The organism is Leptospira barantonii, assembly GCF_002811925.1.
GTDB classification, from domain to species: Bacteria; Spirochaetota; Leptospiria; order Leptospirales; family Leptospiraceae; genus Leptospira; species Leptospira barantonii.
On sequence record NZ_NPDS01000001.1, the window covers coordinates 640,344 to 698,014 of the forward strand.

Sequence of the window (57,671 nt, forward strand, 5' to 3'; positions counted from 1 at the left end):
CCGTTAAAGAAGGCGATATGGTTTGGTTTGAAAGAAGCGCCGGAGACGTTCGATTCTCCTTGCCCGAGGATGCAAAGAACGGTTGGGAATTTCTTTTGATCGGAGGACAACCCGTGGAAGAACCGGTGGCGAGATACGGACCTTTTGTGATGAACACTCAGGAAGAAATCTATCAAGCCTTCACGGATTTTCAAGCGGGTAAGATGGGAGAGATCCGTTCCTAATCGGGACGGATTTCTTTTTATCGGATTCGTTAATCCGAATCGATTCGGTTTAGGACGTCGACCGGAGAATCTTTTTTAGGGAATTTAAGCCGATTCTCCCCTTGCAAAAGTTTTTGAAAGGGATATGATGAACTTGCAAACCTAAAAATCTGGAGGTGAGCTATGGATCGTTTGAACCATTGGCTTCAAGAACATCGGGATTGGTTGGTCGACTTCCTGCGAATTTATCTCGGAGGAGTTTTAATCTATAAAGGTCTGGAGTTCCTATACGATACGGATGCGTTGATTCGTATGATGGAAATGAACAACGCGCCGATGGCGTCCACGTTACTCGCTCATTACATCGTGATCGCTCATATCTGCGGAGGGATTCTTCTTTTATCGGGATTGTTGACGCGTTTTGCCGCGCTTCTTCAGGTTCCCGTTTTGATCGGAGCGGTGTTGTTCATCCACGGTAAGGAAGGATTTATGGCGCCGGGATCCAATCTTCCTTATGCCGCGATGATTCTTTTACTGCTTTTCCATTTTACCTTATATGGATCGGGAAGAATTTCCGCGGACTACTACATCGAAACTCACAAGAGCATATAAGAAAGGGATCGAGATTTAAAACGCGGCCTTAGTTATTTAAAAGAATAAAGTCGCAAGTTCGGAACGACGGATCGAAGAATTTCTTCGGTCCGTTTTCGTTTCTGCGTCTTATATTTCCAGAGTGCAAAATCGGAAGCCGTATTTTGTATGGAAAGAGATGCGTTTTCATATAAATTCGGGAAAGAATTTTTCGTTATGAGTTCCAAAGAGGAAACAAAAACAAGGATCGCCGTGATCGGGGGAGGGGCCGCCGGTTTTTTCGGCGCGATTCAAATCGCTTCCGAGGGGAATTGTTCCGTTACTCTTTTGGAAAAAGGAAAACAAGTTCTTTCCAAGGTGAAAGTTTCCGGAGGAGGCAGATGTAACGTTACGCACCATTGCCTCGATCCGGAAACGTTGAGTAAGAATTATCCGAGAGGGGAAAGAGAACTGCGCTGGGCCTTTGAAACCTTCGGGCCCAAGGATACGATCCGTTGGTATGAGGAACGCGGAGTTCTTTTAAAAACGGAAGCGGACGGAAGGATGTTTCCGATCACCGATTCTTCCGAAACGATTCTGCAGGCCTTGTTTCAGGAGGCGAAAAAGGTCGGAGTAAAACTCAAAACGGAAACGGAGATTCATTCGGTGACTCCGATGCCCGATTCCACGTTTCAGATCCGACTCAAAACCGGAGAAATATTAGAATTTAATAAAATACTTTTCGCAACCGGTTCCGGTAGAAAGGCCTGGACTTGGTTGCAGGCGATGGGTCATACGATCCTTGATCCCGTTCCTTCTTTGTTTACGTTTAAGATCGAAGATCCCCGTTTTGAAAACTTATCCGGGTTGGCCTTCGAAAAAACGGAATGTTCCCTCGTTGAATTCGGATATTCCCAACTCGGTCCCCTGCTCATCACACATTGGGGAGCGAGCGGACCGGCGATTCTAAAACTTTCCGCAAAAGGAGCCAGGGAACTTTTCGATAAAGAATACGATACGATTCTAAAGGTGAATCTGGTTCCCGGAATGAAAAAGGACGAGGTTCGAAAAAAAATCGAGAAAGAAAAGGAACTTCATCCTTCCAAGGCGATCTCGAATACGCCCGTTCTCGGAATTCCTAGAAGATATTGGGAAAGAATATTAGAAATTCATGCTATAGATTCTTCTAAAAAATGGTCCGGTTTATCTTCGAAAGATTTACACGCGATCACGGAAGAACTTACGGACGCCCGATTTAAAATCTCCGGAAAGGGAGAATTTAAGGACGAGTTTGTGACCTGCGGCGGAGTCAGCCGCAAAGAAGTGAACTTTAAGACTATGGAAAGTAAGGTTGTTCCCGGAATTTATTTCGCGGGAGAAGTTTTGGATGTGGACGGTGTGACCGGAGGTTTTAACTTTCAAAACGCATGGACCACGTCCTACATAGCCGCACAGGGCATTCTCGGCTCGGTTTAAAACGGCCAGGGTTTCGGATAAGAAGAATAACCCAAAAGATTCCCGTCCGGGTCCTTAAAGTATTTCGTATATTCCGTTTCTTGAATCCATTTCGGAAGGGTTTTAACGTCCTCGGATTTTAAAGAGGACACGTCCAAGATCAAAGCTTTGGGACCTTTGACGATTTCATCCGTTTCCAACATAAGAATCGATTCTCCCGCTTGAAACCAAATTGAACGTAAGGAACCGTCTTCGTTTTTATTTTCTTTCAGCTTTTGAAAACCCGGAAGTGTTTCGTAAAATACAGTCAACGAACCTACGTTCGGAGATCCGATCGCGATATGATGAATCATCAAGCCACCAGATCGTTGTAGTTCGGATGTCTGTTTAAAAAAGTCACCACATACGAACAACTCGGGATGATCTTTTTGTTCAGCGAACGCGCCTTGTCCAAAGCCGTGCGAACCAAATCTGCGGCGAGTCCCTTTCCTCTCAGTTCCGAAGGAACGTAAGTCGAAAGAAGATTCCAAACATCACCTTCTTCCCTATAATAAAGATGGGATTCGTGACCGTCGAGAACCGCGAAGAATTTAGATTCCTGTTCCGAGTGAATGACTTCTGTACTCATTCTTCAACTCTAAGATCCGAAAGGATTTAATCAAGACGAAAGGAAGAATTTTGACTTTCAATTTCCGGGAAATAAAAAATTCTAAGCCGTTAAAAACTTCGATAGGACTGGAAATGAACTTGGATTCAACTTCGAAAAACAAAGAAATAATATACGATTACGATTATATCGTCGTTGGCTCGGGCTTCGGAGGAAGCGTATCCGCGCTTAGACTTTCGCAAAAAGGTTATAAGGTCGCCGTGTTGGAATCCGGTAAACGCTGGAATAGTTCGGAATTTCCGAAAACGAATTGGAATCTGCGTAAGTTTCTCTGGTTCCCTAAACTTTTCTGCTTCGGAATTCAAAGAATCAACTTTCTAAACGACGTGATGGTGTTGAGCGGAGCGGGCGTAGGAGGCGGAAGTCTTGTTTATGCGAACACGTTGTATGTTCCGCCCGAACCGTTTTGGAAAAAAACGCTCGTTCAGAGGATGGGAGGTAAGAAGGGAATTCTTCCATATTACGAACTTGCAAAAAGAATGTTGGGCGTAGTGGAGAATCCTCGGACCTGGGAATCCGATCGTTATATGAAGGAGACCGCAAAGACATTCGGAATCGAGAATTCGTTTAACAAAACTCCGGTCGGGGTTCACTTTGGAAAGAGCGGAGTTGATCCTTTTTTCGGCGGAGAAGGTCCAGAAAGAAATTCGTGCAACGACTGCGGCGGTTGTATGGTCGGTTGCAGATACAACGCAAAGAACACATTGGATAAGAATTATCTATACTTCGCCGAAAAAGCGGGTGCGATCGTTTTACCGGAAACGAAAGTATCGAAGTTGATTCCAATGGGAGAAGACGGCTCCGAAGGTTACGAGATTCAAACGGAAACCACAACTTCGTTTTTCGGATCACCGAGAAGAATTTATAAAACAAAAGCCGTTGTTCTTTCCGCGGGAGTTCTCGGAACCTTAGGACTTTTGTTAAAGATGAAGGAAGAGGGAATTCTTCCCAAACTTTCAAAACGATTGGGCGAAGTCGTTCGAACCAACAGCGAGTCCTTGATCGGCGTAACTTTAAACGATAAGAAGGCCGATCTTTCTCATGGAGTTGCGATCACTTCCAGCGTGTTCCCGGACGAACACACACATATCGAACCGGTTCGTTATTCGGACGGAGCCGATGCGATGAACGGTTTGGCCGCGGGCGTTCTTGTAGATGGGGGAGGAAGTATTCCGAGACAACTTCGATTCTTGATCGAAGTTTTAAAACATCCGATTCACAGCATAAGTTTGATGAACCCGATCGGATTTGCAAGAAGAACGATCATTCTTCTCGTGATGCAAACCGTGGACAACAGTATCGAGATCGTTCGTAAAAGAAGATGGATCTGGCCTTTTAAACGAACGCTTTCTTCCACGCAGAAGAATGGAGAGAAAATTCCTACGTATATCCCGATTGCGAACGAGTTTGCTCGCAGGCTTGCGAAAATAACGAACGGAGTTGCAAGAAGTAGTATCAACGAGGCGTTACTCGACATTCCGGCGACCGCACATATATTAGGAGGATGTAATATCGGAGAATCCTCGGACGAGGGTGTGATCGATCTTCAAAACAAGGTATTCGGTTATCAGAATCTGACGATCTGCGACGGTTCTATGATTCCAGCAAACTTGGGAGTGAATCCGAGTCTTACGATCACCGCGCTTTCGGAACGGGCGATGTCCTTTGTTCCTCCTAAGGAGAAGGAAATTCACAGCTTTAAATTTGAGAAGAAGTGGGGAGTGATCGAACTTTTCGGAAAACTAAAATTCTCGGCCGCCAAAACGCCTAAAAAGAAAACTTCGGCAAAATCGAAGGCGAAGAAAAAAAGATAATCAGTATATTCTAAAATACGAATGTTTCCGGAAAACCGTGGATTGTTGTTCCACGGATTTCCGGAAGAATCTCTGATTAATCGAGTTTTTCTTCGATCAAAGAATCCACGGAAGCTTTTCCCGCACCTTTGATAAAAAGAACGACCGAAATTGCGATCAAAAGAATGTGAAATTCGAAACCTTCTCCTTTCTGAGTTCCCGCCCAGTTCATGAAAAAACCGTTTTCCACGTGACCGATAAAAACAGCTCCGAGCATGATGATCCCGACTCCGAAAGCGGATAATCTTGTGAACAATCCAAGGATCAACCCGATTGCGCCGAAAAATTCTCCGATGATTACAAGGAACGCGATCGGTGTAGGAATTCCAACTCCGGTCAAATAACCCATGGTTCCCGTAAAACCGTAACCGCCGAACCAACCGAGAAGTTTTTGAGCTCCGTGTGGGAACATTACAACTCCTGTAACTACTCTGAGAATGAGGGATCCAAGATCCGAATCTGTTTTAAAAAATTTTTGAAGCATTAGTTTCCTCCTAAATGATTCCGGTAATGTATTTATCATTCGACAATCTTCAATGCTGAATGATTTGAATTTAAAGTATTTGGGAATGAACTCCCAACGGTTTGGTATTTTGCAGATTTCATGGAAGTGCGGGAACTCCTCGACGTAGATCCAGAGCCGATTCGCGTTTTGAAGATAAATAGTTTAAATTTAAAGTATAAGGGCGAAGAAAAGATTTCATAAGGTCTTCAATCCAATCTCCTTACAGAAATCACCGAGATCTAAAAGTTGATTCTCCGACAATGGATCAAACTTATCTACGAGAGAATTGAGAATATCCGGAAACGCTTCCTGCACGATCGCGCTTCCTTCCGGTGTGAGATGAATGATGATGTAACGACGATCTTCCTCACTTCGTACCCGTTGCACGAGCTTTCGTTTTTCGAGGTTATCTACGATTTGTGTGATGTTTCCTTCGCAGGAAAAGATCTTTTGGCCGATTTCTTTTTGGCACATCGGACCCAGGTGGTGAAGGGTTTCCAAACATCCGAATTGGCCCGTGGTCAGGCCGTATTTTGAGAATACCTTTTCTTCCAACTGACGAATCGAGTCGGAACAACGGCTCAGCTTGATAAATGCGTTCAAGACCGCCGTTTCTCTGCTATTTCCTTTGTAGTGGGTTCCCATAATACTTCAAACTTGAACTATTATTTCTTAGACGAGGTTTCGGGGTCAACGAGTTTTTTTATTTCAAGATTGTTCCTGTGAAGAGTTCCCGCACTTTGGAAATCGTGTCAGAGCATCCTTTCAGCGGATTTTTGGTCTACGATCTCAAACAAAATCCGGAGGATTTCCAAGTTGAGGAGATTCTTTCCCCGGATTTCCTTCGAAAAACCGGGAAATGGATGGTCTTCCGACTTCGAAAATCCGGTTGGAATACACTCGACGCGCTTTTGAGAATCGCAAAAGAATCCGGGGTTTCCCAAAACGAGATCGGATACGCGGGGAAGAAGGACCGGCATGCGACAACTTCGCAATACATAAGTTGCCAGAGACCTTTGAAGGTCCCGCGGGAACTCTTGCAAGTTTTGCACTTGGACCCGGTCGGTTTTTCCGACAAATCTCTCACCCCAGAGGTGAACGAAGGAAACCGTTTCGTTCTCACGCTCCGGAATCTTTTCGAAAAGGAACTCCAGGCTTTCCAAAACAATTTCGAAAAAGTTCGAGAAACCGGTTTTATGAACTACTACGATTCCCAGAGGTTTAGTCGATTTCATACGGAGTTCCGACTTCCCGTTTTTCCGTTTCTAAAAGGCGATGCGGAAACCTGCCTCAAACTGCTATTGACGGATCCGTATCCCGGAGAAAAAAAACAAGCCCGGGATCGAAAGAAAAATCTACAAGCGGCCTGGGGGAATTGGTCCGAATGCGCAAAACTTTCGGGGAGTAAACTGGAGAATCGAATCTTCTCCTCATTAAAAAGGGAAAGAGTTCCCGCAACAAAAACTTACTCCGATTTGATCCAACAATTTCCCGAAGAAGAATTGTTGATGCTCTTGTCTTCGATGCAATCCCTCGTCTGGAATGAATTCGTTTCCGAACTTTTGATTTCGTCGGAAGAAAGCTCCGGAGTCTGGATCAAAACCACAACCGGCCCTTTGTTTTTTCCGGGACGGTCTTTGATAAAATCTTTGTCTTTATCTCGCAACCTTTCCGTTCCCGGAAGTCCGGGGATTCAAAAGTTAGAATATTCTAAAAATGAAATAGACGTTTTGAAATCCGTTTTAAGCAGAAATGGACTAAAAGAATCGGATTTGGACCGATCCCCGTTTCCAAAAATCAAAATGAATGCTTTCGATCGAACGATCCATGTTCTTCCCGAAAATTTAGAGATCGGCGATTTCGAAGAAGACGATCGAAATCCAGGAAGAAAAAAAGTAAAAATCTCCTTTCGTCTTCCTTCCGGTTGTTATGCGACCATGCTTGTTAAGCGGTTAACGCTCCGCGCAGACATATAACGTAACGTTGTGCGCGTTCGCATCGTCGAAACATTCATAAATTCTAAATTGTTAAGCGACCTCGGAAGGATCCCAACAGGTTCTAAAATTCTCATCCAAAGAATTCAAAGTTTTCATATCCGCTTCCGAAATTTTAAAATCGAAAACCTTTGAGTTTTCGATAATTCTTTCCTTTTTGACGGACTTCGGAATTACAACTATATCCTGTTCGATCGCCCATCGAATCAGAATCTGTGCCGGTGTTTTGCCGTATTTTTTCGCGATTTGAGCGATCTTGGGGTCTTCAATCTTTTGGCCGTGCGCAAGGGGGCTATAAGCTTCCAGTTGAATTTTATGTTTTTTGCAATAATCGAATAAGTCGACCTGATTTAGAAAAGGATGATATTCCACTTGATTGACCGCGGGAGTAATCTGCGAATCCTTCAACAACTCCGCAAGATGAGAGATCGTATAATTGCTGACTCCGATCGATCTGCAAAGTTTATCATGATAGGCCTTTTCCAATTCTTTCCATGAATCCATTCTTTTGGAAGTGACGGGGAAATGGATGAGATATAGATCCACTTGATCGATTCCCAATTTTGTAAGACTCGACTCGAGCGCCTTTCTCGTTTTATCCGATCCTTGATCCGCGTTCCAGAGTTTGGTGGTGATGAAAATTTCCTTTCTTGGAATTCCGCTTTCTCGAATCGCCTTGCCTACGTCTTCTTCGTTGGAATAAATTTTCGCGGTATCGATATGTCGATAACCGGCTTCGAGAGCGTTTAAAACCGCTTCGGTACATTCTTTTCCGGATTTGGTTTTCCAAACTCCGAGTCCGAAGATCGGCATCGAAATTCCGTTGTTGAGAACTACGGATTGATTGAGAGCTTTTTCTGTCATAAAAATTCCTATGATCCTTGGACGATTTTGAAACCGGAACAAAGTTCTTAAAGATAAAAATAGGCGATAAATTCTTTCTTCTTTTACGAATCTTTGGGAAGAATATACTTTAAGATCGTGGATCTTTTTTCTGTTTCTCTTTGGGAAAGAATTGCAAAATTTTTTTCTTTGGGAACTATCATCCACCATGCAATTGAGTACAGTTTTTTCCGATTTAATTCTAAGTCTTGTCGCCCTTTTCGTTGCGTTTCAAATCAGAAGCGCCGCTTCTTACGCGAGAACCGCCGGGTTTTTCGGATTTCTTACCATCGGAGTTTCGGCCGGTTTAGGCGTGATTCACTTTTTAGGAATCGGGATCTTGGATCCTGTTTATCGTTTTTCCGTCGGGCTCGCTTCCTTTGTGGGAGTTCCTTTGATCGGGATCGGTTTCTTTCACATCGGAATCAAGAAGTTGGAAAAGAATTCCCTTTATCCGATCGCGGGAGTATTATTTCTTCTTTATGTGATTTTCGGATACGTTTTTCCTTTCCCGCTTCTGTCGACCGCGTTAGGCGGAATTGCGATGGTCACCGTGATTCTCGTTTGTATCCGTAAGAATTCGGGCGGAACGAAGGTCGCGGCTCTTTACGGAATTTTGGGGGCGATTCTTTTTATTCTCGCGGGACTTGTGATCGGAACAACCGGTTCAAGAGGACCGATTTTGAACGTGGATATCTTTCACGTGGTACTTGCCATCGCGGTTTATTCTTTGAGCGTTTCTCTCAAAAGATTGGGCTGATTTTGGATGAAAACATTAGAATATTCCGTATTTGGAATATTCTAATGTTAGGAAGGAATTTGTTCCGAAACCTGGGTTACCCAGGAAGCGTAGTAGTTCGCAAGCGTTCTTAAAAACATAAGATCCAGTTCGTTTTCGTCTTTGAGGATCTTTACCGCATTCGTAAACTGAAGTCTGAATTCCGTCAACGGGGTCGTTTCCACGATCACACGTTTCATGGAAGGAGCATTGTCCTCCATTCCGTATTCCTGAGCCCATTTTTCGATCAAACTTCCGCAGTTGTATTTTTTGGAAAGTAAAAGCTGGGCCAAAATATGACGAAACATACTTTCGATGGAAATGATCGTGATGTCCTTATGAAGAATCGAAATCTCCGTGATGATCTCGTCTTTTTTATCGATCACCACTTTTGTATTCCCGATCTTGTTGAAAATCTTGGATAAGTCGTTGTAGGCCTTAAAATTCTTCAGAATCGTTTCACGATCCTTCATGTTCACGGTTCTTTCGGTTTCGGGCAGATTCATCTCGTTCAAAATCGTTTCGATTACGAGAAAGATGATGTCGAAAGAAAACTGCGTGGACTTGCCGACCAAATAACGGATCTCGTTTTGAAACGAAGCATGGATCGCACTGAAGAACATTTCCAATTTATCCTGGGATAAGGTCGTGGAAGTCTTATAAAGATTGATCATGTCCTTGGTGAATTTCGCACGATCGAGGATCGGAAACAATTCGGGATGATTGGTATGAGTTCTTAAAAACGTTTCCTTTAAAACCTTAACCGCGCCTTGTCTGACTTCGTCCGTTCTATAAAGAACGCGATACAGAAGAACGGAAAGTTCGCGTGAAGTTTTTTTGGATTTTAGAATCTTTAGATCTGACTCGTCGAGATTCGTAGATTTGAGCGGGTTCTGGCTTTGTGTTTCTGCCATAGGCTTCTTTTTGGAACAATTGGTATGCCAATGCTGATTTGAAAAAAGGAAAAGTAAAGCGAAATTGCCGAGAGACATATATTTACATTGCTTTTTAAACCTTCTCTCATAGTTTACCCGATCGAGATGAAAATTATCGGTTCCGAAAATAAAGTCAACTATGGGGTTTTCGACGGTCCGGTTGAATTTAACTATAAAGAATTTCAACTGCTCGATTTCTTCGGAAAAGAAATTCGCGGCTTAAAGAAGCGTTTTGCGTTTAAAAGATTCAATTACATCGGCATTATCACGGAAGAATTCTTAATCGGATTCGCCGCAGTCAGCCTCGGGTATGTGTATAACGTATTCGCGTATCTTTATCATTATAAGGACGGCATTTTATACGAGTTCGACACGAAAGGGCTCGATATAGGAAGTGGATTGCGATTTCCGGCCAATCCGGACGAATATAAGATAGAGTTTAAAAAGGGTTCTTCCTTTTTGAACGTGGATAAATCGCACTCGAAGGGAAAACTTCAAGTGGACGCGTTTTTGGGAAAAAAACTGCGATTTCGGTTTAACGCGGACTTCGCATTAAAAAGTCATTCTCCCCTAAGGGTTGTAAACCCTTCCGAGCCGACTCATTGGACGTTCACCGAAAAATGTTCTCCTTTGATCCCGACTTCGATAGAACTTTCCTATCAGGACAGACCGCTCGTTTTCGATCCGAAAAAAACCACGATCGTTTACGATTGGTCCGGCGGTTATCTCAGAAGTGAAACGAATTGGTACTGGGCGGCTTTCAGCGCCATTCTTCCCGATAAAACTTCGATCGGCGCGAACTTTGCGGCGCTCGTAAACGAGACTTTCTTTTCCGAAAACGCGTATTGGATCAATCATCAAAGAAGAAGGGTTCCTCGGTTGATTTTCGATTTTTCACAAAAGGATCCGTATAAACCCTGGAGAATCTACGACGAAGAAGGATTGGTAGAACTCGAGTTCAAACCCGAGGGAGAAAGAAAGGACAAGATGAATCTGATCGTGTCCAAATTATACTTCAGACAATTCGTGGGAAAATTCTCCGGAAGATTCCGCAATACGGACGGAAAGGACGTTACCTTTAAGGACGTCTACGGTTTTACCGAATTTCATCGATCGCTTTGGTGAAAACGCACAATCGATCGAGAATATTATAATTTATGAATGTGTATGTGCCGATTGCCTGCGACTTCTATGATCGCCTCGAGGAAATCGTTCTTAGAAAAAGAAAGGTTTCTTTGGAATGGATCGGGGAAAACGAAACACAACCCGTCAAAACTCCGAAGATAAGAATTTTAGACCTCGTTTCCGCAAACAGGGAAGAATTTGCCGTTCTGGAAGGCGGAGAAAAAATACGACTGGATAAGATCCTAAAAATAGAATCGTAACCCGATTTCGCCGGACCTCTTTTGCAAACCGAAAAAACTCAAAGTAAGAATCGAATTTTATCCTTGGACTGGTTCCGCGGAATGACCGTCGCGGGGATGATCCTCGTAAACAATCCGGGATCCTGGTCCTCGATTTATTCTCCCTTAAAACACGCGAAATGGAACGGATGTACTCCGACGGACCTGGTGTTTCCCTTTTTTCTTTTTGCGGTGGGTGCATCCATTCCGATTTCATTGTATTCTAAAAATGGAATGGACCGAAGCAGGGTGTTTTTCGGGATTCTGATCCGAAGTATTATACTGATCGCGATCGGATTGTTTCTGAGTTTTTTCGGAGAATGGTCTTTCGCCGAACTCAGAATTCCCGGTGTTTTGCAAAGAATCGGCTTTGTCTACTTTGCCGTGGCGTCCTTATATCTTTTGTTTCCGGGAAAGAAGGTTTTGTTCTTTTTGATTCCGATCCTTTTCGTTCACACTTGGTTTTTGATCCAGGTTCCTCCTCCGGGAGAATCGATCGTTTCTTTGGAAGAGGGAAAGGATATCGGAGCTTGGATCGATCGAACGATCTTCGGTGAAAAACATCTCTGGAAATTTTCCAAAACCTGGGACCCCGAAGGATTCTTTAGCGGAATTTCCGCGATCGCCAGCGCGTTATTCGGAGTTCTTTGCGGGCTGATTCTTTTTTCTAAGGAATGGACGAGCCGGAATAAGATCGTTTCGCTTTTCGGATCCGGAGTTTTGTTAACGTTAGTCGGCTTGTTTTGGAATACGTTTCTCCCGATGAATAAAAGTCTTTGGACCGGAAGTTATGCCGTTTATACGGCGGGGCTCGCCTTTTTGTGCACTGGAATATTCGAATTTTTGCATGTATCGATCGGAATTAGAAAGGAAGAATCAAATCGGTCCTTTTTAGAAATGCTATTTCAGCCATTTCTTGTATTCGGAAAAAACGCGATTTTGGTTTTTGTAGGCTCGGGAATCGTTGCAAGAACTTTGAATCTATGGACCACGATCGGAGCAAACGGAAAGTCGATCAGCGTAAAGGTTTGGTTTTACGGAAAGCTCGTGTCGGTCGCCGCAGATCCGTATTTGGCGTCTTTGGTTTACGCCATTCTCCATTTGATCGTTTGGTGGGGAATTTTGAGTTTTCTAGATAAAAAGAAAATTTACTTTAAAGTGTAGAATGGAAAGGAAGGAAGCAGGAAGGAAAACTTCGGGACTTTTTATTGTCGTCCCGAAGTTTGGGGTTTTTTAAATCACCAATTCCAGATCGCTGAACACCGGAGCTTTCACTTCGTCCAGGATTTTTTTCATCGCGAGATTGCGGAGATTGTTCAATTCCATTCTTAAACTTCCTTCCAAGGTAGTTTTGGAAAGAAGATTGGAACAATTGACCGCAACCATCTTCAGATCTTCCGTTGCTTTGATCTTAGAAGAAAGAAGAAGCTGTTGAATCACAGAATATTCTTTTTTTCTAAAGTGAATTCTCAAAAGAAACGGCACCGAATAAAGTTCCGCCATCAATTCCCATTTCGTTTTTGCTTTCGATTTAACGGTTTCGGCATTTGCGACGTAGGCATCGTTTTCGTTATGGGACTCCACTTCGTAAATCGTTGAAATTGAAACCGGTTCCGCCGAGGTATAATTTCGTTCCGGATTGAAGGAAAGGGGAGTTTCCGAATCGCGGATCATGTCCTTAAGAGTTTGGATTCTTTTGGTTTCCTCGTAACGTTCCGGATGAGCCTTCATTATCTTGCGAATGTCTTCGAGAAGAACGCAGAAAGAAAAAAGTTCAAGGACGGATTGGTTTTGAATCGTTGCGATCTCGTCCAAAACTCTCGTTAGGATCTGTTGATATCCTAAGGATTTACGATACATCGCGTTGTATTGAAGTTCGAGATCCTTTTGGAATTTGGAAAAAAGGCTTTCCGCCAAAAATGAATCAGCGACCACATAAGCGTCCAAACCGGGCAAGGAGAAGTTCGGGTTTTGCTTTTTAAGATTTAATACGAAAATGCAGTTCGAGTCTTTGAGAAAATTGAGAATCTTTACGACTTTCTTCTCCGAGAGGTTCAGAGTCGAACGGAAATGGTAAAACAAATCCGTGTTAGTCGGTAATTGAAAATTCTCGTTTTCCTTTTTGATTTTGTCCAGGATGATTTGAGCTAAAGTAGTATCTTCCATCGTTTCGTTCCGTTTTACAAAAGAGTGAATTCTCAGTAAAATTTTTCTATCTATACGGATAACGTTGGCGGAAGGAAATTATTGACTATTTTTTTAAAAAAAGGAAAGCACAAAAGGTAAAAAAGGAGGAATGAACGGGAGGGAAGATTCATCCGAGTCTCAAAAAGACCCGGATGAACGGAAACTTTTTTATATTCTTTCTATGATCGTAGCGATTCCCATTCCGCCACCGATACAAAGAGTAATCAACGCATAACGTTTCTGAGTTCTTTCGAGTTCGTCTAACGCGGTTCCGAGAAGAATCGCACCCGTTGCTCCGAGAGGATGTCCAAGAGAGATGGATCCTCCGTTTACGTTGATTTTTTCGCTCGGAATTCCGAGTGATTTCTGAGTATAAAGAACTACGGAAGCGAACGCTTCGTTGATTTCCCAGATATCGATATCGTCCGCTTTCAATCCCGCCATCGCCAACGCTTTTTTAGAAGCGGATACCGGTCCGGTCAACATGATGGTTGGGTCTTCTCCCGTGGAAGCCATCGCAACGATTTTTGCGCGTGGTTTTAATCCGTATTTTTTGATTCCTTCATCGGAGGCAAGAAGAACGGAAGCCGCTCCATCCACGATACCGGATGAGTTGCCTAACGTGTGTATGTGATTGATCTTACCGATTTCGGGATAAGACTTAAGCGCGATCGCATCCAATTCTTTTTCTCCGATCGTTTTAAAAACGGGTCCGAGATCGGAAAGCCATTCGAATGTGGATTCGATACGAGGATTTTCATCGGTATCGACGATCGTTCCGTCTTCCGCTTTTACGGGGATGATGGATTTTTTGAAGTAACCCGCTTTGATCGCTTTGTCCGCTTTGATTTGTGATGATTCCGCGAAACGATCCGCTTCTTCTCTGGAGATTCCGAACTTTGTCGCGATCAAATCCGCGGAGATTCCTTGAGGAACTAAGTTATAGTGTTTTTGAATATTGGGATTTCCTACATTAAAATCCCTTCCGTTCATGTCCGCTCCCATCTTTACGCGGGACATGGATTCCACTCCGCCTCCGAGTGCGATTTGCATAGAACCGGATTGAACGTGGTTCGCGGCGTTGTTTACGGCTTGAAGTCCCGATCCGCAGAAACGGTTTACGGTGTATCCAGGTACCGAATTCGGCCAAAGTGCCGCCATTACCGCATAACGTGCGATACATGCCGCTTGATCGTCCACTTGGGATACACATCCCATTACGACTTCTTCTACGATTTCAGGTTTGATTCCGTTTCTTTCTTGGATTGCGTTGAGGGTTGCGGCGGAGAGTTCCTGCGGGTGAATGGTGGCGAGGGTTCCGCGCTTCTTTCCTTTTCCTCTCGGAGTTCTAACTGCGTCGATTACATAGGCGTTTGACATCTTATTACCTCGCTGTCGATTCGTCTTTTGGGATCGAATTGAACAGCTGTTTAGTGAATTTGGGTGTTTCGGTTTCTATTTTGGGGATCTACGGGAGTTTGCAATTCTTTTTGCGGGAACTCTGCCGGAGAATCAGTTTCGGGGCCGCACCCTCCTGCCGATTAAAATAAAGCGAACGCCATTCGGACTATAAGCAGGAGGGTCGGGCTTCTACGGGCTCGCGGAGTCCCGCTCGGTCCTGCGGACTAAACCCTTCGCATCCCTGCGGCGTATCAGTTAGTAATAATCGGAAATTGCGGGAACTCTTTAAAAGTTTAAACTTTTGTTTAAGCGTCTTTTCTTTAAAAAGGAAATTCGATATAGCATTCAAAATTATTCATACAATGTCCTCCGAATTTTTTTGGTTTTTAGATCTAAACTCCATACAAAAGAATAATATCTGATCTTAGAACTTAAAATGTTCCGAGGTTTCATGAATCGTTTAGAAAGCTTTGAAAGTTGTAGTTGAATTAGTATGCAGTAAAGTAAACATTTTGAAATGCCATGTGAAGCCGCTATGATACCAAGTTGAGCCCATTCCTCGGGATGAATGCGTGTGTTAAATTTGATCAGTGAATTCCCTTGCTTTTGATATTTAATCGTAAGGGCTCGACTATTAAATTTCTTTCTTCGATTTAAACGATGAGCATGAATTTTGAGTAAGACTCCAAGATTTTTTCCGATTTTCTTGCGCTCTGAATTTGGTAACTGTCTTACAATTTTAAGTGGAACTAAGAATGTACACGTAATTTTTGAAATGTTTAAAGAAGAAACAATGGAACGATTATCTACATGTATAGGACTTTTCATGCTCTATACGGTTCTGTGAAAGGTTTGAGAAAATAGAAAAAGCGATCTTTTTTATAATCGTTTGAAAATTCTAAATTTTATTTTTTTCTTTCTTTGAAGAGCTCCCACAACGATGAAGATTAAGAAAAAATTTCATCTAAAGCTCGAAAATACCAACAAGTACCTTTCCAATCTTCGAGAAACCCATTGTGACCGCCGAAATCCTGAATTGAAATTCGCACATTCCTGTTAGGATGAAGAGATAGAAAAGATTCCCCCCGAATTATTGGATCATCTATTGAAGTAATAATGGTTGTCGGAATTAAGATTTGAGAAAGTTCTTTTTCTCCAAGAGTATAAGTTCCGAAATACTGATCAAGGTCGCTGAAGTCGTCGGTGGATTCTATGAGTCTCGCCGTCATTTTCATTACCGATTTTTCTTTAAGTATCGTTTCATAAGGAACTAACGTTGGAAAATGTTTTTGCTTTTTTTCAATCGACTGTTTCCACTTTTTAAGAAAGTATCTGCCAATGATAAGTTTACTATCCATGAGCATCGTCGCATCTTTTGGATGGATTGCTGGAGAAATTGCGATACATTCTTTAAGTTGATTTAATTTCTTTTCAGGTTTAGATTGAGAATGAACTCGCGCTACTCTAAGTGTAAAGTTCCCGCCCAGAGAAAAACCAGTAATATAGACGGGTACGTTTTTAGCCGCGAAAAAAGTAGCCTTTCGAATCGCTTCGTAAGTTTCTTCGATTAGACTTCCGTTGAATGGTTCCGGATTGAGGTGATGCGTGTCCCCATGATCTCTATAATTTAAGCGAAAGATGTCATAACCTTTTTCATAGAAGTGATGAGAAGTTCTCAAGATATAAGTTGAATTAATACTTCCTTCCCATCCATGCAGTAAAACTATAAATCCTTTTGACTTTTGATTCTTTTGTTTACTCAGAGCCCCTTCTAATTTCACTCCTCTGCCAGCATCTAAAATCATTCTTTCCGAATTATTTAGAAAGGGCATTTCATCCGGTAAATTCCAAGCTAAAGAAGCAAGCGCTGTTTGGATAAAAGGAAATTTCAGAATTCCCGCAGGTTTAAATTTGGGAGTCGTGAGATTCTTGAACATAAGAACATTTTGCAATATTGAATTTCCTGGAAAAGTCTTTTTAACGCGGGAACTCTTACAAATTTTTTTGACAGGATCTGTTCAATTATAACTCGAGCTTTTATCTCAAAATTAATTTTGAAAAAAACTGGCCTTTAGGGCAGTTTCTAAAAATATAAGAACAGCGCATATTTTCGGAGATTAGGAGTTTATCTTAAAGTGAAGAATCTACTTTCTTTTTTGTATTCATTTTTTAACAATTCGCGGTTTGGGTTCTTCATTGTGATTCCATTCTTTTATTATTCATGCACGACTTTGGACTTGGGCTCTGTAAAGGGAGGCGAAAGTTTAAAGATTACTTCTGATTCACAGAAAGAATCGAATGCAAATGAAGGTGTTCCCGCAAATTGTAAACCGAGCACCAAGAAATACCAATGGTACGTCCTTTTCGGTTCCATCCCGATTAATAAAATCGATTCTACTGAACTTTTACCGGACAGCAATCGCAATTATCGAGTAACTTTGCGAACATCTTGGTTGGATGGAATTCTTAGCACTTTTTTAGGAATAGCCGCTTCCGTTACTCGAAAGACGATCGATGTGGAGACTTGTGATCTACGGGATGTCTCGTCGGTTAGAAATTCGACTTCGAATGGAATGGAAAAAACCGAGAAAGAATCCAAGGTAGATACGGCAAAAATCAAGGAAGAATTGCAGGAGAAAATTCATTCTTCACTTAGCGAAGAGCTGGACAATGCTTGGAGTAAAGAAATTAAACATTCTAAAAATCTTTCCGTTTTGTTTTTGAAGTCGGGTGAGATCGTAAAAGGGACTGTGACCCGAATCGATGGCGATGGGGTTAAACTATTTCATAAAGGTAAAGAAAGAATCTTCCGACGGGCAGACGTTCAAAGAGTTCGTTTTCAGGATTAAGGAAAGGACATTTCTAAGTATGATAAACCTTCGATTGTTCTTCTTTAGAATCTTTCTTTCATGTTTTCTTTTTTTGCATTCGGCTTGTTATTTGAATCCATATTTTAAGGATTTTGTTTCTCCTGAGAAAGAAAAAGATTCTCCGATTCCCGCTTTGATTCTTTTGATTGCGGGAACTACCCCAGTGATTCATGGCGAGACGATATTCTTTCCGTTATCCGGTCTGACTTGGATGAGATGCTCCCAAGGTCAAACTTATGATGCGGCTTCTGATTCTTGCTCCGGGTTTTTAGTTTCACCTCAGTATTGTTCTACTGCGGACAATCAATGCAATGGATCACTCGGTGGTGTTTTGACTTCGGGTCCAGCCTTTGATTCTTGTTCTACTTTTAGCGTTGCCGGTAGAAGTATGACTTGGAGAGTTCCCACGCACGCGGAATTGAAAGGATTAGTTTATTGTTCCAATGGAACGGATTTGGCTAATTCAAAGGACAATTCTAAGGCTTGTTCTTCAACAGGAACTGGTTTTGATGTTCCTACAATTCGCAAAGATTGGTTTCCCGGTAATCCGACGAACAATCCGATCGAATTTTGGTCGAGTACGAGCGACCCGGTGGATGCAACAATCGCTTGGAGAGTCAATTTTACCTCCGGGCTTACAAATACGTCCATAGTGAAAAACTCGTCTGGAAATCTCCGTTGCGTGAGTTCCCGCTAAAATCTTAGTTTTCCAGTAAAAACCTGAAAATCGCGGGAACTCCCCGCGACTCCCCAGTTCTCAGAAAATTCTAACTTGACAGGAAACAAATAAATCAAAAATTGTTTCCTAATGGGAAACAATAGATACTATTACTGTTTCCAGGCTCGGCGAAATCCGAGTTAAAAGCAGGAGATTCTAAAATGAACTTAGCATCGCTTTCGATCAAAAGACCCATCTTCATTACCTGTACGGTCTTACTCATCCTAGTTGCGGGATATCTTTCATTAAACAAACTCGGGGTCGACTTATTCCCCAACGTAACGATCCCGGTCGTAACAGTGACCGTTCCTTATCCAGGTGCGGCTCCCAACGAAATCGAAACGCTCGTTGCGAAACCGGTTGAAGACGAACTTTCCACGATCTCCGGGGTAAAAAGAGTAAAGTCGATCTGTAACGAAGGCGTGGGAACCGTAGTCGTAGAGTTCACACTCGAAACCGACGTTAAATACGCGGAACAACAGGTTCGGGACAAAGTCTCCAGTGTAAAACCGAAACTACCGGACGACGCAAAAGAACCGGTAATTCGAAGAATCGATCCTGCCGATCAACCGATCTTAATCATCGCACTGAGAGCCGATCTTCCCGAAGCGGAACTATACGACATCGCAAACGAAGAAGTAAAACAAATTCTTCTTACCACGAAAGATGTTGGAAACGTAAACATCTACGGAGGACGCAAAAGAGAAATTCACGTCGAGTTAGATCGGAACAAACTCAAAGAACATATGATTCCCGCGTTCGTCGTCGCCAATCGACTTGCTTCGGGGGGAATGAACATTCCTGCCGGAAAGGTAAGTAAGACGGACAAAGAACTCGTTTATAGAACGATCAACGAGTTTCAATCTCCTCAAGAAATCAGAGATACGCCGATATCACTTTTTGGAAACGAGATTCCGATCAAGATCGGGCAACTCGGAGAGGTTAAGGACACGGTGGAAGATGAAACTTCCAGAGCGTACTTTAACGGTAAGAAGGCTGTCTTTCTTTTAGTTTATAAACAATCGGGTTCGAATACCGTAGCGGTCGCGCAAGCCGTTAAGAAAAAAGTAAACGAAATCAATCTCGATCTTGCAAAACGAAAAGGATCGCCCGACCTGACTGCGGCAAACGATTCTTCCATAACGATCGACAACAATATCTACGACGTTAAGGAAACGATCATCATCGGGATCATTCTTACGATCATTGTCGTATTATTATTTTTAGGAAGTGTACGTTCCACGTTGATCACCGGACTCGCTCTTCCAAACTCTCTCTTAGGCGCGTTTATTCTTATGGCGATCGCGGGTTTTACCGTGAACGTGATGACTCTTCTCGCACTCAGTCTCGCGGTCGGTCTTCTGATCGACGACGCGATCGTCGTTCGAGAGAATATCTTCAGACATAGGGAGATGGGAAAAACGGCAAGAGAAGCCTCTATCGAAGGAACGAAAGAAGTTACGTTAGCCGTAATTGCGACTACGATGACGGTGATCGCGGTGTTTATGCCGATCGCGTTCATCAGCGGGGTTGTGGGACAATTCTTAAGGGAATTCGGCTTAACCGTATGTTTCGCGCTTTTGATTTCCCTTTACGACGCTCTAACGATCGCTCCGATGTTGTCCGCGTATTTCGGCGGTAAGATCGGAAATCACGGAAACAAACCCGGTCACGGACACGATGCGATTCCCGAAATCGTTACTCAGTCCGCAAAAGGAAAAACAAAGACAAAAGGTGCAGTAGCGACGACGGCTTTGGAAGAAATCGCTTATTCCAAAATCCGTTCTCAGAATAATTCCGCAAAAGGAATTCTTTCCAAAATCTTTTCTCCGGTTCTTGCGGTTCTCGGTAAGCTCGAAAGCGGATTGGATTCGATATTAAGTATTTTTAATGTGTTTCAATCTTGGTTGGAAGAGAAATACGCTTCCATTCTCAAGTTCACCTTAAAAAGACCTATGTTCATTCTTTCCAGCGCGGTTCTGATCTTCGTTGTGAGTTTGATTCTTACCAAATTCATTCCGAAAACCTTTCTTCCCGCACAGGACGAGGGAAAATTCTCCGTAACCTTGGATATGCCGCCCGGAACGTCCGTGGAAAAGATGGCGCAGGTCGCGCAACAAGTGGATCAAAAGATCCGTTCCTATAAGGAAATCAAACTCATCGCGATGTTCAACACCAACAGAAACACGAACATGTTCGTGGAGATGGTGCCTTCCAAGAACAGAACGATGAACACAACCCAGTTCAAAGCGTTTCTTCGGAAAGAATTGGCGGAATTCTCTTATGCGAATCCGATCGTGAAGGACATTGATAACGTGGGTGGCGGTCAAAGACCTTTTACTCTTACCGTAAGCGGACAAAGAGGCGAGGTCGTGGAAGATTATGCGAAGAAGTTATTCGCACGTCTTCAAAAATCTCCGGCGCTTCTCGACGTGGATACGAGTTATAGAGCGGGCGCTCCCGAGTTTAGAGTGGTTCCCGATCGTGAAAGAGAAGTGTTGCTCGGTGTTCCGGGAACTACGATCGGAACTGAACTCAGAACTCTTGTGGAAGGAACCACTCCCGCGGTTTATAGGGAGAATGGAGTGGAGTATGATATCCGCGTTCGACTCAAGGATTCTCAAAGAGACTTGAAGGATAACTTTTACAATTCATTTGTTCCGAACTTCAATAACAGATTGATTCCGATTCAGAACGTAGCGAAAGCCGAGGAAACAACCGGTCTTGCTACGATCAATCGTCTCAATCGAAATAAGTCCGTTGAAATTTATGCGGACGTAAATCCGAAAGGTCCCGGTATGGGCGGTGCGATGGAAGAGGTTGCGAAGATCAGTCAAACCGAACTTCCTTTGCCACCCGGTGTTAAGATCGGTTACTCCGGACAAGCGGAGAGCTTTAAGGAGATGGGAACGTCCATGGCAATTGCGATGGGACTCGGAGTTCTATTCATCTACATGGTGTTAGCTTCTCTTTACGAAAGTTTCATCACTCCGATTGCGATCATGCTCGTGTTGCCTCTTGCGCTTTGCGGAGCTTTTATCGCGCTGTTCTTGACTCAGAAATCATTGGATATCTTTTCGATGATCGGTTTGATCATGTTGATCGGGGTCGCGACTAAGAACTCCATTCTTCTCGTGGACTTTACCAATCAGCTTTTGGATCAGGGTAAGGAAATGAAGGAAGCGATCATCGAAGCGGGTAGAGAAAGACTTAGACCGATTCTTATGACATCCTTTGCGCTCATCGCGGGTATGCTTCCGATCGCGATCGGACTCAACGAGGCGTCCCGTCAAAGAACGAGTATGGGTGTTGCGATCATCGGAGGTCTGATATCGTCCACGGTCCTTACCTTGGTAGTGGTTCCGGCGGCTTTCTCTTACATAGAAAAACTGAATCAGTTCGTAAGAAGAAATTCTCCGAATCCGGATGCGTAAGGGATTGAAAAAGAGTTTCGTAAATAGAGTAAGCGGGTGAGAATGAGCGCGATGGATCAGGATGATGTAAAACATCGGATTATGGATAAAGCGCTTGAGCTTTTTCTAAAATACGGTTATGCGAAAACTAAGATGGAGGAGATCGCAAGAATCCTGAAAATCTCACGCAAAACTTTGTATAAACATTTCGAAAATAAGAATCATCTTCTTTTCGAAATTCTTACCCGCAAACACGGGATCATGAGTTCCAAGATCCAAGAGATCAGCGAGGACGATTCTCTTTCCGTTCACGAAAAGATCCAGGCGATCAACGAGTTTAAGATCTGTCAGTTTCCTGCGGGAGCCAACGAGTTTATCTTGGAGATCCGAGATCAGGCTCCCGATCATTACGCTTATATCAAAGAAGTGAGAATGGAATCCGTGAACAAGTCGGTGCAAGCCTTGGTGAAACAAGGGATCGAGAAGGGGGAAATTCGCCAGGATCTGAATCCGACGATTTTCGCCGCGCTTCTCAATTCCGCGATCGAGATGACCGCAACGCCGGAGCTTCTTTTGAATTCTCCTTTATCGATGGCCCAACTGCAAGGGGAGATTCATGAAATTCTGTTTTATGGAATCATGACCTGTCCGATGTCTCCTAAATCGTCCTGAAAATTCGGGGAGTTCCCGCAAAATTTCGAAAGCTCGGTCGGAACACCGAGCTTTTTTCGATTTCGTCTTCACTCAAACGCAAGAGTTCCCGCAAAAACCGACCTCGAAGACCACGCCACACACGAAACCTTTCCACGCCTAAACTTGTTCCGACAAATCCTTAGCTTGAAAATCACTTGCAGATGAAATCGCTTTCATCTTGTTCCACTCGATTTGAATTTCGTTAAGGGACAATTCTCCCCTGCCGGATTCTTCGGAGATTTTCTTCAAGATCGGTTGTAGTCTTCCCGCTTGTTCCAAGGTGATGTCTTCACCCGCGTCTTTGAGAATGCAGAATACCGCGCTTCTACCGGATTGACTCGTAAATTCGATACGATCTCCTTCGGGTCTACCAATCAGCGCGGCGTCAAACGCGCGATAGGCGCCCTTTTGTAAATGCCGAGTTTTAGCGACTCCATCCTGATGAATTCCCGATCTATGAGAGATCACGTCTTCACCGATCAACGGAGCCTTTTCGTAAATAGGAATATCCGAAAGATAAGAAACCAAACGAGAAGTTTCGTAGATCGCGGAAAAGTTCAAAGGAACATCGACGCCGCAGTTGTGAAGGGCGATCGCAACCTCGTATGTGTTCGTGTTGCCCGCTCTTTCTCCAAGTCCGTTTAACGCGGTCTCGAGTTGAACCGCGCCGGAGAAATAAGATTCCACGGTGGTCGCGGTCGCCATTCCCAGATCGTTATGCGTATGAATCGAAATCTTAGAATCTTCCGGCAGTGCGTTCGTCACCGCTTTGACCATGGAAACGAACAACCAAGGACGATAACGTTCCACTGTGTTCGGAAGATTGACCACGTCGGCTCCGTAGTTCAACGCGGTTCGAAACGCTTCGACTGCAAAGTCCAAATTCTCCAGAGAATCTCCGAAATGTTCACCGGAGAATTGAACCTCGCCTCTCGAACCGACGAGACTTTTCGCATACGCGACCGATTCGGAAATTCTTTCCAAAACTTTTTCCTCCGTCGTTTTCAAAACGTTTTGAATCGTAAACGCGGAGATCGGATATACGATGTGAATTCTCGGTTTGGGAGCGCGCGCGATCGCCTTCCAAGAAATTTCGATTTCCTTTTCAACCGCGCGGGAAAGGGAAGAAATCACAACATTCTCCGGCGCGATGGAAGAAAGATAACTGCAGGCTTCGAATTCTTGATCGTTCGAAGAAGCGAAACCGACTTCGATTCCTTGAACGCCGAGTTTCAAAAGTTGTTTAAAGATCGTTTCCTTTTGATCGAGGTTCCAAGGTTTGCGAAGAGCCTGGTTGCCGTCTCTCAACGTTACGTCCATAAAAAAGGGCGGATGTTTGGGGAGAGGATTCTGAAGAATATCAGAAAATGATTGTATTTCTTTTGAATTGCCGAACGCGATCGCGTTATGCGTCGTGTCTACGTTTCCCGATTCCGAATCTTGTTTCATTGTTTTCTCCTTAACCGGCCGGCTTCAGGAGTGGGTTTCCGAGTAGGGGAGAATTCCCCGAAAACAAAAAAGCCCACTCCAGGAGGAGCAGGCTCGTGTGTTTTATTACAACTCTACCGGCTCCCCCTAACTAAGGAGGAGAATTAGCTCTAATGAAAGAGGTAGTAGAGTTACATTGCGAAACATATACTATCAGACTCGGAACGAATCCGAAAAAATACAAGAATTTTTTAATGCGTTTATCAATTCTGTTCCGGTTTTTGGATCAGGGTCCAAATTCCTTCGGATTCGATGTTTTTATCCTCGATCAAGTTTTTGAGTTCGGCGACGTCCTTTTTCATCGGTTCCGGAACGGGAAGTTTCTCCAATTCGCGAAAGAATTCCCGCGCTTCGGAAAGTTTTTCAGATTTGAGATAACAAAACGAAATCGCATATAAGGATACGATATCCTTTCTTTCTTCGATCGGAACGGACAAATAAAGATCGATCGCCTTTTTATAATTTCCGGTTCCCGTATAAAGGGAGGCCAAGTTCTTTTTTGCGTTTATATTGTTCTCGTCGATTTCGAGAACCTTTGTGAATTGAATCTCGGCCTTGGGTTTGTCCATTTTCTTCGCGTATAAAACGCCAAGACCGACTCTCGCGGCCACAAAACTTTCGTTGAGAGAAATCGCCTTTAACAATTGTTCTTCCGCGGATTCCAATTCGTTCAAGTGAGAATGGCACATTCCGAGATGATAATTTCCGATCGGATCTTCTGGGTTGTTTTGAAGATACTGGGTAAGAGCCGTTTTGGCTCCGGGAAGATCTCCCTTTTTTACGAATTCAAGTGCTTGTTGCAGTGTCATGGATCTCTTTCAATGAAATCTGATTCGCCGATTTTGGAAAGTTTTTTCCAAAGTCTTATTATTTTTACCTTTAACATTCGACGCGTCCCGATAAAATAACCGAAAGAATCGTTCCGATCCATAAAGGAGGAAGGCAATGTCTTACATGGCGGTAGGATCCAGACAAATTCTGTTTTCAGATTCGATTGCTCCGGTATCGACCGGTTCCTCTCCGAGGGAAATCGTAGCCACTCAGGACAACCAAACCAAAAGTCCGGATACAGAGGTGGTTTCTCCGGGTTCTCCTCCGCCTTCGATCGGAAATAATATCGACGTATACGTTTAACGCCGGAGCGCTATGACCCATTTTTTATTTTCTTTAATATTGATGTCCCTTGTCGTTGAGTTTATCTTTCCCTTAATTCATCCCGATTTTCACGTAGTAGGCGACTGGATCAATTCGATCATCGTGGTCGTCGCGTTCGTAATCATCAATGCGGTGATGCGTTTGATTTTGATCATAATGACATTAGGAATCGGAATCGTCTTTTATTATCTAAGTTTGGGTTTGATCGGTCTGATCATCAACGCTTGGGTGATTCTAATCATCGGAGATTGGTTTCCGGGAGTTTTGTCAGTTCCCGGTTTTTGGTATGCGTTTTTGGGGGGAATCCTTTTGGTTCTCGCGAACTACGTCGGCAAGACCGAAGCCAAGGAAAGAAAAAAAGAAAAGGCGAATACGTAAGAGAACTTTAAGTAAAATGGAATATTTAAGAATTCTAATTTAGATTCTGGCGGCTCTGAAATAATCCTTAAGAATGGAATCCACTTCCTCGTAAGTACAATAACCTCTGGTTAGGATTCCATTCTCCATTCCGTCCGAGAACACCAAACTCGGAAACGCACCGACTCCCAAAGAAAAACTGAAATAAAAATCGTTCCGCGTTTCCAGATCCGTATCCTTGTCCTCGAACACAGTCTTGAACTTCGACGAAGAAATTCCGAATTTTTCCGAAAGATCGGCAAAGGTCTCCACGGACGTAGGATCGGAATTCTCAAGATAAAAAGCCTTGGAAAGTGCATTCAAATAATCGAATACGATGGTAGGATCGATTTTTTGCACGCTGATCACCGCCTTACAAGCGGGAAAGGAATCGTATTTGAATTCTTTTCGGTTGAGAAAGTCGGTGTTAAACGGTTGTTTTGTGATCGATTCCGCGTCCTTCCATTCGTGTTTTAAGATTCTTGCAAGTTCGGGGGTTAAGAATTCGGAGCTGTCCTCAAAGCGAAGACCGCCTAATACGAGAGAGAATCGAATCTTGTCCTGGTAGGTTTCTCGGATTTTTTCGAAGACCGGTCCGAATCCGTAACACCAAGGGCAGAGCGGATCCACCGCGTATAGGATGGAATGTTGGATCGGTTGTTTCTCGTTCATCGTGGGAGTTCCTACATTTCTTCGACTTTCAAAAGAATCGGTCCTGAAAACGCGAAATTTTCGAGGAGTTCCCGCACTTTCCCCTCGATTCTGGAAGGGCTTCGATTTTCCGAAACCAATTCTTCACCTCCAACGGTCCCCGTACACAAAAAAGGCGGGATGGACCCGCCTTTTTCTTCATTCTTGTTTAAGAATTTTCAAATTTCATTCGGGTGTTTTATGTAATACACTGATAACCACAGTGTCCCGAAGAGAACCCCCGCGTAAGCTAAGACCACAGTGACGATGTCAATGACCGGAAGAAGTGTCGCAATCGGCGAGATTTTATCTGCTGTCATCCGGGTTGCTTCACCCAAGATCAAAAACAAACCACCCAAGCCGATCAGGTGATATCTTCCCATCGCTTCTTTTGTCACACGAGCAAAACGGGCAAAAACAGGAACTGCCAACAACGCAAGCGCAAAGATCGTGATTGCATTCATGGTGAACCCTCCTTATTTCATCTAGTTAGACTCGGGGATGTTTTCAAAATCCTCACGATTTTTATTTTATTCGATATATTATATAATGATTGTTCAAATTAACGTTAGCGACTTCGGATTAAATAGTATCGTCCGAAAATGATAGGGTTGGATCGATCTGGAAACGAACAAAGTTCGATACGGACTCGGCGAAATTCTATTCTAATTAAGAATTATAGAATATTCTAAATACCTAAATTATAAAAGTTTTGCGGTCTTTCTAAAGGCGTTTTCCGGACTTCGATGTTCGCCGATTATTTGCGATCGATTACGAGAAGGGTGACGTCGTCGTCGAATTTGGGGCGATTGCAGTATTCCACACAATCCGAAATGACCTGTGCGGACGCGTCCTTGGTCGTTTTCGAAATGGATTTGCGGATGGAAAGGGAAATCAATTCTTCGCTGTATCGTTTGGATCTGTCTTCGGAAGAATGTTCCGAAATCCCGTCCGTATAAAGAACCAAACGATCTCCGGTTTTGAAGTTCATGGAATTCTCTTCAAAGAAAAGATCCGGAATGACTCCGATCAGTTTTCCTTTCGTCTCGAGAGGAATCATATTGTCCGTGGAATTTTGTAAAAGAAGAGGATGGTTGTGTCCCGCGTTCGAATAAAGAATCGTATTCTTTTCCGTATCGATCACACAATAGAAAGCCGTCACGAAATTTCCGGCCATCTTATTGTTGAGAGCGTGATTGAGCCCCGTGAAAAACTTGGAAGGGCTGGAAAGAATTTCCTTATCGTAAGTGGAAATGATCGTGTTCATCACCGCGGCGATCACCGAAGCCGAAAGACCGTGACCGGAAACGTCCGCGATTAAAAAGCCGGTTCGTTCCGTATCCAGTTTGAAGATGCTATAAAAATCCCCGCCGACGTTCGAATACGGAATATGCTCCGCGCCCACGTCGAGACCTTTGATGTAAGGAATGGTGGTCGGGATCACCTTCGACATCACCTCGCGCGCTCTTTGTAGTTCACGATCCGAATCCACAACTCTGTGGAAAAGATCCGCGTTTTTGATCGTAACCGAAAGACGATTCGCGATCGCGCCCAACATTTCCAAATCGTTTTGATGAAACGCAAAGCCGGAGTTCTTACTGTTCACGCTGATCACGCCGAGAAGTTCGTCCCTGTAAATCAATGGGGAAGAGATGAGGGAATTCGCTTCGAACTTATACTTAGCGTTTTGATTATAACGTTTGTCTTCTTCCAAGTTTTGGATGAGAAGATTCCTTCTTTCTTTGGCTACCCAACCCGCGATCCCTTCTCCGAATGGAACAACGATCGTATGAACCGCTTCTTTCGGAATTCCTTTTGCCGCGAGAATTCTCAGGGTTTGATTCGTATGATCCGCGAGATAGATGGTTCCCGTTTTGGCCTCGAGAAATTCCAAAATTCTTTCCAAAACCCAGTTGCCCAATTCGTGAATGCTCTTTTCGGAAACGATCAACTTTTCGAATTCGTACAATAAGGAAAGTTCGAGAATTCTTTTCTTAAGATTATCGTGAATCTTCGCGTTGTGAATCGCAATCGCCGCAACTTCGGAAAGAGAAGTCAGATAATTGAGATCGGAGGAATCGAAGGCTCGTTGTTTCGTTTTGTTGAGAATCTCAAGAGTACCGATGATCTTGTCTTCCACGAACAAAGGAACACAAACCAAGGAACGAGTTCTATAACCCGTCTTTTGATCCCAGGATTGATTGAATCTCGGATCGGAATAAGCGTCTTCCAAGATGATGGGTCTTTTTTCCTTGGCGACCCAACCCGCGATTCCTTGGCCCACGTCGAGTCGGCCGTATTTCTGAATGATTTCGCCCTTTTCACCGAGCGCCACTTCGCAGTATAAGAAGTCCCCCGTTTCGTCCAAAAGAAAAAGGGAACTCGCTTCGGCTTCCAAAAGATCTTTGGAATAAAGCATGATCAAAGGCAAAAGCTGATAGAGATCCAAATTCGCATTTAAGATCGTACTCGTGTTGAGAATACTTTTCAGTTTTTGAAATTCTAAATCAGCTTGAGCCATAATATTTCTGTCAATACTACAGGAAATAGAACGTTCGTCAAGGGTTTGGGAATATTCGAGGAACTGAAAATACGAAAGAATCGAAAAGAATCGCTTATATCGCCGGGAATTTAATGCGAAAAGAAACTTCGGAGATTTTTTTCGGTCTATTTAAGTAATGGAAAATCAGATTTCTCGTTTCCTCGTATTTCTTTCCGTATTCACCCTAATCATCGGATTGGGTTACACCTATACCGGCATTCGTCTTATACCCGGCCTCGGCGCTCAGGGTTGGCTTTCTTGGTTCGCTTGGATTCTGATTCTTTTGTTCACCCTGAGTATTCCCGTAAGTTATTACATCAGCCTTACCTCCAAACAGGAAGGAATTCAAACCGCGTTTTCTTATCTCGCCTTTACCGGGTTAGGTTTTTTTACGATCCTATTCAGTCTCGTTTTATTGAAGGACATAACCACAGTCTCCTTACACGGAATCACCCAACTCTTTCCGAGTCCGTCTTCGTCCGATAACGGAAGCGGATCGGAGCTCATTCAAAGGAAAGAATTTCTAAACCAACTCTTAAGTTTTTCCGTGCTCGGACTTGCGGGAGGACTTACGGGAATCGGATTCTATCAAGCGCATAAGAAGTTGAAAGTGATTCACGTGGATGTCGTTGAGAAGAATCTACATTCTTCCCTGGACGGGTTTAAGATCGTTCAAGTTTCGGATATACATATCGGACCCACGATCAAAAAGAGTTTTTTGGAATCCGTCGTAAAGACGATCAACGAACTCGAACCGGATCTAATCGCGATCACCGGAGATTTGGTCGACGGTCCGGTAAGTAAACTCGGTCATCATATCACACCGCTTGCGGATCTGAAATCCAAACACGGAACGTTCTTCGTAACCGGAAATCACGAATACTATTCGGGGGCTTTGTCTTGGATTCGAGAAGTTCAAAAACACGGAATCCGAGTTTTGTTAAACGAACATGAAATACTCGAACACGGAGCCGCCAACTTGACGCTCGCAGGTGTTACCGATCTCAAAGCGGGAACGATCATCGCGGAACACAAAACCGATCCGTATCAAGCGATGAAAGGCGGAGAAAAATCGGATTACAAAATTCTTCTCGCGCACCAACCCAATAGCGTGTTCGAAGGGGCGGACGCCGGCTTCGATCTTCAGTTGTCCGGTCACACACACGGAGGTCAGTATTTTCCGGGAAATCTTTTGATCTATCTCGCACAGAAGTTCGTAGCGGGGCTTCATAAACACAAGGACACTTGGATTTATGTGAGTAGGGGAACCGGATATTGGGGACCGCCGATCCGACTCGGAGCGCCTTCCGAGATCAGCGTGATCCGATTGAAGAAAAATTCTTAAAACCGGTCTCTTGGGAAAGCCCTGCCGTTTTCCGATATTCTAAGAAAGGACTTAGAATTGGAGGGCGGCCATGGTCCTTTTCGGATCCAATCAAAAAATCATCATCGCGTTAGGAATCGTTTTAATCTCTTCTTTTGTATCCGCAGGTTGCGGAAAGAAAAACAAAGGAACTCCTAAGAAAGAAAATTCTAAAACCTCGTCCTCACAAAAGAAAAACGATCTGGACCTGGAGCCCGAATTGAAGGAAAGAAAATTCTTTCAAGAAGACGCGTTGGGCCAACCCAAGAAATACGTGGAACCCGAAGAATCAAACTCGGACGACGATTCCTACAAACCCCCGAAAAAAGAAACCAGACCTCTCGCTTCCTACTTAGGATCTTCTCAAGGGTGTAAGAACGGAAATTGTAAAAACGGCCCCGGCATTTATGTTTACGATACGGGAGAAGTTTATTCCGGAAGTTTCAAAAATGATAAGCGACATGGATACGGAAACATCCAATACAAGGACGGAGATAAATACTCCGGATATTTTCAGAACGATAAGAAGGTGGGAACGGGAACTTACCGTTTTGCGAACGGCGCCGTTTTCAGCGGAAGATTTTTCGACGACGGTGAAAGCGCGGAAGGCCATCTAACCGTCGGCAAAAAAAGAAAGGAATGTTCCATCATCCGCAACAAGATGAACTGTCACGGATAAACGTCGGCGGTTTGTCCCAATTGATTTTGTAAATCCAAAACGATAGACTGAGGCATCTTTAGAAGAACGTAGTTTCTAAATTCCTTCGGAGGTTTACCCGAAAATTTTATACAAGCCCTTCTAAAGGAAGACGGAGAATTGAATCCGCTTGCAAGCGCCACTTCCAAAAGATTGATCTCCGGTCTTTGTTGAATCATCCTCTTCGCTTCTTCCAATCTATGAAAGCTTAAAAAATCGGTGAAGCTAAGATCTCTATAGTTATTCAGATAATAAGAGGCTTGATGCAGAGAAAGGCCGATGTAAGCCGAAAAATCCGATAAACGAATCTCTTCGTCTAAAAATTCCCGGTCCTCTACGAATTTTTGAATTCGATCTTCGATTCTCGAAATATCCAAACGTTCGACAAGATTTTTAGGATTGGTCTGAAGGATCTGTGATTTTAAATCCTCCGGTTTGAGTTCCATAAGTTCGCTTGAAAAGCCGACCTTCCAAAAATCCGGGTGATTGTATTCCAGAACAAAGAAATAAACGATGAAAAATCCGGGAATGGAAATCGAGGTCATGATGATAAAAGGAGATTCGAGCCACATTCCAAAGGAATGCAAAAGAATTCCCGCGCACAAAGCGAAGTTTTGAAACGGATAATTGAAATAGATCTTTTTCATTTTGTTCTTCAGAATCTGAGAACAGGTCCAGACGCCCGCCAACGTTTGCAGGGTGAAAAGAATAACCTTTCCGAAATAAACCATGGAAATCAATTCTTCGAAAAGAAGTGAAAACGCCAAAATCGTAGGAAAGGATGCAAAGCTATAAACGCTATAACGCAGAGGGTTTTTCAAAACTCCGAAAAGGTGCATAACGTAGAAAGTGGAGGAGAACGTTGCGACCGAGGCAAAGCCGTAATAATAAGAATAAAAAAGTCGATTTTCAAAGGTAAGTTCGCTCTTTGCAAACTCGGTAACGAGTGTAAAAGCCTTACCGTGTCCTAAAAGAAAGATACAAACACTCAATAAGAAAATTCCACGAACGAGATTCAAACGATCTTTTTTGGCTTTATAAAGACCCGAAACCCCCGTTAAAAAACTGATCACTACACTCGCCGAATAAAAATATTCCAAGTATCGATTGAAGGCGTCCTTTAAAAAAACTAAGTAGAATAAGAAATTCCATTCCGAAAAAAAATCCATCACACTCACTCCTGTTCTCTGCTTGCCTTTCAATTCCTATGGTTTTTGGACGATTAAAAAGCTATTTCTTGGTTTGTGGTCGAACTAAAAATAAACATCTCATATTTTCAGATGACAAAACTAAATTCCAAGCGATTCCTAACGTTTGCATTGGCGTTTTTTAGATTGGAACGACAAAGGAATAAGTTCTTGATAAAACTTACTGTGAACCGGGTCAAAAGTCTTTTCATGATATAAGTTGAATAAATAGAATCCAAGAGGTTATTTGATATTGAACGTTCAAAAAAATTAAAACTGATAAACGTGAATTTTATATGTCAAATTTTGTTAAACGAAATGGATTCGTATTAGGAAAGTCTTGAATTGTCGGAACTGTAATCATTCTAAACATGAAATTTGTTTTCACGCAAAAGTCTCTCAATCGAAATCGGACAAAATGGCGGGTCCCATTTTATACATTCCGTATGTTCTTCCAAAAGGAACGTAAAGAATTTCTTTCATATTCTCGCAGGTTATATCCTGAGAGGATGTTCATCATATATTCTGGTATTCTTTTTTTAGTGAAATGAGTTTTCGATTTTGAAAAGAAGTTCATCGATTTCTTTTCATTCCCCATTGAATCCACGGATTCGATCGGTTTTTAGGAAGAAAATTATTTTCGCGGGGCCGGTCTTTAAAAACATGGCCTTTAGGTTTTATAAAAAGATAATAAAAGATAAACAAAATATTTCTCGATTCGAAACCGTTCGATCGAGAAAGTCCGGCGCAAATCGAATTCGTAAGTTGAAAATAAAATCGAAATAGAAAATGTTTAGAATCTTAGTTTGTGCGGATGGAATTGTTTATGACCGTGTCGGACCTTTTAAAAGAGTTCGTTTTATTTAACGATAAAGCCTCAACGTATCTGATATGCATTCATGCGAGCGCGATCGCGCTGAGTTTTGTCGCCGGAATTTCGGAAATTTATAAATCGAAAAAAGTGCGAATGAACATGACGCGCGGTCTTGTTTCTTTGACCGTTTCCGGTTGTTTGATTTTAAATAACGTGGCGATTTCCTTTTTGGTTTCGCCGGCTTTCGATAATCCGACTTTTTATCATCGTCTCTTTTTCGGATTGTATTACGGTTTCTTAATTTGCCCTTGTCTTTGGGGAATGTTTTATACGATGTATCTTCTGGATTTTCTTAAAAGTCCGGATTCTTATTGCAATCGTTCCACGATCGTTTTTCCGGTAATGGCGATTCTCCCATTCGTTTTTCCGAATATGATTTCGTTTTCGACTTTCGGAGATGCGATTGCTTTGGGCGTTCAGGCTACGACCTGCGTTTGGTCGACCTATTGTATCTTTCGTTTTACTAAACGCAAAATTTTTCTGAACTTTCCGTTTCAGAATCTTTGGATGTGTGTTACGTTCGCGATGCATATCTACGGGGTTTCGATTCGTTCCGCGGATTTGCTTTTGATCGTGAGTTTAATTCCCGCTCATATCGTTATCTACTTTTTTATATTAGAATACAATAATCCCGGTTTTACTTGGAAGGACGGAATTAAGAATTTCGGAACATTCGAAACGAATCTTTTACAAGGAGACTCGAATCTCGCTTCGTCGGATGAAAAACTTCCGAGAAGAAATCTGATGGAAGGTGTGAATCTTCAGATCATCGAGAATAGAATCGAAAAATTCGTAAAGGAAAGAGAGTTTACGGACGAGGATATTCGATTGCCGGACTTCGCCGCTTATCTTGGACTTTCGGTTCACCAGACTTCGTTTTATCTCAATCAATTCAAAAAATTGAATTTCCCTGAATTCATCAACTATCATCGTTTTGAAACGGCGAAACAAATGATCCAAGAGAATTCCGAGTTGAATCTTTTGGAGATCGCTCTTGCTTGCGGCTTTAATTCTCCCTCGTCCTTTCATCGCGCTTCGATTAAATTTACCGGTCTTCCTCCGAGAGAGTTGAAGAAGGAAGTTCGTAAAGTGGTCGAATTGGAAGCGGTTTCTCAGTAATTTTATTTTAACACAAAGGTTTTGTTCATGGAAGGTTTTGTATCAACGATCTATACGATCAAGGATTTCGTATTCTTGGACGAGAAGGTCTATCCGATTTCGGTTTGTGCGCAGGTAGTCGCAATGCTCTGGGGTTTAATCGGCGGGGTTTCCGATTTATTGAGATTTAAAAAAGTTCGAATGAATCTCGCTCGCGCGGCGAATTTTTTCAGCATAGTCCTCATGATGATTCTATACAACGCGGCGACTTATCTGATTCTTTCTCCCGCGCTTCTTCATCCGACTTTAAGCCATAAAATATTTTTCGGACTCTATTTCGGAGTTTCCTTTTACAGCATTGTCTCCGGTACATTCTACTTTTTGTATATTGTAGACGTTGTGGAAAAGCCCGAAAAGTATTCTGCGATTCTTGCGGGCGTGTTTCCATTTTTCTTCGCGCTCGCTTATTTCTCGGAGAATTTGATCTTCCCCGTGTATTTGACCAACGTTTTGATCATTCTTGCTCTTTTAGCGGAATGTTATCTTGCAGTATATTCAGTTTATGTAAAGAAGGCTCCGAAAATTTATCTGAATTACACGTTCCTCTGCGGAATTTTAGTCGTCGCTTATTCTTTCCGAATTTACGGAATCGAAGTTTCATCTCCGGACATGTTGGTTATGGCTTATTTGGCGTTCATTTATTGCGTCGTATACGTAAGCTTTTTACAGTTTTATTTTCCCGGTTTTAGTTGGAAGGACTCGAAACAACACAACGGAGAACCTACATCGGTTCCATCGTTCGATAAAACCGCTTCGGAAGAATCTTCGAACGAAACGAAAACGCTTCCGAGAAAAAACTTATTGGACGGGGTCAATATACGCGTTATCGAAAATCGAACCGATCGATTTTTAAAGGAAAAGGTATTTCTCGACGAAGAATTGAGATTGCCCGACTTTGCGGCGTATCTCGGTTTAACGGTGCATCAGGCTTCTTATTTTCTGAATCATTGTATGAAATCGAATTTTCCCGAGTTTCTCAATTTTCATCGTATGGAAGAGGCAAAACGAATGATTCAGGATCAGACGAATTTGAATCTTCTCGATATCGCGCTCGCGTGCGGATTCAATTCTCCCTCGTCCTTTCATCGCGCTTCCGTTAAGTTTTCCGGACTTCCGCCAAGAGAATTGAAGAAGGAAATCCTCGAAAAGACATTAGGAATATCTTATGAACTCAACGAAGAACCCGGTTGACGGATCGGCGATTTGAAATTTTAGAATAGGGCAGAAAGGCTGAAATATGACGGTGATTGACTTTTTAAAAGATTTCGTTTTAATACACGAAGGGGCTTCCACGTATTTGATATGCGTTCACGCATGTGCGATTCTGATGAGTTTTCTCGGAGGAGCTTCCGAGTTTTACAAATACAGAAACACGTATTTGAATCTGACGCGCGGTTGGGTCGCTTTCGCCGTTTGCGCGTGTTTGATTTTAAACAATGCGTCCGTATCCTTGTTGATTTCTCCGGAGATAGTCGCTTCGAATTCTTATCACCGTTTCTTCTTCGGAGTATATTACGGATTGATGATCAGTCCTTGTCTCTCCAACATTTTCTACAATATGTATCTGTTGAAGGTCGTAAAAAATCCGGAACCGTATTGCAATGCGGCGATTCTTATGATCCCGGCGTTGATGATTCTTTCTTTTCTTTTTCCGGACACTCTTTCCTTCGTTTATTTCGCGGACTTTCTTCTCCTGGGAATCGAGATTTTTCTCGGAGCTTGGTCCGTTTACGCCATTCTCCGTTTGAAACTTGCTAAAGTTTACCTGAGTTTATCGTTTATGAATCTTATGATGTGCGCCTCGATTGCATTTCACCTGCTTGGCGTGATGGATCGTTCCTCGGATTGGCTTCGTATGATCAGTTGGATTCCGAGTCACATGGTTCTTTTTTGTATTCTTTTGGAGTACAATCGTCCGGGAATTTTCGCATTTCAAGTCGGATCGGACCGGAATGGATCCGAATCGTTTTCCGTTTCCGAGATCAAAATCGAGAGGAACGAAACCGTCACCGATAAGACCGCTTCTCCAAAAAAGAATCTGTTGATAGGAATCGATCTGGAAAAAATCGATGAAAGGTTCGATAAGTTCGTCGTCGATCGAGGATTTAGGGACGAAGACATTCGTCTGCCCGATTTTGCGGCTTATCTCGGTCTTTCCGTTCATCAGGCTTCTTACTATTTGAATCAATTTAAAAAGTTGAACTTTTCCGAATTCATCAACTATCACCGAGTCGAAGAAGTAAAAAAAATGTTACGCGACCACGGGAATTTGAATCTTTTGGAAATAGCGTTGACCTGCGGTTTTAATTCCACCGCCTCCTTTCATAGGGCTGTCATGAAGTTCGAAGGGATTTCTCCTCGCGAATTAAAACGAAAACTCCAAAAAAGAACATTAAAAATTCATTATGCACTCAGCGAGAGTTCGAGTTGACGAAAGTTAACGGTTGAATACGTAAGCGGCGCCGATAAAGGAAGAATCTCCGTAAGCTCCCGTGACGATCGTGTCTCACAAGATTCATGTGCTTACTCCAAACGAGTGAGACGTCTATGTGTTGGAGTCTTTTAGAAAAAACTGATTCTCCTAATGGAGAGCTTTGATTTCCAGATTGAGTGTGATCGAGGATGAATGGCTTTGGATCGTACGCGGTGATTTGATAAGTTGATGCACTTGCGGATTGGGGAGTTCCCGCAATTTTTCACGTTGTCGCGTCGAGACTCAAGCCCATCGGCAAAGAAGGGGGATCGTATAGTGGTCGATTGCGTCCAAAGAAGTCGGAACCTCATCGGCAATCGGCTCGTTCTTTACGAATTGAAAGCTTTGGGAAGAATATTGAAATGATATCGGAGTGATTTGTGATCTCGGGTCGGAACTCATATTCGAAAGATTTATGTCTACGAGGGGAGAATCTAGGAGTTCCCGCGATCACCAGTTAAACAATTCGTCGCAAAAGTAAAGAATTGGAAGCATGAAGCAATGTTCGTAAAGCCGAGCTTTCAATCTAACCGATGATCTCTTTTTGAAATCCTTTAAAGAGCGGAGTATGGAGTTGTCTCAAAAGAAAACTCGAAGAGCAATGATTGAATTGGTGCATCACTCCCATAAAAATCATGGCAATAAATAATTGATTCCACCAGCTTCTACGAAAAATCGCGGAACCAATAAAAGAATCAACGCAGAAAGAGCGAGTAACGTAAAGTAGATCTTCTTTCGACGATCGAATACCTCCGGCTCTGAGCGAAAACTTTGAAGCCAAAGAAAAATCCAAGCCGGATAAAAAAGATGAACAAATACTCTCGTCGTGTCGTAAGTGAAAAACGTAATGATCAGAGATAATCCCAAGGGAATTAAGATCAGAAATTTCTTTCTGACAAGTCGCTCCACTAAGAATATTAGATTTCCATTGAAAAAAGAATACAACGCGAATAGCGGAATGCTGGTATTGATTGCAATCCACTTGGAAAAAGATTCGTCTCGAACGGTCGACAAGCGGGAATCTTCAAACTGAATGCCTTTCATGTAAAAAAGTAGCAACGATAAAACTCGGGCTAAAAGTAAGGCTCCAAAAATAAAACTGATCAGTTTCCATTCAATCTTTTTGTTTGTGCTTGTTTTGATCAGAGTTAGTAGTCCAACGATAATGCTGAATTGATAAAAATGATTCCATGCGGCTAAAAGTACTACAATGCCTAATGCAATGTAGTAGCGCCAGTTTTGCTTTTCGGAAATCCGATCCAAAAGTATTAGCGTTGTAGCAGAAAAGAAAAATGTTAGATGATCCGGAAATCCGATCCACGTTTTTTGAATGAGAACCAAAGGTGAAAGTAAAACAAAAAGTCCGATGAACATACCGGCCCATAAATTGAACTCAAAAGCAAAATAAAAAACGAGAAGAAGGATTCCCACAATTAAGATTGTATTGCAGAGTTTTGCAAATTCGGCTGGTGTTAAGTCCGCGCGCAGTTGATACAAAAGATACGGTAATAAAAAAGAATCCGATTGATGTTTTGAAGATAGATCCGTCTTCGTGAGAAAGTAAAGTCCCGTGTTGTAAACGCGAACTTCTTCCTTGGATTTGTAGAGATAGGTTGAGCCTTCACGAAGGATGAATAAGAATGCAAGAGTTAGGAGGAGGGCGGGGAGGAGCTTTTTCACGATGGGATAAGGTTTAGGGCGGGAGTGGGTGGTTGTCAAGGATTTGGATAATAGTGAAAGGAAATGGTGGTTGTAATTGTCCGAGCGGTTCCTCCATTGCGTTTGGATCGGGCTAACCGTTCCAATAAAGAGATTGCGGTCTGCATTGAAATATAGAAATGGAATCGTAATCCCAATTTCTTGCTTCGCTTGATCGCTACCGTGCGCGTCTCGCTACTATTTCTTTTCTTCTTTCAGATTCTTCTTATTGACGGAGAATTGTTTTCAAAGATAGATTTCGTTTTCTAAGTCTTATTTAGTTTCCCTTATTTTTCATTTTCCTAAGCAATTTGGGTTTTTGTTTGCTAAGGTTAGGTTTTGCGAGTCTCAGGCTTAATCCAATTTGGTTTTAAATTATCAGGACCGCACCATCCCCAGTCATTTAGTATTTCTTTCATATTTTCCTTAGAGCATTCCTCTTTGTCTAAGGGTTCGTCGAGAGTAGAGTATCCATAGCCTGCGTTTAAGATTTTTTCCGTAAATGGTTGAATTGAGCTATAATCAGATACAATTAACATTCCATTTGGAGCCCCAAAATTTTTTACAATGAATTCGACATTAATTTTCTCTCCGTTAGGTAGAGAAAATGAGTTGGGAACTTCGATTTCAATTTGCAACTCGGTTGCAACTGATTGCCAAATTTGTAATAATTTCATAAACTTTTTTTTAGTCTTTAATCGGAATATGATTTACTGGCTCAATGTGTCCATGCGGTTCTTTAACATATGTTCGCGTGCAGATCTGTGAGCTTGAAATTCGCTTTCGTCATACCAATGCGTCCCGAAGGTGGCTCGGGTCGCATGCTGGAAGTTCATTTGGGCGGTTCCAGCGGAGCGATCTATAGAGAGGCACTGAGTTCAACGAACGCAGTGAATGGCTACATTGCTTTCTATTATTGAAGCTATTTCTCTATCTCCCTTAGCGATAGAATATTGTTTTTAAAGGACAGTTTTTGTTTTGTAAACTCGTTTGATTTTACCTATACTAATTTAGTTTCTTCAAGGCTCAGGATATTCATCTTCTTTCGGCTTCCTGACTAAAGTGACGTAGTCTTTTTCTTTGGCTCCGAATCTTATATAATTTTCTTTCGCCAACTCTAGACTAATTCTATTCGCACCGCCTGAATAAGATGGATCATCATTTTGAACATTATCATTTTCCCAATAGCAGACTGGGCATATCTCAAATGAGCCAGATTCCTCTTCGAAAGTTAGATAGCCGCAACAAGGACAAGGGAAACTCATTATTCTCTTAATCTTCTATTTTATTTTTGTTTATTCCAGTAATTAATATTGTCTTTCGGTTTGAACATAGTTTTGGGAACGCCATCTTTACTCGCTGCAAACGTATTTGTTTTCGGATTATATTGTAGATAAGCGTTGTCTGATGAGCGATATTTGCCAAACGTTCCAAATGGTGGCTCCTTTATAAATTTATGCGTCCCGTCTACATATTGTTTAGAGTTCTGAAATTCCGGAAACTCCTTTCCGTGATCTTTCCAATGCGAATACGCATTTTCCGTTGAAGTTTTCTTTTTAGTCGATGACCAAATGGATTTCGGCAAGGTTGCCTTTTCGCCACCGCTCCTAAGAGTAGCACCAGTCGGTCCTCCAAGATTGGTAGTCCCCAATCCGATCATGGTTGAACCCATAAAAACACCGAAATTGACTAACTCTGCGATTTTTGGATTGTTTCCATATAGTTTTTCGTTTAGCTTCGCATTACCTTCCTTAACTACTGGAATTTTTTCCGCAGCCTTCATTGCAAGGGTGACTCCGGCGTTGGTTGGTGTTCCCTTGGCTAATCCATTGACTACTGTTGCAGTTTTTAGAAATGAACTTTCATTTTGATAATTGATGCGGTTGTTAATGTCTTGATGAGTTGCTTTGTCTGCTTGTGCTGAGGCATTGGAACAGGTAGCAGCAAAAAAACTTCTCATTCCTTGAGTGAAGCAATGCCCCGTCGGATCCTTCGCTCCGATCGGGTTTCCTTTCACATACGAGAACCGGTTCCAACCTTGTGTATCCCATTCTCCATCGATCACAGTATCCGCACTCGTAAATCTCGCGATCCCTGGATCGTAGTATCTCGCGTTGTAAAAATAAAACCCGGACTCTCTATCTAACTCCTGCGAGTTGTATTTCGGAGCAAAGTCGGTGTCCCCACGATGAACAAACGTCTCGCCGTAAGGCAAGTATTGCATTTTGGAAAGAGTCTTGCCGTCATCGTCTAACACGTGTGAGACGGAATCGACTTGATCGGTGAGATAGTAGGCTACGGAACCGTTTTCGGCGAGCGCCGCGATTCTCACCCCGTTGAGATAAACGTTGTTTACGGAAGTGACTACGTTCTCGCTTTCGATGTATTCAAGGCCGTAGAATTTGCTTGGATACAAGATCTCTACGTTTGTAAACTGATTGTATGAGCGGTTCCTGCTATCGCAGGACCAGGCTCTCCGCTCCGGTAAAGAAATTGAGTATCAGATTGAAACTCGTTATCTTTCTATATTAGCAATTTCTTAACCCCGCATCGATCCCTACCGCACATCGAGTTAATCCTTAGCAATGCAGTGGCTATCAGAGTTTGGGTTAAGTTTGGAAGTCGAGTTTTCGAATTGCGCCTGCCCATGTGTTGAACTCAAAAGCGAAATAGAATACAAGTAGAAGGATTCCCGCAATTAAGATTGTATTGCAGAGTTTTGCAAAGTCGGCCGGTGTTAAGTCTGCGTGCAGTTAATACAAAAGATACGGTAATAAAAAAGAATCCGATTGATGTTTAGGAGAAAGGTCGGTCTTTGTGAGCCAGTAAAGTCCCGTGTTGTATACTCGCGCTTCTTCTTTGGATTGGTAGAGATAGGAGGAGCCTTCGCGAAGGATGAAGAAGAATGCGAAAGTTAGGAGGAGGGAGGGGAGGACTTTTTTCACGATGGTAGGTTTAGGGTGAAGATGGGTGGTTGTCAAGGATTGCAATACAGAAAGAAAACGGCGACTATAATTTGTTCGGATGGTTCTTGTGGAACGATCCGTAGAGAGTGACGTGGGATCGGGTTCACCTTTCCAGTCAAGAAATTGCTGTCTCCATCGAAATCTATAAACGAAATCGTAATTCCAATTTCTTGCTTCGCTCGATCCCTACCGCGCGTCCATCTACGATTTCTTTTTTTCTTTCACTCTCATGCTCAAAGAACAGACTGCGATTGTATTTTTACGTTAATTTTTAGAAGCCTAAAATTAATTTCTTCAAATTTCTTTAAATTTTTCAAGAATGATTAACAACGTTTTTAAATTTCCCTCTGTTAAAAATATTCCAATCTTAATTAAATAGAACACTCCTATTTGAAATCAGAGTGAGAAGTAAATTATAGTTTCCTTTTATTCTTAAAATGTCTGATAGGTGAGTTTTAGAGGGGCTTCCGTTCATTCATAATATTTGGCCGCGATAAACATTTCAGCTACGTTTTTCCAGTCGGGAACTTTGGGCGCGAGAAGTCCAATATTTTGATAATAGCCATCAGAATCTTCAGTCCATCGCGCTAATGCTTCTAAAAAGGATTCGATATCTTGATTAGTCCATTCTGAAGCATTATCTCTAAAATCATTACTTAATTTATAGATGAATGTTACAAAATCAGCTTTTCCTTTTATAGAGTTTATTTCTTCTCGTGAAAAATCCATTATTCACCTTTTATGCGAATGCTTTCGCCATTATTTTTACTTGAAAACTTATAAGATTCTTTGGCTATTTCTTGTTTTGTCGCCATTCTATAGGGAATCTCCTTTTGGGCAATTTTGAAGGCCGCTAACCGCCTGTTATCAAGCGAATATAACTGCCCTTCTTTATTAACTAAACGAATTGGAGGTATATTTTTAGCTTTTATTGTACCGTCTTTCAAACCTTTTGCTAATTCAGTAATATTAGGATGTATTTTGTCAGAGAAAGTGTTTTTTATACTGCTTTGGCTGAAATTAACTTTACTTGGATCTATAGTTGGATATGACTTTGTCGTCGTTAGCCCAGTTAAATTTTTTATTTTTCCACCAAGATACTGTAGGCCACCTTTTAGCGCAGCTTTTTCTATTTGCGAGCCGTACCCAGTGGTTACGGCCTGTTCCCATTCTTTGCGATTAGCCGGTGCAAATGCGGCAGCAGTCTTGTAAACTAACCCGGCTGAATCATAAAGTAAGGCTTTTGAATTGCCTACGAAGCTTCCATCCTTTGAATTAGTCCCGATTTTGTAAGATGCATCTCCTAAAGTATTTAATGCTTTGTTTGGTGCGCAGAGTATCTCCATTACGATAGAGTCATGCCCCGTCGGATCCTTCGCTCCGATCGGATTTCCCTTCACATACGAGAATCGGTTCCAACCTTGCGTATCCCACTCGCCATCGATGGCAGTATCCGCACTCGTAAATCTTGCGATCCCCGGATCGTAGTATCGCGCGTTGTAAAAATAGAAACCGGATTCTCTATCTAACTCCTGCGAGTTGTATTTCGGAGCAAAGTCGGTGTCCCCACGATGAACAAAAGTTTCACCGTAAGGTAAGTATTGCATTTTGGAAAGAGTCTTGCCGTCATCGTCTAACACGTGTGAGACGGAATCAACTTGGTCGGTGAGGTAGTAGGCGACGGAACCGTTTTCGGCAAGCGCCGCGATTCGTACACCGTTGAGATAAACGTTGTTTACGGAAGTGACTACGCTCTCGCTTTCGATGTATTCAAGACCATAGAATTTGCTTGGATATAAAATCTCTACGTTCGTAAACTGATTGTTCTTTTGTTCAAGCGCAGACTTACGAACTCGGAATCCGCCTTCATCATACCAGTATGTTCCGAGAGTCGCTCCGTTCGCGTCTTGGATGTTGCGGATTCTATCTTGAGAATCGATGCCGATATTTTTAGTAAGATCTTTTGCGTTGTCTCTTTGACGCGTTAAGTTACCGTTTGCATCGTATTGTAGCGTAAGAGTATCGTTTCCGGTTTTGGTAGAATCGATATTCGTGACTTGGTGGTTGTTGTAAACGTAGCTCCATTCGTCGTTGATACTGCCGCTTGTAGGATCGTGGAAACGTTTAGCGATTAAGTTTCCGTTCTTCGCATAACTATAACTTTGTCTGAATTGTTTGGTAAGATTGTCCGCCGTCTCGACGTAACTTCCGACTGCATTTATTAAGCGACCTAAGCCGTCATAATCGTAATTGTATTGAGTTGTATGTTCGCTTGCGTTGTTGGCGATGCTTGTAATATCGTTTTTGCTGTTAAACGCATAGACCGCGTCTTGAAGAACCTTTGTGCTTCCATCGACGTCGCCTGAAGATTGGATTCGCACCATTCTCCCTTTGATATCGTAGATATAACTTGTGCCGATTCCATTACCGAGAGTAAAACCGGCGGTTTGACCAAACTCATTGTAGACGATATTTTCAACGATGTCTTTGTTGCAGAAGCCGGGGAGAATTCCGCTCGTGTCCACTTGCACGGAAATGTCCGTGATATAACCTGCGGTTCCGTAGTTGTAGCAAGCCCGCATTCTCGCGTGAGAAATTGGATGTTCCGGATAATCGATGCGTGAAACTCTTCCCAAAAGATCATATTTAGTTTCCGTAATATACGGACCTTGTGTTTCGGGCACGGGCGAGCTGAGAATCATTCGGGTTTCTTTTTTGATTCTCCCTAACTTATCGTAACTGAACGTTTTGTTTTGAACCCCGTCTTCGATGCGAACGATTTTGCCTAATGCGTTTTCGCTTCCCGAATATGAATCATACGTATAATGAATGTCTCCTTCCGGAATTTGTTTCACCGTAATTCTTCCGATGGAATCGTAGGAAAGATTGGTCGTGATTCCTCTCGCGTTCGTGCTGGAAGTCAAATCGCCGAACGAGTTATAAGTAAAGCTTGCAACGCCGAGATCCGGATCGCTGTCTTGACGCAATCTTCCGAATGCGTCATACAACCAATACGCTTGATTCTTTCCCGAAGTATCTTTTACGGTAACACCGCTTACAACGTTCGAACAAGAAAGAGGAACGCCGTCGTTGAGATCGCTCTTCTTAACTCTGTGTCCCGCGAGATCGTAACAAAAACCGATCTTTGCCTGCGTTCCATCGGAAGCGAAGTCTTCGACGTAAAGAATCTGACCTCTTGCATCCTTCACGATTCGTTTGTTCGTTCCTCCGCTGTGATTTTCCGTGCTCTCAAACGGATCGTTATAAACGGTCGTGATCGTAGTTGCGGATGTTTCACCTTCCGCAGTCGGCATCGTTGTTTTTTTGATTCTTCCGATCGGATCGTATTCGAAAAGGGTCGGATTGCGTTCTTCAAGATGAAGGGCAAAGTGATCGATTTCCCCGCCGTTCACCCAGTTGCTTTGACTTTTTCGGATTAATTTTCCGGTTCCATCGTAAACAAGACGGCCCGTCATCGTATAATTACCGTTAGACGCAGTTTTTACCGTGTAGATTCCGCGGCCCATTCCGTCCGCATACGTGCGAGATGCGAAGTCCGGATCTCCGGTTCCCGAAGGAAGAATGCTCTTTGCGCTCAGAGGAAAGGAAGAATTATAAGAATGATTCGTAACGACGCGGGTTCCGTCGTCCGTATCCGCGCTGGAACGAACAAGTCTTCCATAAGAATCATATTCAAAATAGCTTTTGTTTCCGTTTGCGTCCGTTTCTTCCGTTGCGGAACCGAATGCGGAGCCGTAGTTGATTTTATACTGAGTCGGAAATTGAATCGAACCTCCGAAACTCGTTTTCTGAATTACGAATTGATGCAGTTCGTTATCGTAAGAATGAGTCGTTCCGCGGTTTGGACTTCCACTGGAATCCTTTTCCAATGTTTGATTGCCGTACGTATCATAATCATATTCTAATGTTTTCGAAGCCACCGCAGGAAGCCCGCCTCCGGTGTAAGTTGCAACGTTCTTGATAAGATCGCCGACGCTGTTATAAGAAAGAATGAAAATCGTTTCGTGAGCGCTTCCCGCTAAAGAAACCTGACGCGTCGCTCTTCTTTGATTGGTCGTGTCGTCGGTTTGAAAATCCGTACTGCTTGAAATCGTAACGGAAGAATGAGCCCCATCGCTGAAATGATCGGTCGTATTTTCCGTTTTTTGGCTGACCTTATAACCGTCCAATGTCGTATTAAAATTCTGAGTTACGGTTCTGGATCCGTTCATGAATTTTTCGATCTTAGTCGTTTCGTTGAAATAACTCACGATTCCCGGCACGGTTTCGATGCGATTGATTTCATAAGAGGTCAGAACGTTGCCATATTCTCGGTTATCGTTTCCGATGATTTTCGTTTCTTTTTCCGCGCCTCCGAGCGTGCGGTTCATCATAAAATCGGAATATGTGTTCGCGTGATACGTATGAATTGTTCTTGCGCCGTATGCTTCTTGGATCGTAAATTCTCCGAATCCGAAAAAGTCAGTTTCTTTTTTGCCGCCTATAAAAGCGGAGAATGCGAATCCGTTCTTATATTGATAATTCTTCGTAATTCGATTGGAAAAGCCGTCGTCGAGCGTAATCGAAGTGCAAACTCGATAACTCGTTGGAAGATCGGGGATGTCGTCGTCGCCCGTGTTGTCGAACTTTGTTGAATGTTCGTATGTGAGTTCGTAAAAACCGCCGATGCCGTTCTTTACTTTTTCGATTACATCGGGGACGACTCCCGTAGAAAGAGCGAAATACCAAGTCGGCTCCTTTAGATGAATGATCCCGACGTCGGCAAGTCCGTCTCCGTTATAATCTCCTTGAATCCATTGAAAGACGTAGATTTGAGCGATGAGATCGGGTCTATCCAAGGTTTTTACAAGAACGTTGGAAGGAAGAGAAACGATTTTACTTTGAGCGAGATCGTAAAGTTTATCATCGCCGCTTGAAAGAATGATCGGGTTTCCGTTGTTATCGAATCGATCGTTGAACCCGATCGTTCCCGCATTGTATTGAGTGCGCGCAACCGATGTCGTATTAATTTTTATTTTGTAAAACGAAGTGCCGTTATCGAGAGTTTTTCCGAAGATGATCGATCCGTCGCCAGTCAGAGAATAGATGATTCCGGAAGGACTTGCCGAGTTATAATCGCTTGTAGTAATCGGAAGGGGGATATCGCCCGTTAAGAGTTTGAATTGAATCTGAGTTCCGCTGATCGTTCCCAGATACCATTTATGAGTTGTGGTTCTTCGATCTACGAGTGCAAGCTGTGCTTGCGTTGTGGTAAATTTTCCCGAGAATAAGCTGAATTCTTTTCTGCGCTGACGGTTCTCTCCCGTACCCGCTTGAAAAAGATCGTTCAAAGTGCTTGAAGAAAGATCGCCGCTCGGAGTTAAAATCTTTGTTCCTCCCAAACCGCTTAAAATAAAACGCGCATTTCCGGAAGAAGTCTGATCGTCCAGGATTAAAGCCGATTGAGAACTGTTTGTTTCAAAATGATCAATCACATAACCGCTGTTTTGTGGATCAAAATTCGTAACGTCCGTATCCGTAAAGGTTGCTAAATTAGAAATATCGAATGCGGTTCCACTCGTATTCTTAATTACAAAAAGCTGATTCGTGTTTCCTTGTTTTTTGTAAAGAAGAACTTCGTCTTTGATCGAGTTCGTATAACGATCGGGTTTGCCTCCGAAAAGAATCGAAATTCCGGATGCTTCCGGATTTAAGTTGGTGTTGACCCTTTCGGTAAAAGAATTTCCTTGTTTGAGATCGAACACGTTTGCTTTGCGGTCAAAGATCAAAAGTTCGGGAGAAGAAGAACAATCGTCCGCAGTAAAACAACCGGCAAATGCGAGTTCTCCTTTTCCTGAGTTTAAGTTTCCGTCGTATTTGTATTTGAGTAAGATTGATTTCGTGTTGGAAGCCGCGACAAAGTTGGACGCCGCTTGTTCAAGTTTTACCTCGTCTTTAGGAAGAGGGGTTTTCATGATTCGGTCCTGATCGGGGCCGTAGCTCATGTCGCTATAAATTTTATAACGAAATCCATTGAGAGTGGATTCTCCGATCCAAAACTTTCCGTCGTTTGCGGAAAAGAATCCTATGTCCGTTCTTCCGTCCCCGTTAAAATCTCCCTGAAGCCAGCGGGTGATCGGTTTGAATTGGGGAGTTTTGGACCAGATTCTAAAATTGATCGTTCCGTCTCCGGTTTCGCCTAACGTCCATTCTCCGGAGGAACGATCGAAAAATAAAAAGTCAGAGAAGCCGTCTCCGTTGAAGTCTCCGGAAAAACGATCGTTCGTGAAGAGAGATTGTTCCGCGATCGTGAATACTTTATACAACTTCCATTGCATCTTAAAGTAGATCGGATCGTTTTTGTTGTCGTTGCGATGATTCTCGCCAACGAGCCATCTGCCGGATCTCGAATCATACAAAGAAATATCCGTTCTTCCGTCTCCGTTGTAATCGCCGACGAGGAAGTTGATCTTGTCGCGATTCTTTCCCGCTTTGGAAGAATCGTTCGTGTTTGCACTGTCTAAGTTTGCGTCCGGAGAATAATCTCCGCGGAATACGTTTTGAAATTTTTTAGCGAAGCGGAGGAATTCGAAACTTCCACCTTTGTTGAGCATCAAGGTCCATTGGCCCGTGGGTTCGTCGAATAAAACGGAATCCGATAATCCGTTGCCGTCGTAATCGCCGGGAAACCATTCCATACGAAAGATGTCGGGAACACCGGCCATCAATCTTCCATACGATTTGAATTGAAACACACGACCGTCGTGTTCTGCTACGATAAAGTCTCTTGTTTCGGGAAGGTAGAATGCGATATCGGAACGTCCGTCACCGTTGTAATCGCCGCTCACGTTTCCTTTGAAGAATCGAATCTTCTCGCTGTTATTATATCCTTGATAACGGTTCGCGTAGATCTTAAAGTTATATCCGCCTTCCTTTCTTCCTTCTGCCGCTTTCCAATTTCCGGACTTCGGATTAAAAAATAGCATATCGGAAATCCCGTCTCCGTTGAAGTCTCCTTCAAAGTATTGTGTGGATTCGGGAGTGTCTTCCATTTCGGAAGACGCCTGATTGGCGATGTTCTGCCAGGTCAAAAGTCTACTGGAAGCTTGGTATTGAAATTCAGGTTGTGTGGTATGTCTGCTGGATTCGATCGTTTTGATTCTAGGTCTACCGGAATCTTCGGAAGTTTCATAAACCGGAGTGTAGTCCCAAAGTTTTCCTCCTCCGTCCCAACCCACTTCGATTCTTTCCAGGATCTTATCCATTTTCATCAAAAACCCGGGTGCGTTGGAAACATAAAAATCGTCTCTTTGTTTCGTATAAAAACGCACATACTGCCGAGCGGAAGCTCCGCTTTTGGAATTTCCGGTATAACGGATTTCTTTTAGATATAAGTTTCGTTTATTAGAATATTCTGAATTGTCGTATTGAACTTGAAGATAGTTTCCGTTTCGATCTTCCGTCTTGGAAAGATACCAACTGTAAGTCTGGTTTGGATTGGCCGGGTTATAAATTCTGTTTGCGTTGCTTTCTCCGAAAGTGTTCTTTGTTCCGGAAGAATCCAATACTTCCCAAACCCCGCCGCTTTCTATATTACTGAGCCTTAATACGACTAAGTCTTCTCCCGTAATTTCGGGTCTATAGGTTCCGTTTTCGTTGGTCGTGCTTCCTGCGACTTTTACAAGTCTCGTTCCGTTCCAAGTGAACGAATCTCGGTTGTCATAATAAAGCGCACCATATTCCGGTGTTCGAGTGATGGAGCCGAGTCCGAGATTCCATCCCACACCCAGCCATCCATCTCCTCCAGTGGAAGAATAAGAAATTGCTAATTTAGGTTCGATCCCCGCGCGTCCTGCCGGTGTTTCGATCGGATAAGAAAGGGAAACTCCGCCGAAGTGATTTGGTTCCGGCGGTGCGATAAAAACGGCGCCTTCTAAAGGATCCGCCTTTGCGGACGGATCGTCGATCGCCTTGCTGTAATTTGTTGAAATAGAGAAAAGATCGCTTCCTTCCGGCGCAGGAGCTGACCCTGGACCAATGCTGGAACCGGAAGAGGGGAGTCCTGCTCCTGAGGGAAGACCTAATAAAGCCCAGAGCCAGTTGTTGGAATGTCCCTTACCTCCGAACAGTTTACATGAAGGCATAAGTAGGACCGTGGCCAAAGCCGCAATTACGATTTTTCCGCGCATCTCAAATCAATCCAGTTTTGATATTTATTGTATTCTAAAGTTCGAATGTATTAACTTCGACCGAGGCCGCCTTTAGTAGACAACCTCAGTCGAAGAAGTTTATAACATTCGATCAGTATTTGATTCGAGCTCGGACAGTATAATCTCTTTCGATCAATGGTGCAACGAAGAAGTTGTTAAGTCCGTATTTTAGAGAACCAGGGTTATTCAGATCGATCTTTGCGCCCCGAATTCTTTGTTGGGTTTTATCTTGTGATACCCATAGGGCAAGACCCATTCCGTTATACACTACCGAATTCGGATTGAATTGGATTCCTTCGTTCGTCGTGCTTAGTTGAAATTCTTTTGGTCCATCTACGGTAAACGTGCTGATATCGCTGATTCTTCCCCAGATGGTTCTTTTGGTTCCGTTAATCTGATCCCAAGTGGTAAGAATTTTATTTCCTGAGAGAATTGAGTTTCCTGGTTTTCTCATGTCAGCGTTGTCGCTCGCAAGATTAATAGAGCCAGGGAAGAGCGGTTGCGAGGTTTGTAGGTTGATTGCCTTTAAGCGAACTTCTTTTGTATTCATTCGATAGGTTAATAAGCTTGTATCGGCGAACGTTGAAAGTTTTAGGTAATCGACTCCACTTGACTCTAAGGTTATATTGTCGCTTCCGATGAGATTAGAGTTTGTTGTATCTATACCGCGTCCAAATACTGCCCCATCATTTCTCCGCCAGACAATCATACCTTTGCCATTCGTTGCTCCGACTTTGATAAAATCCTTTGGGCGTGTGGTTTCGTTCAATATTGTCTGGTTCGATCCTATCTTAACTAAGGTAGGTAAGTCATAAACTGAACTCCAAATAGTATGTGCGTCCGAATTAATTTCTTTGTACATCCACCCAAAGACAATCTGATTATTGCTATTGGCTTCCGCGCTAATAAAAACATTGTATCGTGCATAGACATCAGCTTGATGTGCCATTGAATCGATCACTTGATTACTTTCCGAATATCCCGAAATATCAGAATATCCAAGTAGTCCACCGTTGTCTAAGCGTATGGACTGAGCTGCAACTTGATAAATTCGAGTATCAGTAAATAGAGCCATTCCCCCACCTATTATTGAATTCACCGTTGTTGAAGTTGAAAAATTATTCCAAAGGACTGTAGCTCTATTGTTGCCAACAGCAACGTCAAAACTATAATTAAATGACTTTAAAGGAGCCGAAGTAACTCTTGTTCCAACAGCGACTTCTGCTGAAATTGTTGTTAAAGTTGCTAGATCACGTATAGAAGCATAAAAGGTATCTACGTTTTCCCATACGATGATCGCCTTTCCATTGTTCGTCTTAACAACGTATGTTCCCCCTCCTGGCATTGGAGTTGTTGCATTAATGGTAAAGGGATTACCAACCGGTAGGCCTGTGCTAATCTGATGATAGCGACCCAACAAAGTTGTTCCTTGTTTCCAGACGGACATTGCAACATCACCGTAGCTTACGACTATTGGGTCACCTAAGGTTTGAGCATTGACGTCCGCACTCACAGTAAAGTCCGCATTTGCACTTTCTAAGCGATATGTTTTTCCCGTTAAAGCTGTTAGGCGAGACAAACCATTGTATAAGAAGTTCGTAAAGTCCCCACCATCTGCCCAAGAGTTCCAAAGTGCTACTCCTTCGTTATAAATTCCCATCCAGTTAATGGCATTTAGATCCGGAGTAAACCCTAAGCAGGATGCAGGATGGAACGGATTGGTGGAGCAACTGACGGAGCTACTTTGTAGGAATGGTCGATACTGAACCTGCTCGAAAGCCGTTGAGTTAAAGGAAGAGGTGACAAAATTATTCCAGTCGGTTACGAATCCAGTATCGACAACTAATCTTACATCTGGTGAACTTAAAGTTCCAGGAATATATACTTGTGTCGTCTTTTGAGCATTGGTTAGAACTGGGGTTTCTAACTGAAGGTCATATGATCCGTCACTTTGAGGAGGGAATACCTGTAAAATTCGATACGAAGAAGAATCTCCTTGAATATAAAGTCTATCCCCGATATTCACAGGACCATAAGAATTTGAGATTCTGATCGTTGTGGTGCCAGCTACGATTGGTAATCCTGCTTCTCCTCTCATTTTTCGAACTTGGGAGTAATGGAGGGGCCAAACCGTGCGACGATAAGCTGTATTTAAGGAAGGTCGAATATACAGTTTTACTAAACTTATTGCTGGATCGACTGTAGTGCTTGAGGTTGGTAATTGAACACACAAATTATACACTTGATTGATGAAATCAAGTGTGGTTCCGCAATTTTTTAGTTTATATGGATCGCTCGTGCTTAGGTCTTTGATGATGTGAAACCAATCTGTTCGACTTCCACCGAATCCCATACTAATTTCAAAGTCGACTGCTTGATTGATGTTATATCGATCTGAAGATGTTTGTAAACTGTAATTGAAATTCGTAAAATATTGATATGCTCCTGTGTCCGTTGCAGAACCGAAATTCGGCGCTAGGTATTTTGTTTTATCCAATTGAATTTTTAGTTCTATCTTTTCCCCGAAGCCGACTTCTCCTAAGTAAAGAGAATTCGTATCCGGATAGTATGGATGAACGCCTAGTGATTTATTATCCCATGTCGTATTAAATGGATAGCCTATTCCGGTTTCTAAAGGATTTGTTCCAAATTTCTGTTCCGCTTTGATAAAATCTTTAAAGGAAATATAAACTAAATCATAATTATCCCCCGCCCAGATCATGGAATCGGCTCCTTTCACTACCGGTGCCGCGACGGCACCTCGCCAGGGATCAAACTTTCTTACGCTACCTGCGTCAGTCCAATATTCAGTTGGAGAATAGAATTTTCCTCTTGAATAAATTGCCCATACGCCAGAAGTTCTTTTTTCAGTTTCAGTCCATTGACTGTAAGGTTTTTGAACGCAAGCTGTTCGCGTAACCCCATCAGTACCTGTGCTCGTTTCATCAACGCAGGGAATGTTGGTGCTAACTCCTCCAAAAGATTGGATTCCTTTTATATATACTCTTGACTCAGCTAAAGTAGGAGCTGACTCGGACAAATCAACGACATAGTCTTTAAATACAATATTATTTCCCGAACATGATATTCTTTCTAAAGCTTTTTTTAAACTAACGCCAGGAGAAAATACGTCAGTTGTCGTTGTATTGCAGGGATTAGAAACGTTTGGCGTATCGAATGCAGTAACTCGATACATTTCTCTTATAGTTGGCCCATAAACTTTAATTAAGGCTGTTCTACCTTTTGCATTTTCTTCGATAATTTTCAAATTATTACCTGAGAAGTTAAGCAGATTGGATTTATAATTTGAATCGGCGACATGAGTCATAGTATAATCTACAATCATAATTTTGGGTGTGTACCCAGCCGCTATCGCCTTCTCAACTTCAGCTGTATTAAGATTTGTTAACTCAACAACGTAAGGCCCAAAATCAGTTCCCCCGTAAACTTCCACTTCGAAAAGAGTATAGTCATCGTTTCTCAAACGAAAAGAGGACATCGGCACTAATTCACCAGCTGGTGTTTCGAACATTAAAGAACAAAGGATATTCGAAATTTTAACTGGCATGTTTACGGAAAGATTTTTAATGTAGAGTGCGGCTCTAACGACACCTGCATTTGGTTCAACAGTAGAGGTTTCGTTGATTTTCAAAGATTTATCTGATCGATATTTTCTCGCCTTATTGCTGGAAGAATCGGATTTAAGATTCCAAGCATCTTTATCAATGTTGTTTTTAAAAGGTCGATCAGCCCATTTCGTTGTAGTAGCTGATACTGCGTTCTTCATTGACCAGCTATTTTTTGAACTTTGGCTGTAATCGAATCCAATGTCAGACATTGGAATATAGCTTGCTTTTACGCCGAAACTCGTGCTTACTTCGTTGGAAGTTCCCGCTTCAGTATCATTGCTAAAAGAATCCTGAAACTGAACGGTTCTTTCATTCAATTCGTTCTGGTGAATTTTTTCAGAACCTTCATTCTTTGAAGCTTCAAAATCGTTCGAATTAATTTCGCTCACGATTTGATCGCTTTGGTTGCTTGAGTTTTTGAGAATTTGGATCTTTAAAGTAACTGGGGGGGCGATTGCAGTTTCAATTTGAGGATAATCGGCCACCCAAACATTACTTAACGTTTCATTTTGATTTAAGATTCCATCGCCGTCGAAGTCGTTCACAATTGTCGTACCGGTTGGATCGATGGTTCCCATAAGAGCTGCAGCTGCTACGGGTTTGCCGGGAGGGAGGTTGAATAGGCCGTTGACCGGTGTTACAGTCGTTGTAGGACTTCCCGGTTTTACAGGGACCCCTTCTTTATCCACTTGAGTTTTCACTTGTTCCGCAACCAACCAAGTTGCAGCCGCAAGGTCTACGTTTTCCATAGTTCCGCGATCTTTACCGAACCAACCACAAGTAATTACAAAAGGTATTAAAAGAAATAAAATTCCATAAAAACGCATCTTATTGAATATCCAACCATTCTGAAACATGATTCACCTCTTCGTTTATGCTTTTGTTTTTAAAATCATAGGATCCACACGTTATCCGGAGTATGAGCAAACTTATAGCGTTACTCCTCTTCGCTTAACAAAATAGACACAAGTTTTACAAAATGCAAAAGTTTCAATTCGACTAAGTAAAAAATGAGGCTTTAGCCGGCTATAGAAAAACCTAGAAAAAATATTTTTTGTTTTAAACGTGTTTTGTTAAGCGAAATGATATTGAAATTGAGAATACTTTGAATTACGTAGTTTTCGTCTTTGATAGCCGACTGAATGCAATATTATTAATTGCTGATTCGCGTCTACGATTCAATAAACATAACAGGATCCATAGATGGGATAAGTTATGTTTTCGTTTTTTAATAAAATGAACGTTTGTATTTCGCATTATAAAGATTCCTTTGTGAATCTTTATAACTCAGGTGTGTGCTTTTTTCAGGAAGGATTGTTTCCGCCGGAAATTTAGAATTTATTTATACTGATTTTCTTTTTTTATACGGGTTTAAAATTTTTTCTCCGATTTTGGCGGAATTAAAAAGGAATCGGATATAAATGTCTTCTTGAAAAAAATAAATTCTTACAATGAATTTAAACGTTATCCGCATTGATGAGCGGTTTGCCGATTTCTTTGAGCCCGGTAGGAAGTTCGTCATTTTTTTCTATTACATTCAATTATTTGAATATATAAAAATATTGATTCTTCGTTTAACAATTTCACCTAAATCCTTTTTAACTTGACACAGAAGCCATCTCTAAAAAACGATCCTTTTTAAGGAGACTTGTTTTTAAATGATGAATAACGTCCGTAAATACGGAATGATCGTAATTTCCGCTTTGGCTTTATTGTTTAGCATAACGAATTGTGTAACCGCATTGGGTAATGTAACTCTGACCGGAAAAAATTATCCGCCGCTTACCGAAACGGATCCTATCGACGTTGTGATGAGAGCTGTGCCTGATTATAGGGTAGAGCAAATCGGAATCGTAGAAGTTCGCTGTGCACAATTGAATCACTGTATCGAATATGTAAAAGGGAAGGCAAGAGAAGTCGGAGCCGACGTGATTATTCTTGCGGACTCAGGAACTGTTACTTCGGTAAGTTATCATCCGGGAAGCCAAGCGGGCAATGCGTCTACTCCGGGTCGTGTATCCAGCAGTTCTCACCAAGTTCAAACTTGGGAAATTTCAAAGAAAGTAATTTTACAAACGCCTTCTAAACCTGCAAAAGGAAAAAAATCCGTTTCTGAAGAAATATAAATTTTAAAAATTTAAGAATATTTCTATATTCTTAAATTGAAAAAGCAACTCCATCCGCCTAAAAACTTTTTAGCGGATGGAAGGCCGGAACAAGTAAATCCAAAGAAGGAACAGAAATTCCCTTACTTTTTTATTTGTCCCTTCCAGGAAGAAGCAACCCCTTTAACTGATCGATCAATTGGATTCCGCCCGTAAGCGTGATTTGGCTGATCTTTTCGCTGATTCTTTCCACATACTCCAATTCTTTGAGTTTATAAAGGGTCGCATTCTCTTCCATCAGTTTGGCGGTATTCAATAAACTTCTTGTGGACGCGGTTTCTTCTCTTCGCATAATCACGTTTGCTTGCGCTTTTTTCTCGGCAATCAAAACCTGATTGAGAATATCCTTGATTTCTCCCGGTAGAATTACGTCCTTTACGCCTCCGAAGATGATCTCCAAACCCATAGAAGGCATGGAGGTTTTTATTTTCTCAACGACGTAATAGCCGATTTCTTCCTTTTTGGAAAGAATTTCGTCTAACGTCAAAGAGCCCACGTATTCTCTTAAAACCAACTGAAGGTGAATGTATAACTGTGATTCGTAGTCCTTTACTTTTACGAGACATTCGATCGGATCCAAAATCTTGTATTGGCAGACGAAATTGAGTCGAAGAGGGATCTTGTCCTTCGACATGATTTCTTGTCCTGTGATTTCGGTTTGAAGTTGTCTCAGATCCGCTTTCACCACTGAAATCGATTTGGTTCCCTTCCAGTAAAAATAGTTTCCGGGTTCCAGAACTTTCACGAAAGAATTTTCGATGAACAATAAACCTTTTTGAAACGATTCGACCGCATACGAACAAGTAAAATCTTTTACTTCGGGTTTCATAAGAATGGAACGATCGATATTTTCGTCAATGGACGGATCGTTCAAGTCGATCTTGACAAAGGATATTTTCTTTCCGCCTTTCCAAAACGCATGTGTTCCCGTTTTTAAAGCCGACTTGAATTTATCTTCTTCAAAAAGAAGTGCGATCTCGTTGTCTTTGAGATCGACCACTTCCAATTCCTTCAAAAGAATCGGATCGTTTTTTAAAAACGTAAAGTTGACTCTTGAAAAGAAAGGATTCAGGATCTGATGAATTTCTATATCCTGACCCAATAGAGAAAAATAATTTCCGGGCATCAGGAGTTTTACGTATTCTCCTTCTTTGAATAAAAGACCTCTTTGATCCTTTTTGATTTTCATACAAACCTCAGTGTAAATTCAATGATTGCGATTTTTTTCATCCTTCGCTGATTCGCTTTCAATTCGATTCTAAAAATAAAAAGAATAAAAGGAATCCATCCGATGTGAGCGGAGAACGATTTGAGAATCGTTGCATCGAATCGCGTTCGACTTCTACTTTTTTCTTTCGAAAAAATCCGAAATCGTTTTGAATCGAATTCTCGACTCGGTATCCATCGTTCTTCAAGGCGAACACCCGATTGCCTTTGAACCAGTCGCGGGCCGGACGCCTTTTATTCTTTTTTTGCTTTGGTCTTTTTGAGAAGAGACCAACTTCTCGCGTGACAGGCGCCTACTCTACCCACTGAGCTACTTACCGAAGTAAGGAAGGATTCGAACCTTCGACCAGGTGTTGGAGACTTTGATTCCGATCTCCTAACGTTAGACCAACCGCACAGGGTGCGGAGGAACCGACGGGCCTTTGGAAACCCTGAAAGACCGTTGGAACCAAAGCCGAAGACAGATTCTTTCAAAAGGAAAGAAAAGGAAACGATTTTTCTTTCCTTCTTCGGTTTGAATTTTACTGTGAAGGTCGCAGTCTATGTGCGATCGACGAGTTCTATTCTTTTGAGAAGTCGAATTTTGTTTGTAAATCTTTTGTATCTAAACTGAAAGAATCGTTAACGTCTTTTATTCGATACAACTCGGGTCGAAACTGAATTTTTTGAAAAGAATGACCTTAAGTCTTTGATAATTTGAAACGTTAACCGTAACGCCTTTGTCGCTTAACAATTGAACTTCGAACTTTACGTTTTTTTAATTGACTTAGACGATGGTTTAAAAAATGTTCCATGTCAACAGGAGATTTAATTTTTTATATGACGATGAACTTCCATAAATTTGGAATGATTTTTGCTTTAAGTTTGATTGCACTTTTTGGTGTAATCAATTGTGCTACGGGTAACGTAACGATCACCGGAAGAAACTACCCGGCACTGACTGAAACCGATCATATCGATGTTGTGATGAGAGCCGTTCCAGAATATAAAGTTGAACAGATTGGGATTGTCGAGGTTCGTTGTGGTCAGTTGAGTCACTGCATCGAGTATGTTAAGGAAAAAGCAAGAGAAGTGGGAGCCGACGTTATTATTTTAGCGGAATCTGGAACTGTGACTTCGGTTAGCTATCAACCCGGAGCTCAAGCAGGAAATACTTCTACACCGGGACGTGTTTCATCGAATAGTCATGAAGTTCAAACTTGGGAAATTGCAAAAAAGATAATTCT

45 protein-coding genes and 1 pseudogene (2 of these 46 cut by a window edge) are annotated in these 57,671 nt (G+C 42.4%); 22 read left to right on the plus strand and 24 right to left on the minus strand.

Translation table 11 applies throughout. The annotated features are described in order from the left end of the window. From CH367_RS03155 to CH367_RS03165, 3 genes are all read left to right on the plus strand, one after another. Nucleotides 1-224 carry the 3' portion of a pirin family protein gene (locus tag CH367_RS03155; protein WP_100761018.1) on the plus strand. The gene continues 661 nt to the left of window position 1, outside the view, so 224 of the gene's 885 nt are visible here — the last part of the coding sequence; its start codon lies beyond the left edge, outside the window; it ends in the stop codon at nt 222-224. 162 nt (nt 225-386) lie between these two features. Further along, nucleotides 387-815, plus strand: a complete 429-nt coding sequence (locus tag CH367_RS03160; protein ID WP_100761019.1) for a DoxX family protein — start codon at nt 387-389, stop codon at nt 813-815. 195 nt (nt 816-1,010) lie between these two features. After that, nucleotides 1,011-2,249, plus strand: coding sequence for a BaiN/RdsA family NAD(P)/FAD-dependent oxidoreductase (locus tag CH367_RS03165; RefSeq protein WP_100761020.1), 1,239 nt, complete (start codon nt 1,011-1,013; stop codon nt 2,247-2,249). Here CH367_RS03165 and CH367_RS03170 read toward each other — a convergent pair. Beyond that, nucleotides 2,246-2,581: a VOC family protein gene (locus tag CH367_RS03170; protein WP_100761021.1), complete on the minus strand. Its 336-nt coding sequence runs from the start codon at nt 2,579-2,581 to the stop codon at nt 2,246-2,248. The genes CH367_RS03165 and CH367_RS03170 overlap by 4 nt on opposite strands. Beyond that, a complete protein-coding gene (locus CH367_RS03175) occupies nt 2,581-2,856 on the minus strand; it encodes a GNAT family N-acetyltransferase (RefSeq protein ID WP_100761022.1) in 276 nt (91 codons plus the stop codon). Before CH367_RS03175 ends, CH367_RS03170 begins: the two co-directional genes overlap by 1 nt. 113 nt (nt 2,857-2,969) lie before the next feature. Between CH367_RS03175 and CH367_RS03180 the strand changes: the two genes are divergently transcribed. Continuing rightward, nucleotides 2,970-4,709, plus strand: a complete 1,740-nt coding sequence (locus CH367_RS03180; protein ID WP_100761336.1) for a GMC oxidoreductase — start codon at nt 2,970-2,972, stop codon at nt 4,707-4,709. Nucleotides 4,710-4,785: 76 nt separating this feature from the next. Here CH367_RS03180 and CH367_RS03185 read toward each other — a convergent pair whose 3' ends face one another. Together CH367_RS03185 and CH367_RS03190 are read right to left on the minus strand one after the other, a co-directional pair. Next, nucleotides 4,786-5,232, minus strand: a complete 447-nt coding sequence (locus CH367_RS03185) for a DoxX family protein (RefSeq protein WP_100761023.1) — start codon at nt 5,230-5,232, stop codon at nt 4,786-4,788. 216 nt (nt 5,233-5,448) lie between these two features. Further along, nucleotides 5,449-5,898: a MarR family winged helix-turn-helix transcriptional regulator gene (locus CH367_RS03190; protein ID WP_100761024.1), complete on the minus strand. Its 450-nt coding sequence runs from the start codon at nt 5,896-5,898 to the stop codon at nt 5,449-5,451. Nucleotides 5,899-5,993: 95 nt separating this feature from the next. Here CH367_RS03190 and truD point away from each other — a divergent pair, with 95 nt between their 5' ends. Beyond that, nucleotides 5,994-7,229, plus strand: coding sequence for a tRNA pseudouridine(13) synthase TruD (truD, locus tag CH367_RS03195; protein WP_100761337.1), 1,236 nt, complete (start codon nt 5,994-5,996; stop codon nt 7,227-7,229). A 51-nt stretch (nt 7,230-7,280) separates the two neighbouring features. Here the strand turns inward: truD and CH367_RS03200 are convergent, their stop codons facing one another. After that, nucleotides 7,281-8,111 carry an aldo/keto reductase gene (locus tag CH367_RS03200; protein ID WP_100761338.1) on the minus strand — a complete coding sequence of 277 codons (831 nt, stop codon included), beginning with the start codon at nt 8,109-8,111 and terminating at the stop codon, nt 7,281-7,283. Nucleotides 8,112-8,298: 187 nt separating this feature from the next. Here CH367_RS03200 and CH367_RS03205 point away from each other — a divergent pair, with 187 nt between their 5' ends. Further along, nucleotides 8,299-8,889 carry a hypothetical protein gene (locus CH367_RS03205; RefSeq protein ID WP_100761025.1) on the plus strand — a complete coding sequence of 197 codons (591 nt, stop codon included), beginning with the start codon at nt 8,299-8,301 and terminating at the stop codon, nt 8,887-8,889. 47 nt (nt 8,890-8,936) lie between these two features. Here CH367_RS03205 and CH367_RS03210 read toward each other — a convergent pair whose 3' ends face one another. After that, nucleotides 8,937-9,821 (minus strand): LIC_13029 family protein, encoded by an 885-nt coding sequence (locus CH367_RS03210; protein ID WP_100761026.1) that lies wholly within the window; start codon nt 9,819-9,821, stop codon nt 8,937-8,939. A 126-nt stretch (nt 9,822-9,947) separates the two neighbouring features. On the opposite strand from CH367_RS03210, the gene CH367_RS03215 reads away from it, so the two are divergent. The 3 genes from CH367_RS03215 (at nt 9,948) to CH367_RS03225 (ending at nt 12,409) form a co-directional block, all read left to right on the plus strand. Further along, the gene (locus tag CH367_RS03215; protein ID WP_100761339.1) at nt 9,948-10,967 is read left to right on the plus strand and encodes a DUF2804 domain-containing protein; all 1,020 of its coding nucleotides are present in this window, start codon (nt 9,948-9,950) and stop codon (nt 10,965-10,967) included. Nucleotides 10,968-10,999: 32 nt separating this feature from the next. Further along, nucleotides 11,000-11,227 carry a hypothetical protein gene (locus tag CH367_RS03220; protein WP_125226086.1) on the plus strand — a complete coding sequence of 76 codons (228 nt, stop codon included), beginning with the start codon at nt 11,000-11,002 and terminating at the stop codon, nt 11,225-11,227. Nucleotides 11,228-11,308: 81 nt separating this feature from the next. Then, nucleotides 11,309-12,409, plus strand: a complete 1,101-nt coding sequence (locus CH367_RS03225; RefSeq protein ID WP_100761340.1) for an acyltransferase family protein — start codon at nt 11,309-11,311, stop codon at nt 12,407-12,409. Nucleotides 12,410-12,478: 69 nt separating this feature from the next. Here the strand turns inward: CH367_RS03225 and CH367_RS03230 are convergent, their stop codons facing one another. From CH367_RS03230 to CH367_RS03245, 4 genes are all read right to left on the minus strand, one after another. Next, nucleotides 12,479-13,411 (minus strand): hypothetical protein, encoded by a 933-nt coding sequence (locus CH367_RS03230; RefSeq protein WP_100761028.1) that lies wholly within the window; start codon nt 13,409-13,411, stop codon nt 12,479-12,481. Between the two features lie 189 nt (nt 13,412-13,600). Continuing rightward, a complete protein-coding gene (locus CH367_RS03235; RefSeq protein ID WP_100761029.1) occupies nt 13,601-14,812 on the minus strand; it encodes an acetyl-CoA C-acetyltransferase in 1,212 nt (403 codons plus the stop codon). Between the two features lie 372 nt (nt 14,813-15,184). After that, nucleotides 15,185-15,661 carry a DUF1564 family protein gene (locus tag CH367_RS21120; protein ID WP_100761030.1) on the minus strand — a complete coding sequence of 159 codons (477 nt, stop codon included), beginning with the start codon at nt 15,659-15,661 and terminating at the stop codon, nt 15,185-15,187. 119 nt (nt 15,662-15,780) lie between these two features. Continuing rightward, nucleotides 15,781-16,770: a YheT family hydrolase gene (locus CH367_RS03245; RefSeq protein ID WP_100761031.1), complete on the minus strand. Its 990-nt coding sequence runs from the start codon at nt 16,768-16,770 to the stop codon at nt 15,781-15,783. A 198-nt stretch (nt 16,771-16,968) separates the two neighbouring features. Between CH367_RS03245 and CH367_RS03250 the strand changes: the two genes are divergently transcribed. From CH367_RS03250 to CH367_RS03265, 4 genes are all read left to right on the plus strand, one after another. Further along, complete coding sequence (locus tag CH367_RS03250; RefSeq protein ID WP_100761032.1) at nt 16,969-17,682, plus strand: LIC_13076 family protein; 714 nt, start codon at nt 16,969-16,971, stop codon at nt 17,680-17,682. 19 nt (nt 17,683-17,701) lie between these two features. After that, a complete protein-coding gene (locus tag CH367_RS03255; RefSeq protein WP_100761033.1) occupies nt 17,702-18,400 on the plus strand; it encodes an Lcl C-terminal domain-containing protein in 699 nt (232 codons plus the stop codon). Nucleotides 18,401-18,582: 182 nt separating this feature from the next. Further along, nucleotides 18,583-21,855 carry an efflux RND transporter permease subunit gene (locus CH367_RS03260; RefSeq protein WP_100761034.1) on the plus strand — a complete coding sequence of 1,091 codons (3,273 nt, stop codon included), beginning with the start codon at nt 18,583-18,585 and terminating at the stop codon, nt 21,853-21,855. Between the two features lie 42 nt (nt 21,856-21,897). Further along, nucleotides 21,898-22,506: a TetR/AcrR family transcriptional regulator gene (locus tag CH367_RS03265; RefSeq protein ID WP_100761035.1), complete on the plus strand. Its 609-nt coding sequence runs from the start codon at nt 21,898-21,900 to the stop codon at nt 22,504-22,506. 138 nt (nt 22,507-22,644) lie between these two features. Here the strand turns inward: CH367_RS03265 and leuA2 are convergent, their stop codons facing one another. Together leuA2 and CH367_RS03275 are read right to left on the minus strand one after the other, a co-directional pair. Then, on the minus strand, nt 22,645-23,976 hold the full coding sequence (gene leuA2, locus CH367_RS03270) for a 2-isopropylmalate synthase LeuA2 (protein WP_100761036.1): 1,332 nt from the start codon (nt 23,974-23,976) through the stop codon (nt 22,645-22,647). A 242-nt stretch (nt 23,977-24,218) separates the two neighbouring features. Next, nucleotides 24,219-24,824 carry a tetratricopeptide repeat protein gene (locus tag CH367_RS03275; protein ID WP_100761037.1) on the minus strand — a complete coding sequence of 202 codons (606 nt, stop codon included), beginning with the start codon at nt 24,822-24,824 and terminating at the stop codon, nt 24,219-24,221. A gap of 136 nt (nt 24,825-24,960) precedes the next feature. Here CH367_RS03275 and CH367_RS03280 point away from each other — a divergent pair, with 136 nt between their 5' ends. Both CH367_RS03280 and CH367_RS03285 read left to right on the plus strand, forming a co-directional pair. Beyond that, nucleotides 24,961-25,149, plus strand: coding sequence for a hypothetical protein (locus CH367_RS03280; RefSeq protein ID WP_100761038.1), 189 nt, complete (start codon nt 24,961-24,963; stop codon nt 25,147-25,149). A 12-nt stretch (nt 25,150-25,161) separates the two neighbouring features. After that, entirely contained in the window at nt 25,162-25,548 is a 387-nt protein-coding gene (locus CH367_RS03285) for a phage holin family protein (protein ID WP_100761039.1), read from the plus strand. A 39-nt stretch (nt 25,549-25,587) separates the two neighbouring features. Here the strand turns inward: CH367_RS03285 and CH367_RS03290 are convergent, their stop codons facing one another. The 3 genes from CH367_RS03290 to CH367_RS03300 form a co-directional block, all read right to left on the minus strand. After that, entirely contained in the window at nt 25,588-26,238 is a 651-nt protein-coding gene (locus tag CH367_RS03290) for a DsbA family protein (RefSeq protein WP_100761040.1), read from the minus strand. Nucleotides 26,239-26,435: 197 nt separating this feature from the next. After that, the gene (locus tag CH367_RS03295) at nt 26,436-26,720 is read right to left on the minus strand and encodes an LIC10816 family protein (RefSeq protein WP_000991776.1); all 285 of its coding nucleotides are present in this window, start codon (nt 26,718-26,720) and stop codon (nt 26,436-26,438) included. A gap of 293 nt (nt 26,721-27,013) precedes the next feature. Beyond that, nucleotides 27,014-28,777 (minus strand): GAF domain-containing SpoIIE family protein phosphatase, encoded by a 1,764-nt coding sequence (locus tag CH367_RS03300; protein WP_100761041.1) that lies wholly within the window; start codon nt 28,775-28,777, stop codon nt 27,014-27,016. A 157-nt stretch (nt 28,778-28,934) separates the two neighbouring features. Between CH367_RS03300 and CH367_RS03305 the strand changes: the two genes are divergently transcribed. Both CH367_RS03305 and CH367_RS03310 read left to right on the plus strand, forming a co-directional pair. Further along, on the plus strand, nt 28,935-30,143 hold the full coding sequence (locus CH367_RS03305) for a metallophosphoesterase (protein WP_100761042.1): 1,209 nt from the start codon (nt 28,935-28,937) through the stop codon (nt 30,141-30,143). Nucleotides 30,144-30,213: 70 nt separating this feature from the next. Next, complete coding sequence (locus CH367_RS03310) at nt 30,214-30,840, plus strand: MORN repeat-containing protein (protein WP_100761043.1); 627 nt, start codon at nt 30,214-30,216, stop codon at nt 30,838-30,840. On the opposite strand, the gene CH367_RS03315 is transcribed toward CH367_RS03310, so the two are convergent. After that, on the minus strand, nt 30,831-32,027 hold the full coding sequence (locus CH367_RS03315; protein WP_100761044.1) for an AraC family transcriptional regulator: 1,197 nt from the start codon (nt 32,025-32,027) through the stop codon (nt 30,831-30,833). The genes CH367_RS03310 and CH367_RS03315 overlap by 10 nt on opposite strands. Before the next feature lie 844 nt (nt 32,028-32,871). Here CH367_RS03315 and CH367_RS03325 point away from each other — a divergent pair. The 3 genes from CH367_RS03325 to CH367_RS03335 are packed head-to-tail and all read left to right on the plus strand — an operon-like array spanning nt 32,872 to nt 36,508. Then, the gene (locus CH367_RS03325; RefSeq protein ID WP_165783201.1) at nt 32,872-34,038 is read left to right on the plus strand and encodes an AraC family transcriptional regulator; all 1,167 of its coding nucleotides are present in this window, start codon (nt 32,872-32,874) and stop codon (nt 34,036-34,038) included. 27 nt (nt 34,039-34,065) lie between these two features. Further along, nucleotides 34,066-35,268: an AraC family transcriptional regulator gene (locus CH367_RS03330; RefSeq protein ID WP_100761047.1), complete on the plus strand. Its 1,203-nt coding sequence runs from the start codon at nt 34,066-34,068 to the stop codon at nt 35,266-35,268. A gap of 46 nt (nt 35,269-35,314) precedes the next feature. Beyond that, a complete protein-coding gene (locus tag CH367_RS03335) occupies nt 35,315-36,508 on the plus strand; it encodes a helix-turn-helix domain-containing protein (RefSeq protein WP_100761048.1) in 1,194 nt (397 codons plus the stop codon). A gap of 675 nt (nt 36,509-37,183) precedes the next feature. Here CH367_RS03335 and CH367_RS03340 read toward each other — a convergent pair. The 7 genes and pseudogenes from CH367_RS03340 to CH367_RS03375 form a co-directional block, all read right to left on the minus strand. Then, nucleotides 37,184-38,230 (minus strand): hypothetical protein, encoded by a 1,047-nt coding sequence (locus tag CH367_RS03340; RefSeq protein WP_125226087.1) that lies wholly within the window; start codon nt 38,228-38,230, stop codon nt 37,184-37,186. 350 nt (nt 38,231-38,580) lie between these two features. Further along, nucleotides 38,581-38,925, minus strand: a complete 345-nt coding sequence (locus CH367_RS03345; RefSeq protein ID WP_100761050.1) for a hypothetical protein — start codon at nt 38,923-38,925, stop codon at nt 38,581-38,583. Nucleotides 38,926-39,267: 342 nt separating this feature from the next. Beyond that, a complete protein-coding gene (locus CH367_RS21125; RefSeq protein ID WP_100761051.1) occupies nt 39,268-39,513 on the minus strand; it encodes a CPCC family cysteine-rich protein in 246 nt (81 codons plus the stop codon). A 710-nt stretch (nt 39,514-40,223) separates the two neighbouring features. Beyond that, nucleotides 40,224-40,688 (minus strand): annotated as a pseudogene (locus CH367_RS03355) (RHS repeat-associated core domain-containing protein); the annotation flags it as partial. A gap of 997 nt (nt 40,689-41,685) precedes the next feature. Then, the gene (locus tag CH367_RS03365; protein ID WP_208861969.1) at nt 41,686-41,943 is read right to left on the minus strand and encodes a DUF7660 family protein; all 258 of its coding nucleotides are present in this window, start codon (nt 41,941-41,943) and stop codon (nt 41,686-41,688) included. Next, nucleotides 41,943-49,358, minus strand: a complete 7,416-nt coding sequence (locus tag CH367_RS03370) for a SpvB/TcaC N-terminal domain-containing protein (protein ID WP_244284454.1) — start codon at nt 49,356-49,358, stop codon at nt 41,943-41,945. The genes CH367_RS03365 and CH367_RS03370 overlap by 1 nt, the downstream gene beginning before the upstream one ends. Before the next feature lie 157 nt (nt 49,359-49,515). Continuing rightward, nucleotides 49,516-53,910: an LIC12048 family lipoprotein gene (locus CH367_RS03375; protein ID WP_100761054.1), complete on the minus strand. Its 4,395-nt coding sequence runs from the start codon at nt 53,908-53,910 to the stop codon at nt 49,516-49,518. A gap of 801 nt (nt 53,911-54,711) precedes the next feature. On the opposite strand from CH367_RS03375, the gene CH367_RS03380 reads away from it, so the two are divergent. Continuing rightward, complete coding sequence (locus CH367_RS03380) at nt 54,712-55,179, plus strand: LA_1841 family salt-regulated protein (RefSeq protein ID WP_100761055.1); 468 nt, start codon at nt 54,712-54,714, stop codon at nt 55,177-55,179. A gap of 130 nt (nt 55,180-55,309) precedes the next feature. Here CH367_RS03380 and CH367_RS03385 read toward each other — a convergent pair whose 3' ends face one another. Beyond that, nucleotides 55,310-56,407: a slipin family protein gene (locus CH367_RS03385; RefSeq protein ID WP_100761056.1), complete on the minus strand. Its 1,098-nt coding sequence runs from the start codon at nt 56,405-56,407 to the stop codon at nt 55,310-55,312. 857 nt (nt 56,408-57,264) lie between these two features. Here CH367_RS03385 and CH367_RS03390 point away from each other — a divergent pair. Continuing rightward, on the plus strand, nt 57,265-57,671 hold the 5' portion of the coding sequence (locus tag CH367_RS03390; protein WP_100761057.1) for an LA_1841 family salt-regulated protein. The gene runs 40 nt beyond the window's last position; only the first 407 of its 447 coding nucleotides appear in the window; its start codon is at nt 57,265-57,267; its stop codon lies beyond the right edge, outside the window.

Coding starts and splice junctions, on each gene's coding strand:
- CH367_RS03160 (WP_100761019.1), top strand. CDS start 387: ATGGATCGTTTGAACCATTGGCTTCAAGAACATCGGGATTGGTTGGTC.
- CH367_RS03165 (WP_100761020.1), top strand. CDS start 1,011: ATGAGTTCCAAAGAGGAAACAAAAACAAGGATCGCCGTGATCGGGGGA.
- CH367_RS03170 (WP_100761021.1), bottom strand. CDS start 2,581: ATGATTCATCATATCGCGATCGGATCTCCGAACGTAGGTTCGTTGACT.
- CH367_RS03175 (WP_100761022.1), bottom strand. CDS start 2,856: ATGAGTACAGAAGTCATTCACTCGGAACAGGAATCTAAATTCTTCGCG.
- CH367_RS03180 (WP_100761336.1), top strand. CDS start 2,970: ATGAACTTGGATTCAACTTCGAAAAACAAAGAAATAATATACGATTAC.
- CH367_RS03185 (WP_100761023.1), bottom strand. CDS start 5,232: ATGCTTCAAAAATTTTTTAAAACAGATTCGGATCTTGGATCCCTCATT.
- CH367_RS03190 (WP_100761024.1), bottom strand. CDS start 5,898: ATGGGAACCCACTACAAAGGAAATAGCAGAGAAACGGCGGTCTTGAAC.
- CH367_RS03200 (WP_100761338.1), bottom strand. CDS start 8,111: ATGACAGAAAAAGCTCTCAATCAATCCGTAGTTCTCAACAACGGAATT.
- CH367_RS03205 (WP_100761025.1), top strand. CDS start 8,299: ATGCAATTGAGTACAGTTTTTTCCGATTTAATTCTAAGTCTTGTCGCC.
- CH367_RS03210 (WP_100761026.1), bottom strand. CDS start 9,821: ATGGCAGAAACACAAAGCCAGAACCCGCTCAAATCTACGAATCTCGAC.
- CH367_RS03215 (WP_100761339.1), top strand. CDS start 9,948: ATGAAAATTATCGGTTCCGAAAATAAAGTCAACTATGGGGTTTTCGAC.
- CH367_RS03220 (WP_125226086.1), top strand. CDS start 11,000: ATGAATGTGTATGTGCCGATTGCCTGCGACTTCTATGATCGCCTCGAG.
- CH367_RS03225 (WP_100761340.1), top strand. CDS start 11,309: ATGACCGTCGCGGGGATGATCCTCGTAAACAATCCGGGATCCTGGTCC.
- CH367_RS03230 (WP_100761028.1), bottom strand. CDS start 13,411: ATGGAAGATACTACTTTAGCTCAAATCATCCTGGACAAAATCAAAAAG.
- CH367_RS03235 (WP_100761029.1), bottom strand. CDS start 14,812: ATGTCAAACGCCTATGTAATCGACGCAGTTAGAACTCCGAGAGGAAAA.
- CH367_RS21120 (WP_100761030.1), bottom strand. CDS start 15,661: ATGAAAAGTCCTATACATGTAGATAATCGTTCCATTGTTTCTTCTTTA.
- CH367_RS03245 (WP_100761031.1), bottom strand. CDS start 16,770: ATGTTCAAGAATCTCACGACTCCCAAATTTAAACCTGCGGGAATTCTG.
- CH367_RS03255 (WP_100761033.1), top strand. CDS start 17,702: ATGATAAACCTTCGATTGTTCTTCTTTAGAATCTTTCTTTCATGTTTT.
- CH367_RS03260 (WP_100761034.1), top strand. CDS start 18,583: ATGAACTTAGCATCGCTTTCGATCAAAAGACCCATCTTCATTACCTGT.
- CH367_RS03265 (WP_100761035.1), top strand. CDS start 21,898: ATGAGCGCGATGGATCAGGATGATGTAAAACATCGGATTATGGATAAA.
- leuA2 (WP_100761036.1), bottom strand. CDS start 23,976: ATGAAACAAGATTCGGAATCGGGAAACGTAGACACGACGCATAACGCG.
- CH367_RS03275 (WP_100761037.1), bottom strand. CDS start 24,824: ATGACACTGCAACAAGCACTTGAATTCGTAAAAAAGGGAGATCTTCCC.
- CH367_RS03280 (WP_100761038.1), top strand. CDS start 24,961: ATGTCTTACATGGCGGTAGGATCCAGACAAATTCTGTTTTCAGATTCG.
- CH367_RS03285 (WP_100761039.1), top strand. CDS start 25,162: ATGACCCATTTTTTATTTTCTTTAATATTGATGTCCCTTGTCGTTGAG.
- CH367_RS03290 (WP_100761040.1), bottom strand. CDS start 26,238: ATGAACGAGAAACAACCGATCCAACATTCCATCCTATACGCGGTGGAT.
- CH367_RS03295 (WP_000991776.1), bottom strand. CDS start 26,720: ATGAATGCAATCACGATCTTTGCGCTTGCGTTGTTGGCAGTTCCTGTT.
- CH367_RS03300 (WP_100761041.1), bottom strand. CDS start 28,777: ATGGCTCAAGCTGATTTAGAATTTCAAAAACTGAAAAGTATTCTCAAC.
- CH367_RS03305 (WP_100761042.1), top strand. CDS start 28,935: ATGGAAAATCAGATTTCTCGTTTCCTCGTATTTCTTTCCGTATTCACC.
- CH367_RS03310 (WP_100761043.1), top strand. CDS start 30,214: ATGGTCCTTTTCGGATCCAATCAAAAAATCATCATCGCGTTAGGAATC.
- CH367_RS03315 (WP_100761044.1), bottom strand. CDS start 32,027: ATGGATTTTTTTTCGGAATGGAATTTCTTATTCTACTTAGTTTTTTTA.
- CH367_RS03325 (WP_165783201.1), top strand. CDS start 32,872: ATGACCGTGTCGGACCTTTTAAAAGAGTTCGTTTTATTTAACGATAAA.
- CH367_RS03330 (WP_100761047.1), top strand. CDS start 34,066: ATGGAAGGTTTTGTATCAACGATCTATACGATCAAGGATTTCGTATTC.
- CH367_RS03335 (WP_100761048.1), top strand. CDS start 35,315: ATGACGGTGATTGACTTTTTAAAAGATTTCGTTTTAATACACGAAGGG.
- CH367_RS03345 (WP_100761050.1), bottom strand. CDS start 38,925: ATGAAATTATTACAAATTTGGCAATCAGTTGCAACCGAGTTGCAAATT.
- CH367_RS21125 (WP_100761051.1), bottom strand. CDS start 39,513: ATGAGTTTCCCTTGTCCTTGTTGCGGCTATCTAACTTTCGAAGAGGAA.
- CH367_RS03365 (WP_208861969.1), bottom strand. CDS start 41,943: ATGGATTTTTCACGAGAAGAAATAAACTCTATAAAAGGAAAAGCTGAT.
- CH367_RS03370 (WP_244284454.1), bottom strand. CDS start 49,358: ATGCCTTCATGTAAACTGTTCGGAGGTAAGGGACATTCCAACAACTGG.
- CH367_RS03375 (WP_100761054.1), bottom strand. CDS start 53,910: ATGTTTCAGAATGGTTGGATATTCAATAAGATGCGTTTTTATGGAATT.
- CH367_RS03380 (WP_100761055.1), top strand. CDS start 54,712: ATGATGAATAACGTCCGTAAATACGGAATGATCGTAATTTCCGCTTTG.
- CH367_RS03385 (WP_100761056.1), bottom strand. CDS start 56,407: ATGAAAATCAAAAAGGATCAAAGAGGTCTTTTATTCAAAGAAGGAGAA.